This is a genomic window from Labrys sp. KB_33_2 (genome assembly GCF_052114505.1).
In the GTDB taxonomy this organism is placed as follows: Bacteria; Pseudomonadota; Alphaproteobacteria; order Rhizobiales; family Labraceae; genus Labrys.
The window spans coordinates 1-55,096 of the sequence record NZ_JBFREW010000024.1 but is presented as its reverse complement, the minus strand read 5'-3'; the positions used below and the strand labels follow the sequence as shown (position 1 = coordinate 55,096).

Annotated in this window: 56 protein-coding genes and 8 pseudogenes; 46 read left to right on the top strand and 18 right to left on the bottom strand. The window is 61.8% G+C overall.

Annotated elements, in window-relative coordinates; genetic code table 11:
* Positions 1-57 precede the first annotated feature (57 nt).
* The 3 genes and pseudogenes from AB4037_RS31075 to AB4037_RS31065 all read left to right on the top strand — a co-directional run bounded on the left by AB4037_RS31075 (position 58) and on the right by AB4037_RS31065 (position 6,681).
* A pseudogene (locus AB4037_RS31075) lies at positions 58-4,390 on the top strand (strawberry notch-like NTP hydrolase domain-containing protein).
* Complete coding sequence (locus AB4037_RS31070; protein WP_441774158.1) at positions 4,390-5,427, top strand: DUF7146 domain-containing protein; 1,038 nt, start codon at positions 4,390-4,392, stop codon at positions 5,425-5,427. The pseudogene AB4037_RS31075 and the gene AB4037_RS31070 overlap by 1 nt, the downstream one beginning before the upstream one ends.
* Before the next feature lie 318 nt (positions 5,428-5,745).
* Positions 5,746-6,681 (top strand): DUF2493 domain-containing protein, encoded by a 936-nt coding sequence (locus tag AB4037_RS31065; RefSeq protein WP_441774157.1) that lies wholly within the window; start codon positions 5,746-5,748, stop codon positions 6,679-6,681.
* Between the two features lie 113 nt (positions 6,682-6,794).
* Here the strand turns inward: AB4037_RS31065 and AB4037_RS31060 are convergent.
* Positions 6,795-7,118, bottom strand: a pseudogene (locus AB4037_RS31060) (HepT-like ribonuclease domain-containing protein); the annotation flags it as partial.
* 59 nt (positions 7,119-7,177) lie between these two features.
* A complete protein-coding gene (locus AB4037_RS31055; protein ID WP_441774188.1) occupies positions 7,178-7,468 on the bottom strand; it encodes a nucleotidyltransferase family protein in 291 nt (96 codons plus the stop codon).
* Between the two features lie 761 nt (positions 7,469-8,229).
* On the opposite strand from AB4037_RS31055, the gene AB4037_RS31050 reads away from it, so the two are divergent.
* The 12 genes from AB4037_RS31050 (at position 8,230) to AB4037_RS30995 (ending at position 18,810) form a co-directional block, all read left to right on the top strand.
* The gene (locus tag AB4037_RS31050; RefSeq protein WP_441774156.1) at positions 8,230-8,631 is read left to right on the top strand and encodes a single-stranded DNA-binding protein; all 402 of its coding nucleotides are present in this window, start codon (positions 8,230-8,232) and stop codon (positions 8,629-8,631) included.
* 654 nt (positions 8,632-9,285) lie between these two features.
* Entirely contained in the window at positions 9,286-10,266 is a 981-nt protein-coding gene (gene trbB, locus AB4037_RS31045; protein WP_441774155.1) for a P-type conjugative transfer ATPase TrbB, read from the top strand.
* Entirely contained in the window at positions 10,263-10,595 is a 333-nt protein-coding gene (locus AB4037_RS31040) for a TrbC/VirB2 family protein (RefSeq protein WP_441774154.1), read from the top strand. The genes trbB and AB4037_RS31040 overlap by 4 nt, the downstream gene beginning before the upstream one ends.
* Positions 10,595-10,876, top strand: coding sequence for a VirB3 family type IV secretion system protein (locus AB4037_RS31035; protein WP_441774153.1), 282 nt, complete (start codon positions 10,595-10,597; stop codon positions 10,874-10,876). The genes AB4037_RS31040 and AB4037_RS31035 overlap by 1 nt, the downstream gene beginning before the upstream one ends.
* Positions 10,877-10,885: 9 nt before the next feature.
* Complete coding sequence (gene trbE, locus AB4037_RS31030) at positions 10,886-13,342, top strand: conjugal transfer protein TrbE (RefSeq protein WP_441774152.1); 2,457 nt, start codon at positions 10,886-10,888, stop codon at positions 13,340-13,342.
* Positions 13,339-14,103, top strand: coding sequence for a P-type conjugative transfer protein TrbJ (trbJ, locus tag AB4037_RS31025; protein ID WP_441774151.1), 765 nt, complete (start codon positions 13,339-13,341; stop codon positions 14,101-14,103). Before trbE ends, trbJ begins: the two co-directional genes overlap by 4 nt.
* A 19-nt stretch (positions 14,104-14,122) precedes the next feature.
* Positions 14,123-14,410, top strand: coding sequence for a putative entry exclusion protein TrbK-alt (trbK-alt, locus tag AB4037_RS31020; protein WP_441774150.1), 288 nt, complete (start codon positions 14,123-14,125; stop codon positions 14,408-14,410).
* 3 nt (positions 14,411-14,413) lie between these two features.
* The gene (trbL, locus tag AB4037_RS31015; protein WP_441774149.1) at positions 14,414-15,760 is read left to right on the top strand and encodes a P-type conjugative transfer protein TrbL; all 1,347 of its coding nucleotides are present in this window, start codon (positions 14,414-14,416) and stop codon (positions 15,758-15,760) included.
* Positions 15,757-16,446 carry a conjugal transfer protein TrbF gene (trbF, locus tag AB4037_RS31010; protein ID WP_441774148.1) on the top strand — a complete coding sequence of 230 codons (690 nt, stop codon included), beginning with the start codon at positions 15,757-15,759 and terminating at the stop codon, positions 16,444-16,446. The genes trbL and trbF overlap by 4 nt, the downstream gene beginning before the upstream one ends.
* Positions 16,443-17,429 (top strand): P-type conjugative transfer protein TrbG, encoded by a 987-nt coding sequence (trbG, locus tag AB4037_RS31005; protein ID WP_441774147.1) that lies wholly within the window; start codon positions 16,443-16,445, stop codon positions 17,427-17,429. The genes trbF and trbG overlap by 4 nt, the downstream gene beginning before the upstream one ends.
* Positions 17,426-18,568 (top strand): TrbI/VirB10 family protein, encoded by a 1,143-nt coding sequence (locus tag AB4037_RS31000; protein ID WP_441774146.1) that lies wholly within the window; start codon positions 17,426-17,428, stop codon positions 18,566-18,568. Before trbG ends, AB4037_RS31000 begins: the two co-directional genes overlap by 4 nt.
* A 2-nt stretch (positions 18,569-18,570) precedes the next feature.
* Positions 18,571-18,810 (top strand): DUF2274 domain-containing protein, encoded by a 240-nt coding sequence (locus AB4037_RS30995; protein WP_441774145.1) that lies wholly within the window; start codon positions 18,571-18,573, stop codon positions 18,808-18,810.
* A 15-nt stretch (positions 18,811-18,825) separates the two neighbouring features.
* Here the strand turns inward: AB4037_RS30995 and AB4037_RS30990 are convergent, their stop codons facing one another.
* The 3 genes from AB4037_RS30990 to AB4037_RS30980 all read right to left on the bottom strand — a co-directional run bounded on the left by AB4037_RS30990 (position 18,826) and on the right by AB4037_RS30980 (position 21,567).
* Complete coding sequence (locus AB4037_RS30990) at positions 18,826-19,941, bottom strand: LysR family transcriptional regulator (RefSeq protein ID WP_441774144.1); 1,116 nt, start codon at positions 19,939-19,941, stop codon at positions 18,826-18,828.
* Positions 19,942-20,056: 115 nt separating this feature from the next.
* Complete coding sequence (locus AB4037_RS30985) at positions 20,057-21,238, bottom strand: ATP-binding protein (protein WP_441774143.1); 1,182 nt, start codon at positions 21,236-21,238, stop codon at positions 20,057-20,059.
* Positions 21,239-21,324: 86 nt separating this feature from the next.
* Positions 21,325-21,567: a helix-turn-helix domain-containing protein gene (locus tag AB4037_RS30980; protein WP_441774142.1), complete on the bottom strand. Its 243-nt coding sequence runs from the start codon at positions 21,565-21,567 to the stop codon at positions 21,325-21,327.
* Between the two features lie 79 nt (positions 21,568-21,646).
* On the opposite strand from AB4037_RS30980, the gene AB4037_RS30975 reads away from it, so the two are divergent.
* The 13 genes from AB4037_RS30975 to AB4037_RS30915 all read left to right on the top strand — a co-directional run bounded on the left by AB4037_RS30975 (position 21,647) and on the right by AB4037_RS30915 (position 29,660).
* Positions 21,647-21,868 carry a helix-turn-helix domain-containing protein gene (locus AB4037_RS30975; protein WP_441774187.1) on the top strand — a complete coding sequence of 74 codons (222 nt, stop codon included), beginning with the start codon at positions 21,647-21,649 and terminating at the stop codon, positions 21,866-21,868.
* A 432-nt stretch (positions 21,869-22,300) separates the two neighbouring features.
* A complete protein-coding gene (locus tag AB4037_RS30970; RefSeq protein WP_441774141.1) occupies positions 22,301-22,702 on the top strand; it encodes a single-stranded DNA-binding protein in 402 nt (133 codons plus the stop codon).
* 621 nt (positions 22,703-23,323) lie between these two features.
* Positions 23,324-23,479: a hypothetical protein gene (locus AB4037_RS30965; protein ID WP_441774140.1), complete on the top strand. Its 156-nt coding sequence runs from the start codon at positions 23,324-23,326 to the stop codon at positions 23,477-23,479.
* Between the two features lie 361 nt (positions 23,480-23,840).
* Positions 23,841-24,044, top strand: coding sequence for a hypothetical protein (locus AB4037_RS30960; protein WP_441774139.1), 204 nt, complete (start codon positions 23,841-23,843; stop codon positions 24,042-24,044).
* Positions 24,045-24,379: 335 nt separating this feature from the next.
* The gene (locus AB4037_RS30955) at positions 24,380-24,610 is read left to right on the top strand and encodes an AbrB/MazE/SpoVT family DNA-binding domain-containing protein (protein WP_441774138.1); all 231 of its coding nucleotides are present in this window, start codon (positions 24,380-24,382) and stop codon (positions 24,608-24,610) included.
* 305 nt (positions 24,611-24,915) lie between these two features.
* The gene (locus tag AB4037_RS30950) at positions 24,916-25,185 is read left to right on the top strand and encodes a transcriptional regulator domain-containing protein (RefSeq protein WP_441774186.1); all 270 of its coding nucleotides are present in this window, start codon (positions 24,916-24,918) and stop codon (positions 25,183-25,185) included.
* On the top strand, positions 25,076-25,744 hold the full coding sequence (locus tag AB4037_RS30945; RefSeq protein WP_441774137.1) for a DUF2285 domain-containing protein: 669 nt from the start codon (positions 25,076-25,078) through the stop codon (positions 25,742-25,744). The genes AB4037_RS30950 and AB4037_RS30945 overlap by 110 nt, the downstream gene beginning before the upstream one ends.
* 143 nt (positions 25,745-25,887) lie before the next feature.
* The gene (locus AB4037_RS30940) at positions 25,888-26,160 is read left to right on the top strand and encodes a helix-turn-helix transcriptional regulator (protein WP_441774136.1); all 273 of its coding nucleotides are present in this window, start codon (positions 25,888-25,890) and stop codon (positions 26,158-26,160) included.
* Between the two features lie 14 nt (positions 26,161-26,174).
* Complete coding sequence (locus AB4037_RS30935; RefSeq protein ID WP_441774135.1) at positions 26,175-27,332, top strand: replication initiator protein A; 1,158 nt, start codon at positions 26,175-26,177, stop codon at positions 27,330-27,332.
* Between the two features lie 88 nt (positions 27,333-27,420).
* A complete protein-coding gene (locus tag AB4037_RS30930; RefSeq protein ID WP_441774134.1) occupies positions 27,421-27,939 on the top strand; it encodes a DUF2840 domain-containing protein in 519 nt (172 codons plus the stop codon).
* The gene (locus tag AB4037_RS30925; RefSeq protein WP_441774133.1) at positions 27,936-28,481 is read left to right on the top strand and encodes a S26 family signal peptidase; all 546 of its coding nucleotides are present in this window, start codon (positions 27,936-27,938) and stop codon (positions 28,479-28,481) included. The genes AB4037_RS30930 and AB4037_RS30925 overlap by 4 nt, the downstream gene beginning before the upstream one ends.
* A gap of 66 nt (positions 28,482-28,547) precedes the next feature.
* Complete coding sequence (locus tag AB4037_RS30920; protein ID WP_441774185.1) at positions 28,548-28,883, top strand: DUF736 domain-containing protein; 336 nt, start codon at positions 28,548-28,550, stop codon at positions 28,881-28,883.
* Between the two features lie 138 nt (positions 28,884-29,021).
* Complete coding sequence (locus AB4037_RS30915) at positions 29,022-29,660, top strand: lytic transglycosylase domain-containing protein (RefSeq protein ID WP_441774132.1); 639 nt, start codon at positions 29,022-29,024, stop codon at positions 29,658-29,660.
* Positions 29,661-29,767: 107 nt separating this feature from the next.
* Here AB4037_RS30915 and tnpC read toward each other — a convergent pair whose 3' ends face one another.
* From tnpC to tnpA, 3 genes are all read right to left on the bottom strand, one after another.
* Complete coding sequence (tnpC, locus tag AB4037_RS30910; RefSeq protein ID WP_441774131.1) at positions 29,768-31,297, bottom strand: IS66 family transposase; 1,530 nt, start codon at positions 31,295-31,297, stop codon at positions 29,768-29,770.
* Positions 31,298-31,369: 72 nt separating this feature from the next.
* Entirely contained in the window at positions 31,370-31,723 is a 354-nt protein-coding gene (tnpB, locus tag AB4037_RS30905) for an IS66 family insertion sequence element accessory protein TnpB (RefSeq protein ID WP_441774130.1), read from the bottom strand.
* Positions 31,720-32,616: an IS66 family insertion sequence element accessory protein TnpA gene (tnpA, locus tag AB4037_RS30900; RefSeq protein ID WP_441774129.1), complete on the bottom strand. Its 897-nt coding sequence runs from the start codon at positions 32,614-32,616 to the stop codon at positions 31,720-31,722. The genes tnpB and tnpA overlap by 4 nt, the downstream gene beginning before the upstream one ends.
* A gap of 254 nt (positions 32,617-32,870) precedes the next feature.
* Between tnpA and AB4037_RS30895 the strand changes: the two genes are divergently transcribed.
* From AB4037_RS30895 to AB4037_RS30885, 3 genes are read left to right on the top strand one after another with little or no spacing between them, the layout of a single operon-like run.
* Positions 32,871-34,610 (top strand): relaxase/mobilization nuclease domain-containing protein, encoded by a 1,740-nt coding sequence (locus tag AB4037_RS30895; protein ID WP_441774128.1) that lies wholly within the window; start codon positions 32,871-32,873, stop codon positions 34,608-34,610.
* Positions 34,611-34,634: 24 nt separating this feature from the next.
* On the top strand, positions 34,635-36,623 hold the full coding sequence (locus tag AB4037_RS30890; RefSeq protein WP_441774127.1) for a conjugal transfer protein TraG: 1,989 nt from the start codon (positions 34,635-34,637) through the stop codon (positions 36,621-36,623).
* Between the two features lie 7 nt (positions 36,624-36,630).
* Positions 36,631-37,074, top strand: coding sequence for a CopG family transcriptional regulator (locus AB4037_RS30885; protein WP_441774126.1), 444 nt, complete (start codon positions 36,631-36,633; stop codon positions 37,072-37,074).
* A gap of 40 nt (positions 37,075-37,114) precedes the next feature.
* On the opposite strand, the gene AB4037_RS30880 is transcribed toward AB4037_RS30885, so the two are convergent.
* The 3 genes from AB4037_RS30880 to AB4037_RS30870 all read right to left on the bottom strand — a co-directional run bounded on the left by AB4037_RS30880 (position 37,115) and on the right by AB4037_RS30870 (position 38,923).
* Positions 37,115-37,714: an NADPH-dependent F420 reductase gene (locus AB4037_RS30880; RefSeq protein WP_441774125.1), complete on the bottom strand. Its 600-nt coding sequence runs from the start codon at positions 37,712-37,714 to the stop codon at positions 37,115-37,117.
* Positions 37,715-37,778: 64 nt separating this feature from the next.
* The gene (locus tag AB4037_RS30875) at positions 37,779-38,207 is read right to left on the bottom strand and encodes an ester cyclase (RefSeq protein ID WP_441774184.1); all 429 of its coding nucleotides are present in this window, start codon (positions 38,205-38,207) and stop codon (positions 37,779-37,781) included.
* A gap of 53 nt (positions 38,208-38,260) precedes the next feature.
* On the bottom strand, positions 38,261-38,923 hold the full coding sequence (locus tag AB4037_RS30870; RefSeq protein WP_441774124.1) for a hydrolase: 663 nt from the start codon (positions 38,921-38,923) through the stop codon (positions 38,261-38,263).
* Between the two features lie 116 nt (positions 38,924-39,039).
* On the opposite strand from AB4037_RS30870, the gene AB4037_RS30865 reads away from it, so the two are divergent.
* The 3 genes from AB4037_RS30865 to AB4037_RS30855 all read left to right on the top strand — a co-directional run bounded on the left by AB4037_RS30865 (position 39,040) and on the right by AB4037_RS30855 (position 41,488).
* On the top strand, positions 39,040-39,969 hold the full coding sequence (locus AB4037_RS30865) for a LysR family transcriptional regulator (RefSeq protein ID WP_441774123.1): 930 nt from the start codon (positions 39,040-39,042) through the stop codon (positions 39,967-39,969).
* A 363-nt stretch (positions 39,970-40,332) separates the two neighbouring features.
* Entirely contained in the window at positions 40,333-40,710 is a 378-nt protein-coding gene (locus tag AB4037_RS30860) for an SDR family oxidoreductase (protein WP_441774122.1), read from the top strand.
* A gap of 427 nt (positions 40,711-41,137) precedes the next feature.
* Positions 41,138-41,488 carry a DUF2200 domain-containing protein gene (locus AB4037_RS30855; RefSeq protein WP_441774121.1) on the top strand — a complete coding sequence of 117 codons (351 nt, stop codon included), beginning with the start codon at positions 41,138-41,140 and terminating at the stop codon, positions 41,486-41,488.
* Positions 41,489-41,823: 335 nt separating this feature from the next.
* Here the strand turns inward: AB4037_RS30855 and AB4037_RS30850 are convergent, their stop codons facing one another.
* The 3 genes from AB4037_RS30850 to AB4037_RS30840 form a co-directional block, all read right to left on the bottom strand.
* On the bottom strand, positions 41,824-42,114 hold the full coding sequence (locus tag AB4037_RS30850) for a hypothetical protein (RefSeq protein ID WP_441774120.1): 291 nt from the start codon (positions 42,112-42,114) through the stop codon (positions 41,824-41,826).
* Between the two features lie 100 nt (positions 42,115-42,214).
* Positions 42,215-42,604, bottom strand: coding sequence for an NAD-dependent epimerase/dehydratase family protein (locus tag AB4037_RS30845; RefSeq protein ID WP_441774119.1), 390 nt, complete (start codon positions 42,602-42,604; stop codon positions 42,215-42,217).
* Complete coding sequence (locus AB4037_RS30840; RefSeq protein ID WP_441774118.1) at positions 42,601-43,170, bottom strand: NAD-dependent epimerase/dehydratase family protein; 570 nt, start codon at positions 43,168-43,170, stop codon at positions 42,601-42,603. Before AB4037_RS30840 ends, AB4037_RS30845 begins: the two co-directional genes overlap by 4 nt.
* Before the next feature lie 54 nt (positions 43,171-43,224).
* Here AB4037_RS30840 and AB4037_RS30835 point away from each other — a divergent pair, with 54 nt between their 5' ends.
* The 7 genes from AB4037_RS30835 (at position 43,225) to AB4037_RS30805 (ending at position 47,877) form a co-directional block, all read left to right on the top strand.
* Positions 43,225-43,821 carry a TetR/AcrR family transcriptional regulator gene (locus tag AB4037_RS30835; protein WP_441774183.1) on the top strand — a complete coding sequence of 199 codons (597 nt, stop codon included), beginning with the start codon at positions 43,225-43,227 and terminating at the stop codon, positions 43,819-43,821.
* A 76-nt stretch (positions 43,822-43,897) separates the two neighbouring features.
* Entirely contained in the window at positions 43,898-44,236 is a 339-nt protein-coding gene (locus tag AB4037_RS30830) for a hypothetical protein (protein WP_441774117.1), read from the top strand.
* On the top strand, positions 44,223-44,807 hold the full coding sequence (locus AB4037_RS30825; RefSeq protein ID WP_441774116.1) for a carboxymuconolactone decarboxylase family protein: 585 nt from the start codon (positions 44,223-44,225) through the stop codon (positions 44,805-44,807). The genes AB4037_RS30830 and AB4037_RS30825 overlap by 14 nt, the downstream gene beginning before the upstream one ends.
* Positions 44,808-44,854: 47 nt before the next feature.
* Positions 44,855-45,205 (top strand): hypothetical protein, encoded by a 351-nt coding sequence (locus AB4037_RS30820; protein ID WP_441774115.1) that lies wholly within the window; start codon positions 44,855-44,857, stop codon positions 45,203-45,205.
* Between the two features lie 1,736 nt (positions 45,206-46,941).
* On the top strand, positions 46,942-47,151 hold the full coding sequence (locus AB4037_RS30815; protein ID WP_441774114.1) for a cold-shock protein: 210 nt from the start codon (positions 46,942-46,944) through the stop codon (positions 47,149-47,151).
* 34 nt (positions 47,152-47,185) lie between these two features.
* Entirely contained in the window at positions 47,186-47,419 is a 234-nt protein-coding gene (locus tag AB4037_RS30810; RefSeq protein WP_441774113.1) for a hypothetical protein, read from the top strand.
* A gap of 17 nt (positions 47,420-47,436) precedes the next feature.
* Positions 47,437-47,877, top strand: a complete 441-nt coding sequence (locus AB4037_RS30805; RefSeq protein ID WP_441774112.1) for a hypothetical protein — start codon at positions 47,437-47,439, stop codon at positions 47,875-47,877.
* A 211-nt stretch (positions 47,878-48,088) separates the two neighbouring features.
* Here AB4037_RS30805 and AB4037_RS30800 read toward each other — a convergent pair.
* A pseudogene (locus AB4037_RS30800) lies at positions 48,089-49,002 on the bottom strand (IS630 family transposase); the annotation flags it as partial.
* Between the two features lie 1,070 nt (positions 49,003-50,072).
* On the opposite strand from AB4037_RS30800, the gene AB4037_RS30795 reads away from it, so the two are divergent.
* Together AB4037_RS30795 and AB4037_RS30790 are read left to right on the top strand one after the other, a co-directional pair.
* Complete coding sequence (locus tag AB4037_RS30795) at positions 50,073-50,456, top strand: SecDF P1 head subdomain-containing protein (RefSeq protein WP_441774111.1); 384 nt, start codon at positions 50,073-50,075, stop codon at positions 50,454-50,456.
* A gap of 168 nt (positions 50,457-50,624) precedes the next feature.
* A pseudogene (locus AB4037_RS30790) lies at positions 50,625-51,022 on the top strand (transposase); the annotation flags it as partial.
* On the opposite strand, the pseudogene AB4037_RS30785 reads toward AB4037_RS30790, so the two are convergent.
* A pseudogene (locus AB4037_RS30785) lies at positions 50,984-51,232 on the bottom strand (transposase); the annotation flags it as partial. The pseudogenes AB4037_RS30790 and AB4037_RS30785 sit on opposite strands and share 39 nt — an antisense overlap.
* On the opposite strand from AB4037_RS30785, the pseudogene AB4037_RS30780 reads away from it, so the two are divergent.
* The 3 genes and pseudogenes from AB4037_RS30780 to AB4037_RS30770 form a co-directional block, all read left to right on the top strand.
* Positions 51,223-51,321, top strand: a pseudogene (locus AB4037_RS30780) (IS3 family transposase); the annotation flags it as partial. The pseudogenes AB4037_RS30785 and AB4037_RS30780 sit on opposite strands and share 10 nt — an antisense overlap.
* A 25-nt stretch (positions 51,322-51,346) precedes the next feature.
* A pseudogene (locus AB4037_RS30775) lies at positions 51,347-51,532 on the top strand (transposase); the annotation flags it as partial.
* A 50-nt stretch (positions 51,533-51,582) separates the two neighbouring features.
* The gene (locus AB4037_RS30770; protein ID WP_441774110.1) at positions 51,583-51,705 is read left to right on the top strand and encodes a hypothetical protein; all 123 of its coding nucleotides are present in this window, start codon (positions 51,583-51,585) and stop codon (positions 51,703-51,705) included.
* A gap of 262 nt (positions 51,706-51,967) precedes the next feature.
* On the opposite strand, the pseudogene AB4037_RS30765 reads toward AB4037_RS30770, so the two are convergent.
* Both AB4037_RS30765 and AB4037_RS30760 read right to left on the bottom strand, forming a co-directional pair.
* Positions 51,968-52,302: pseudogene (locus AB4037_RS30765) on the bottom strand (IS630 family transposase); the annotation flags it as partial.
* Between the two features lie 687 nt (positions 52,303-52,989).
* Positions 52,990-54,531 carry an undecaprenyl-phosphate glucose phosphotransferase gene (locus tag AB4037_RS30760; protein ID WP_441774109.1) on the bottom strand — a complete coding sequence of 514 codons (1,542 nt, stop codon included), beginning with the start codon at positions 54,529-54,531 and terminating at the stop codon, positions 52,990-52,992.
* Positions 54,532-55,096 lie beyond the last annotated feature (565 nt).

Sequence of the window (55,096 nt, the reverse complement as noted above, 5' to 3'; positions counted from 1 at the left end):
GGTCCGAGAGAGAGCGCTGGCGGGCCTTGCCGTTGTCGCTCTCCGAGGACGCTTGCCATGAATGCTCACATCGTTTCGCCAGCACTGACGACCCACACCGTTGATCAGGCTATTGGCGCTGCTGCGATCCATGCCGCGGCTCTTTTGCTTCTTCCTCATCTCGAACACGGGCGGCGCATCGACGCGGCGATGCTGCGCGTCGCGATGGAGGCGGCCTTCGGCATGTCCGACGCGAGCGGAGTCTGGAACTGGAAATCCGCCTATGAGGCCTGCGAAGTCGCAACCGTCCTGTTTTTGCGCAAATACGGAAAGGCGCTTTTGCGTAAAGCCGGTTCGCCGGCTCAGGCCGTTCCCCTGCTTGGCAAGATCGCGGGCCTGCTCCCCACCCACACGCGACGCTCCGAGGAAGGCCAAGCTTTCCAGCAATTCTCAACCCTCATCCCGCTCGGACTAGCCGCCATCGCGGCGGCCGCGACGACGCCAGCCGATCGCGTCCTCGAACCATCGGCCGGGACCGGGCTTCTCGCCATCCTCGCCGAGATCTCCGGGGCCACCCTGATCCTCAACGAACTTGCCCCGATACGAGCCGCCATTCTCTCCGCCCTGTTTCCGGCACTTCCTATCACCCGTTTCGACGCCGCTCAGATCGACGATCATCTCGATCCTGCTCTCGTCCCGACCGTCGTGGTGATGAACCCGCCATTCTCCGCGCTTGCGAGCGTTGAGGGGCGCGTCACTGATGCTGCCTATCGACATGTCGCTTCCGCCCTGGCGCAGCTTGCCGACGGCGGGCGCCTCGTCGCCATCACCGGTGCAGACTTCGGGCCGGAAACGCTCGTCTGGCGTGATGCCTTGATCCGCCTGCAGGAGCGCGGCCGTGTCGTGTTCTCCGCTGCGATTGAGGGCTCGGTCTTCGCCAAGCACGGGACGACGATCGATACCCGTCTGACGGTGATCGACAAGATACCCGCCGAGGATCCCTCCAGTGTTCCGGCAACCGGGGGCATCGCTCCTGACGTTGCGACCCTGATGGCGTGGATTGCCGAACAGGTGCCCCCGCGTGCGCCGGTCTTGCCATTGGCGCGGGTCACTGCGCCGGTGCCTGCGGTGAGACCCCTCCGCGGCTATCGCGCCCGCACTTCAGCAGCGGCGCCAAATCGCGCGAGCCTTGCCGATCCCCAGGCTCTGCCGCTCGTCTACGACACCGTGGATTGGACCCCGGCTGAAGGGGCTCGCCTCAGCGATGCGATCTACGAGCGGTACGGATTGCAGACCATCCGTATTTCCGGATCTCAGGCCCATCCCACCAAATTGGTGCAGTCGGCGGCGATGGCGTCCGTTGCCCCGCCGAAGCCGAGCTATCGACCCCATCTGCCTGCCGACATCCACAACGTGCTTTCCGACGCGCAGTTGGAGACCGTCATCTATGCCGGCCAAGCCCATACCGATTATCTCGCCGGATCATGGACCGTCGATGGGACCTTCGACGTTGTCAGCGCCGCTCGCGAAGATGCCGAGAATGCCGTGCGCTTCCGCCGTGGTTTCATGATCGGCGACGGCACTGGCGTCGGCAAGGGCCGCCAGTCGGCCGCGATTATCCTCGACAACTGGCTGCAGGGCCGGCGCAAGGCCGTATGGATCTCCAAATCCGACAAGCTGCTGGAGGACGCGCAACGCGACTGGTCGGCCCTCGGCATGGAGCGGTTGCTGGTCACGCCGCTATCGCGCTTCGCGCAAGGGCGCCCGGTCGGGCTGGCGGAAGGCGTCCTATTTACCACCTATGCCACGCTACGCTCCGATGACCGCGGCGAGAAGGTTTCGCGCGTCAAGCAGATCGTCGAATGGTTGGGCGCCGATTTCGACGGCGTGATCATTTTCGACGAGGCCCACGCGATGCAAAATGCCGGTGGCGGGAAGGGTGAGCGCGGTGACATCGCCCCTTCACAGCAAGCGCGCGCGGGCCTGCGCCTCCAACATGCCTTGCCGAACGCCCGTATCGTCTATGTCTCGGCGACAGGCGCGACCACGGTCCATAATCTCGCTTATGCCCAGCGTCTCGGTTTGTGGGGCGGCGAGGACTTTCCATTCTCGACCCGGTCCGAATTCGTGGAGGCGATCGAGGCGGGCGGCGTCGCCGCCATGGAGGTGCTGGCCCGGGACCTGCGAGCGCTCGGCCTTTATACCGCCCGCTCGCTTTCGTTCGAGGGTGTCGAATATGAGCTGCTCGATCACGCGCTGACGCCGGAACAGACGCGTATCTATGATGCCTACGCGGGTGCGTTCCAGGTGATCCACAATCACCTCGACGCGGCAATGAAGGCTGCAAACATCACCGGTTCGTCGGGTACGCTGAACCGGCAAGCTAAATCCGCCGCCCGCTCGGCCTTCGAGTCGGCCAAACAGCGTTTCTTTGGCCATTTGCTCACATCCATGAAGACGCCGACCTTGATCCGCTCGATCGCCCGCGATCTCGAAGACGGCCATGCCGCGGTCGTCCAGATCGTTTCCACCGGCGAGGCGCTGATGGAGCGGCGGCTCGCCGAAATTCCGGCCGAGGAATGGAACGATGTGCGCGTCGATATCACGCCGCGCGAATACGTCCTGGATTATCTCGCTCATTCCTTTCCCGTGCAGCTTTACGAGCCCTTCACCGACGGCGAAGGCAATCTCTCTTCCCGTGCGGTTGTCCGCGATGGCCAGCCGGTCGAATGCCGAGAGGCGGTCGCCCGCCGCGCGGCGCTGATCGAAAAGCTCGCCAGCCTGCCGCCGGTCCCCGGTGCACTCGACCAGATCGTCCAGCACTTCGGTACGGCGATCGTGGCGGAGGTGACGGGTAGGTCCCGGCGCATCGTCAGGAAGCCCGGCACCGGCGGCAGCGATCGTCTCGTGGTCGAGAACCGCGCGGCTTCCGCCAATCTCGCCGAGGCGCAGGCCTTCATGGATGATTTGAAGCGGATCCTGGTCTTCTCGGATGCCGGCGGCACTGGCCGCAGCTATCACGCCGAACTCTCGGCGCCGAACACGAGGCTGCGCATCCATTATCTGCTTGAGCCCGGCTGGAGGGCGGACACGGCCATTCAGGGCCTTGGCCGCACGCACCGCACCAACCAGGCGCAGCCACCGTTGTTCCGGCCGATCGCTACTGATGTGCAGGCGGAAAAGCGTTTTCTCTCGACCATCGCCCGTCGCCTCGACACGCTGGGCGCGATCACGCGTGGCCAGCGCCAGACGGGGGGGGCAGGGGCTGTTCCGGCCGGAGGACAATCTGGAGAGCACCTATGCCCGCGACGCATTGCGCCAGCTCTACCTTCTCTTGGTCCGCGGCAAGGTCGAGGGCTGTTCGCTCGAGCGCTTCGAGACTGTCACCGGCTTGACGCTGACGGACGCGAACGGAATCAAGGACGAACTGCCGCCGATCACTACCTTTCTCAACAGGCTCCTGGCGCTCACGCTCGAGCTTCAGGGCATTTTGTTCACTGCCTTCGAGCACTTGCTGAATCGCAGGATCGAGGGCGCTATCGCCAGTGGCAGTTACGATCTCGGGCTGGAAACACTGACGGCGGAACATTTCACTGTCACGGACCGCCAGACCATCTACACCCATCCGGGCACCGGCGCCGAGACCCGACTGTTGACCATCACCCAGCGTGATCGCAACCAGCCGGTCATGCTCGCCGAGGCGCTCGATCGCCTCGGCGAAACAGGCGCCAGGCTCCTGGTCAACGAGCGCTCAGGCCGTGCTGCCGTGCAGATCCCGGCGCCCAGCGTCATGCTGGATGACGGCGAGATCGAGCGCCGCGTTCGGCTGGTTCGGCCGATGGAGGCGCAAACGATTGGGCTGAAGGCGATGGGTGAAACCCATTGGATCGAAACCGACCGGAAGACGTTTGCGACCGCCTGGAATGCCGAGATCGCGGATGTGCCGGAATTCTCCGACAGCACTATCCATGTGGTCACCGGCCTGTTGTTGCCGATCTGGAAGAGGCTGCCGAATGGGTCCACCCGTGTTTATCGGCTTCAGACAGACAAGGGCGAGCGCATTATCGGCCGCAAAGTCTTGGCGGCCTGGGCCGCCAATGCCGCCGTGACCGGCGCGAGCGCCCTTACGCCGGACCATGCCTTCACCGCACTGATGGAAGGTCGCACTATTCTGGACCTTGCCGAGGGGCTGCAGCTTCGTCGCGTCCGGGCCATGGGCGCCTATCGCATCGAGTTGTCGGGTTTCACCGACACCATGCGCGAGCGTCTTACGGCCTATGGCCTCTTCCACGAGATCATCTCCTGGAAGCTCAGGATGTTCGTGCCGGCCGACGAAAAGGGTTCAGCTGTTCTCGGCAAGCTGTTCAAGCGTTGGCCGCTCGAGCGCATCGGCGAGAAGGAGGCAGTCTGATGCCTCGCCTCCAAGCCCGCGATCTGGCACATCGTCTCGGCCGCCAGGCCGAGGCGGTGTGCCGGCATTATCTTTCCGCCGGACGCCGCCAGGGCAATTACTGGCAAGTCGGCGATGCCCGTAACACGCCGGGCCGCTCGATGTATGTGCGGCTGACGGACTCATCCAAAGGTCCAGCCGGCAAGTGGACCGATGCCGCTGTGCCTGGCGAACATGGCGATCTGCTCGATGTGATCCGCGAAAGCTGCGGCCTGGTCGATTTTGCGGACGTGGTCGAGGAAGCGCGGCACTTCCTGTCTCTCCCGTATCGCGAAACGGAGGCGGGGAGGAGGGCTTGCCGCCTCGCGTCTGCACCGCCGGCGTCGGCGCAGGCCTCACGCCGTCTCTTCACGATGGCCCAGCCCATCACAGGTACGCTCGCGGAAACGTATTTGCGTAGTCGCGGCATTACGTCATTGCGCGGAGCCGGAACCTTGCGCTTCCATCCGCGCTGCTACTATCGCCCCGATGAACATTCGCCGACGGAGGTCTGGCCGGCGTTAGTCGCCGCCGTCACCGATCTCGACGGCCGGATCACCGGTGCGCATCGCACCTGGCTCGCGCCCGACGGCACCGGCAAGGCTCCAATCAGCACGCAGCGCAAGGCGATGGGCGACCTGCTCGGTCATGGCGTCCGCTTCGGGACCGCCGGGGACGTTCTCGCTGCCGGCGAGGGCATCGAGACGGTGTTGTCTGCCCGCACGACCCTGCCTGATATGCCGATGCTGGCCGCACTCTCGGCGGGGCATCTGGCAGCCATCCTGTTCCCATTGTCGTTGCGCAGGCTCTATGTCATCAGGGACCGCGATCCAGCGGGGCACGGCGCATGCGATTGCCTGATCGACAAGGCATCGGGCGTCGGCATCGAGGCGATAGGTTTGTCACCGGCGCGCGGCGACTTCAACGAAGATCTGTGCACAACCGGTGCCGAGGCCCTTCGGCAGGCTTTGCGGGACCAGCTTCGCCTTGAGGACATTGTCCGCTTCATGGCGCGGTGAGGGGATCGGGAAGAAGACTGCCTGGCGGTTATTCAGCCGCTGTCTTTGAGGCCATGCCAGGTTCCACCTGCCGGCGAGGCCGCGTCCACGGCCTTCTGGAGAGGGCGATCGGCCCATAAACGGGCCGGGTGGGCAATGGCCGCACCCGGCTATTTTCCGCCGGCCGGCAGGCCGGCCTTTGCATCGCGAGGCAAAATAGCCAGGTTCGGCCATCAAGGCTCTCGCGAAGGCGCGAGAGCTGCCAACCCGTCCCATTCATGGGCTTTCGACGCCTGCGAAGGCCGCGATGGACGCGGCTCCCGACGAAGGAAGCTCCCGATGATGCACGAAGACGCAAATGCTGGTTTCGAACCGAGTTACGCCGGATCCCCCACCGATCACGTGCTCACAACGCTCCAGCTGCATGGCTGGCGTCCCTTCTATGACGATCCCGATCCGAGGCCCTTGCCCGAGGCCCATGCCGTCGCCGGCGCGGTCGCGGACATCTTCGATGCCCTGATCGCCACGCTCGGCGAGACCCGCCTCGAGCCGGATCTCGGTGAGCTTTTGTGGTCGACCGTCAATCTCTTTCATCGCGCCGCGGGCCGGGTCGAGCGCGAGCTCGATGACAATGAGCTGGCGCAACGCCGCCTTCAGGGCGAACAGGACGGTAGCGAGGTGAAGTCCGTCGACCTGGAGCGGTTGACGGCCGAAGGACAGACCCTGCTCGAGCGACGCGACAGCATGGAACTCTTTCGCGAGATTGCCGCCGAGGCCTTCGAGCACCATACCGGCTCACCCTGGCGCCCACGGTCCGGTTCGCTGGTCAATCACCGCACTCTGACCGCGGCGATGATCGACAGCCGGGATTTTCTTGCCGCCCGCCGGCAAGCCGAGACCGAGACGCTGGTGCCTGCCGGCCCGAAGGTGGCCCTGACGGGCGGGCTGGACTTCGACGATCATCGCCTGATCTGGGACAGGCTCGACCGGGTCCGTGCCAGGCATCCCGACATGGTGCTGCTGCACGGTGGTTCGCCGCGCGGCGCCGAACTCATCGCCGCCAAATGGGCGGACAATCGTAGGATCAAGCAGATCGCGTTCAAACCCGATTGGGCCAGGCACGGCAAATCCGCGCCCTTCAAGCGCAATGACGCCATGCTGGAAACCTTGCCGATCGGTGTGCTGCTCTTTCCTGGTACCGGCATCCAGGAAAATCTCGGTGACAAGGCCCGAAAACTCGGCATCCCCGTCATGAAGGTCGAGGGGAGTGCTTAACCGAAGCCTTCCGCGGGGGATCCGCAGCCTTGCGGATCCCGTCTGCCGGCTGGAGCGCCTATGCGTCAAGTTTCGTGATGCACGTTTTTCAGCATCGCCGATCGTTTCGATCGTTATAGTTTCGCCGCACTATCGTTAGGATCTTGGTCTTCGGCGTCCTGGCGCACGGCGGGTAGTTGCCTGAGCAAATCCGGGAGCGCCACCTGTACAGTTTCCCAAACCACGTCGAGATTGATGTCGAAATAGCCGTGGGCAATACGGTTGCGCATACCGCGCATGCTGCGCCACGGCAATCCGGGATGGAGCTCAATGAAGGCAGCATAGCGGTCCATGGTCTTCGTGGCGGCCTCGCCGATGATGACGAGGCTCATGACCACAGCTCGTTGGGTACGCTTGTCCGCCAGAAAGTCGTCCTTGGTTTGACCTTCCACGAAGCCGCACGCCTCGGTGGCAGCCTACTGCATATGGTCGAGATAGTCGGATAACCGGTTCTCGCTCATACCGCCAGCGCGTCCGCCAGCACCTTGGCTCGAATCTTGGAGGGCAGGTCGGCGGGCGTGAGCAGGTCGACATGGACGCCGAGCAACGATTCCAGCTCGTCCTGCAATCCGCCGAGGTCGAACAATGTCGCGCCGGGCAGCGCGTCGACCAAGAGATCGATGTCGCTGCCGTCCTCGTCGGTGCCGTGCAAGACTGAACCAAAGACGCGCGGGTTTGCGGCACGAAAGCGGCCTGTCGCTTCACGAACTGCGATTCGCTTCAACTCGAGCATGTCGGACGGTCGCACTGGCAGCCTTTCATCAAACTCGTTCGGATGATGTGTAATCAAGGACGGAATTTCAAGGGATTGCTTTCGAGGACCGCAAGCCCCGTGGTCAATCCCCGTGGCGACGTCGGATTCCTGGCTGCCGGATCCAGAAAAGATAGCAGGTGTCGGCCCAATGCGGATGGTCATCGTTCTCTCTTCGCCTCGTCTGGCCAGCAACAGTCTATAATCGGTCGGAAGATCTGCATGTAATCAGCAATCGGCTCAATGTTGGTCCAGCCTCAGGTGGCGTGAGCTCAGCGCCAAGACCGAAATCTTCAGTTCTTGCCCTGTCACATCGCGTGGACCGCGCCTGAATGGGGTGAAAGCGGTGGGTCGGCGCTGTTCGTCCGGGAGGTCTCAGATCGATGCCTTTGTCCCGTACGGCTTAGCCTGCCGAGGTCGAGATCTTGGCGGGGGAGGGCGCGTGTCAGGTGCCTAGATGTTGCGTGAAGTCGAGCCTGACAAAGCGACGCTGCCGGCAACGACGATGGCTGGGCTGTGCTTTTCTACCCTGCTTCCGGTGGCGCCAATCCCTCCGACTGATCGATCCCCTAAGTCCGTTCTGTTTCCGCCCGCAACCCCCGCGGCTCCGGACCGTGTTGGCGCAAAGCGCCTGCCCGCACCACTCCGGGCCTTGGGGGCGAGCTGCCTGCAGGCAGGCAGTTGCAGGCGTCTCCCGATGGCCTTGGCCGGGTCTCATCGGAGGGAATGGTCCCTCCGGGAAGCAACGGAGAAACACCATGCAGAACATCGTCATTCTCGCCGGCAACATCGGTCAGGCGCCCGAAACCCGCACCACCAACGGTGGCACCAACATTACCCACTTCACCCTCGCCACGTCTCGTCCGCGCTATTCGGAAGGACGGGTTGTCCGGGACGACAAAGGCCAGCGGGTCCAGGATACCGAATGGCACCGCATCACGGCCTTCAACGGTCTCGGCAAGACGATCCAGCAATATTGCGAGGTGGGCATGAAGATCCTGGTCCGCGGCCGCATCCACTACACCAAGTGGACAGACCAAGGGGGCGTCGATCGCTATGGCTGCGAGATCATCGCCGAGACCGTAGACTTCCTGAACCGGGCCAAGCAGACCGAAAACGGTGACGATCAGCAAGATGAGGACTCGGAAGTTCCCTTCTGAACCAGATGTCAGGATCCCGGTGGCGCAAGCCGCCGGGATCGTTCAGAACTGGGCAAGGATGAACCCTGATCGGCATCCAAGCCGTCAAGGCCCAATGACAGGCCATCAAAGATGCGCTGCCAAAATACTTGCCAGGACCAAGATTGGACTCCTGTCCAGGCAATACGCCGGGGGCCGATTGAGCCACTTTACTTTCTCTGAGACTAGATCCAGCAGGCGCCACAGCGCCTCTCTCCCACCAGCTTATCAATGAAGTTCGCGCGCTGCTGAAGACGCGTCGAGCACTCGGCACCGCCGGCTCGCCCGACGTCACAGCGGCGCTTTCAAATGTCGAGATTTGCAGGCCGCAGTTCTTGGCGACCGATGGGGTGTGGCAGCAGACAGGGCGAGTTCGCAGATAGGGCTTATTATGTGCGTATGTTATGTCACACGGCGAGCGTCCTTTGTGTCCTAGATCCGTCGACTACGGCTTCCAATTCCACGCGCTCCCGTGCTTTTCCGGAGCTTCAAAAAAGCACGCAACCGCCGATTTCCTGTATTTTTACGCTACACTGCGACATCCCGGATTTCTCGTTGAAGCAGCTCGAAATTTGGTTCTTTTAATCATCCCCGTCAGGGGAAGGACCGTGTCTGCCCCGCTGGAATCGGGGGACCATGGTAGCTTCGCACCACAATTCAGAAGGCCTCGCACGCGGCGCGCGCATGCTGCGCACAGCGCTCGGTCCGGCCATTGCACGCTTCTTGGAGGAGCCCGCCGTCGTCGAGGTGATGCTGAACCCCGATGGCCGCATCTGGGTCGATCGTCTTTCCGAAGGACTGACGGATACAGGCGAGGCATTATCGGCTTCCGATGGCGAGCGCATCGTGCGCCTGGTCGCCCACCATGTCGGTGCCGAAGTTCATGCGCGCGCACCGCGCGTCTCGGCTGAACTCCCCGAGACCGGCGAGCGCTTCGAAGGTTTGCTTCCCCCCGTTGTCGCGGCGCCGACCTTCGCCATCCGCAAGCCTGCGGTCGCCGTCTTCACGCTCAGCGACTATGTGAATGCCGGCATCATGACGGCTCGCCAGGCAGCAACTTTGCGCACCGCTATCGTGGCACGCGCCAATATCTTGGTTGCGGGCGGGACTTCGACCGGCAAGACGACGCTTACCAATGCCTTGCTCGCGGAAATCGCAAATTCCGCCGATCGTGTCGTCATCATCGAGGACACACGTGAGCTGCAATGCGCGGCGCCCAATCTGGTTGCGATGCGCACCAAGGACGGCGTCGCTACCCTGTCGGATCTCGTTCGCTCGTCGCTGCGCCTGCGGCCGGACCGCATTCCCATCGGCGAGGTCCGCGGCGCCGAAGCCTTGGATCTCCTGAAGGCCTGGGGCACCGGCCATCCCGGCGGCATCGGCACCATTCATGCCGGTTCCGGTATCGGCGCATTGCGCCGGCTCGAACAACTCATTCAGGAAGCGGTCGTCACAGTTCCTCGAGGCTTGATCGCCGAAACCATCAATCTCGTCGCCGTTTTGTCCGGCCGCGGCTCCGCGCGTCGGCTGGCCGAACTCGCCTTTGTCGAAGGGCTCGGCCCGGACGGCGATTATCGCATCACCCAGGACACCTCGACCGCAGGAGAATTCCCATGATCCGCACCACCAGGCGCATCCGCCGCATGGTCGCGACTATCGCTGCCTTGACCCTTGCCAACTTCGTCCTCGTTTCCGCCGCCCATGCTTCCGGTTCGTCGATGCCATGGGAACAGCCGCTTCAGAAAATCCTGCAGTCGATCGAGGGCCCGGTCGCCAAGATCGTCGCCGTCATCATCATCATCGCGACCGGTCTCGCGCTTGCCTTTGGCGATACGTCGGGCGGCTTTCGCCGCCTGATCCAGATCGTGTTCGGCCTGTCGATCGCCTTCGCAGCCTCGAGCTTCTTCCTCTCCTTCTTCTCCTTCGGCGGCGGAGCGCTGGTCTGATGGCGATGGCTCTTGAGCAACTCGACGCCGTGCCGGGTTTCACGGTTGCGGTTCATCGCGCGCTGACCGAGCACATCCTGCTCGGCGGCGCGCCTCGTTCCATCGCCATCGTGAACGGCACGCTGGCAGGGGCGGTCGGCCTCGGTTTGCGTCTGTGGCTCGTCGGGCTGTTGATCTGGGCCATCGGGCATTTCGCGGCGGTTTGGGTTGCAAAGCGCGATCCACTCTTCATCGAAGTTGGACGCCGGCATCTGCGCATTCCCGCTCATCTGTCGGTGTGAGCGGCGGCCATGATGAACCTCGCCGAATATCGCCGCTCCGCCGCACGTCTTGCCGACTATCTGCCCTGGGCTGCGCTCGTGGCCGAGGGCATCGTGCTCAACAAGGATGGCTCGTTCCAGCGCACCGCGCGCTTTCGCGGTCCCGATCTGGACTCCGCCGTCGCGGCCGAACTGGTTGCGGTCGCCGGCCGCATCAACAACGCCTTCCGCCGCCTCGGGTCGGGCTGGAGCATCTTCGTCGAGGCGCAGCGACATGAAGCGGCGACCTATCCCGACAGCATCTTTCCCGATCCCGCCTCCAGCCTCGTCGATGCCGAGCGCAAGGCCGATTTCGAGGAGCAGGGCGTCCATTTCATCTCAAGCTATTTCCTGACCCTGCTCTATCTGCCGCCGGCCGAGGAAGCGGCACGCGCCGAAACATGGCTCTATGAGGGCAGGGAACGGGCCGGCGTGGATCCGTCGGAGATCCTGCGAGACTTTGCCGATCGCACCGTCCGCATTCTGGCCCTGCTCGATGGCTTCATGCCGGAATGCGGCTGGCTCGACGACGCCGAGACGCTGACCTATCTGCATTCGTGCGTTTCCACCAAACGCCATCGCGTCCGGGTCCCCGAGACGCCGATCTATCTCGACGCATTGCTGGCCGATCGGCCATTGACTGGCGGCCTGGAACCGCGTCTGGGCGATCAGCACCTTCGCATTCTCACGATCGTCGGTTTCCCGACCGCGACCACGCCCGGTCTGCTCGATGACCTCAACCGGCTGGCTTTTCCCTATCGCTGGTCGACGCGTGCCATCCTGCTCGACAAGACCGATGCCACCAGGCTGCTGACCAAGATCAGGCGGCAATGGTTTGCCAAGCGAAAATCCATCGCCGCGATTCTCAAGGAAGTCATGACCAACGAGGCATCCGTCCTCGTGGATACGGATGCGGCGAACAAGGCTGGTGATGCCGACCTCGCCTTGCAAGAACTCGGGCAAGACCTCGCCGGCATGGCCTATGTCACCGCGACCATCGCAGTCTGGGACACAGATCCGCGTGTTGCCGACGAAAAGCTGCGCCTGGTCGAGAAGGTCATCCAGGGCCGTGATTTCACAGCCATGATCGAAACCGTTAATGCCGTCGATGCCTGGCTCGGCTCCTTGCCCGGACACGCTTATGCCAATGTACGCCAGCCTCCGATCTCGACGCTCAATCTCGCCCACATGATCCCCCTCAGCGCCGTGTGGGCGGGGCCGGAACGGGACGAGCACTTCGATGCGCCCCCGCTGCTTTACGGCAGGACGGAAGGCTCGACCCCGTTCCGGATATCCCTTCATGTCGGCGACGTCGGTCACACGCTCGTCGTCGGCCCGACGGGCGCCGGCAAATCCGTGCTGCTCGCGCTGATGGCCTTGCAGTTCCGGCGCTACGAGCGGTCCCAGGTCTTCGCCTTTGATTTCGGCGGTTCGATCCGGGCCGCGACACTCGCAATGGGCGGCGATTGGCACGATCTCGGCGGCGGCCTGACCGAAGGCTCCGACGTTTCCGTCGCGCTGCAGCCGCTGGGGCGCATCCACGATACCTATGAACGCGCCTGGGCGGCTGACTGGCTCGCCGCCATCCTGACGCGCGAAGGTGTGCCCGTAACTCCGGAGGTCAAGGACCACATCTGGACCGCGCTGACGTCTCTCGCCTCCGCCCCCATCGAAGAGCGTACCATCACGGGTCTGGCGGTGCTGCTTCAGTCCAACAGCATCAAGCAGGCGCTGCGACCCTACTATGTTGGCGGTCCCTATGGCCGGCTGCTCGATGCCGAAACTGAGCATCTCGGCGCCGCCGACGTACAAGCCTTCGAGATAGAGGGGCTAGTCGGCACGGGAGCGGCGCCGGCCGTGCTGTCCTATTTGTTCCATCGTATCGGCGACCGGCTCGATGGACGACCGACCCTGCTCATCATCGACGAGGGCTGGCTGGCGCTGGATGATGAGGGGTTCGCCGGCCAGCTTCGCGAATGGCTGAAGACGCTGCGCAAGAAGAACGCCAGCGTCATCTTCGCCACGCAGTCACTGTCCGACGTCGACAATTCGGCGATCGCGCCGGCGATCATCGAAAGCTGCCCGACCCGGCTTCTCCTGCCGAATGAGCGCGCGATCGAGCCACAGATCACGGCGATCTATCGCCGGTTCGGGCTGAATGATCGGCAGATCGAGATCCTGGCGCGCGCAACGCCCAAGCGCGATTACTACTGCCAGTCGCGGCGCGGCAATCGCCTCTTCGAGCTTGGCCTGTCCGAGGTGGGCCTCGCGTTGTGCGCGGCATCCTCCAAATCCGATCAGACGCTCATTGCCAACCTGTTCGCCGACCACGGCCGCGAGGGCTTTCTCAAAGCCTGGCTCGAGGCCCGCAATGCCGGCTGGGCGATCGATCTCATTCCGACACTCCACCTCTCCATTTCCCAAGTCGAACAGGAGCCTCGCTCATGATCCGCCGTCGTTTTCGCTCGTATGCAGCTGCCTTTGGGGCGAGCTTGCTCGCGGCACCGCTCGCATTCGCTCCGCCCCTGGCGCCACCGGCCTATGCCGTCATCGTGTTCGATCCCTCGAACTATGTGCAGAACGTCCTGACGGCGTCGCGCTCCCTCCAGCAGATCACCAATCAGATCACCAGCCTGCAGAACGAAGCGCAGATGTTGATCAACCAGGCTCGCAATCTTGCGAGCCTGCCCTTCTCCTCGCTCCAGCAAATCCAGCAGTCCGTCCAAAGGACGCAGCAACTTCTCAATCAGGCGCAGAACATCGCCTTCGACGTCCAGAAGGTCGATCAGATATTCAGCCAGAAATACGCGAATGCTTCGCTGTCGGCGACCAACCAGCAACTCGTTGCCGATGCACGCTCGCGCTGGCAGAACACGGTTGGCGGCCTCCAGGACGCCATGCGCGTGCAGGCCGGCGTCGTCGGCAATATCGATACGAACCGGACGCAGATGTCGGCCCTGGTCAACCAGAGCCAGGGCGCGACCGGTGCACTGCAGGCCGCCCAGGCTGGAAACCAGATCCTCGCGCTGCAATCCCAGCAGCTTTCCGATCTGCTCGCGCTGCTCGCCGCCAATGGGCGGGCAAGCACGCTCAGCGAGGCGGAACGTGCCGCCGCAGCGGACCAGGGACGCGAGCAGCGTCGCCGCTTCCTGACGCCGGGCACAAGCTACCAGCCCGGCAATGCGCAGATGTTCAACACCGGCAACTGAGGCGGGATGGGGGATCGTCATGGACGGCAAGACGTTTGCGTGCCTCGGCGCGATCGTGTTCGTCGCTGTCGCCATCACGGCGACGGTGATCGAGTTGACCGATAAGCAGGAAAGATCACCGACTTCGCCGGTGCGCCTGATCCCATCCGATAGTGATCCGCTGCGTGAAGGGCAGCGCCGCTGCCAGCAGCTTGGACAAAAAGCTCTGGAGGATGCCGAGTGCCTGCGTGTCTGGAGCCAGACGCGCGATCGCTTCCTCGGTCGGGCGTCCGAGCCATTCTCGTCACCCTTCAGCGAAGGACGGTGACGCATGGGCGGCAGCGGCGTCATCGACAACTTCCTTGGGATATTCACCAGCTACATTGACTCCGGCTTCGGGCTGCTAGGCGGCGAAGTCGGCTTCATCGCATCCACGCTGATCGTCATCGACGTGACGCTGGCGGCGCTTTTCTGGAGCTGGGGTGCCGATGACGACATCATCGCTAGGCTGGTGAAAAAGACACTGTTCGTCGGCGCCTTTGCCTATCTCATCTCCAATTGGAATAACCTGGCGAAGATCGTCTTCGACAGCTTCGCGGGCCTTGGCCTCAAGGCCAGCGGCACCGGCTTTTCGACGGCGGACTTGATGCGCCCCGGCAAGGTCGCGCAAACCGGCCTCGACGCCGCCCGTCCACTGCTCGAATCCATTTCCGACCTCATGGGCTGGGTGGCGTTCTTCGAGAACTTCATCCAGATCGCCTGCCTGCTTTTCGCCTGGGCTTTGGTGATTCTCGCCTTCTTCATTTTGGCGATCCAGCTCTTCGTCACATTGATCGAATTCAAGCTGTCGACGCTGGCCGGCTTCGTGCTGATCCCTTTCGGCCTGTTCGGCAAGACCGCCTTCATGGCCGAGCGCGTGCTCGGCAATATTATCTCCTCCGGCATCAAAGTCCTGGTGCTTGCCGTCGTCATCGGCATCGGCTCGACCCTGTTCGATCAGTTCACCCGCGGCTTTGGCGGCCAGACCCCGACCATCGACGACGCCATGGCCGTGGTTCTTGCCGCATTGTCGCTCCTCGGCCTTGGCATCTTCGGTCCCGGTATCGCCAATGGCCTCGTCTCAGGAGGGCCGCAGCTTGGCGCTGGTGCCGCCGTCGGCACGGGGCTCGTTGCCGGTGGGGCGGCCCTCGCCGTTGGTGGTGGCGCGATGCTGGCTGCGAGGGGAGGGGCGGCTGCGCTTTCCAGTGGAGCCGCTGCCGTCCGCGCCGGCGCGACCACAGCCGGCTCTGCGAGCTCGGCCTATTCGCTGGGTGCCTTGGGAACATCCGGAGCGGCCGGTGTCGCCTCGGGTCTCGGCGGTGTGGCACGTGCAGCGAGTAGCGCGGCGATCTCGCCGCTTCGCAGGGCTGCTGCGAGTGGCGGATCCAGCTATACCAAAGGCATTCAATCCGGCTTCTCTGTAACCGGCGGCTCCTCGACCAAGGGGACGATTGGCGCTGGGGCTGAGATATCGCCTGCACAGACCAGGCCTGCGGATGCCCCCTCAGGCCGGACGCAGCGCCTTCGCCGATCCATCCATACAGGACACGCCGTTCAGACGGCAGCCCATGCCGTTCGCGCCGGCGACAGCCACGGTGCCGGATCCTCCGTCAATCTCTCCGAAAGTGATCGCTCATGAACCTTTTCCGGCGGCATGCCGCGCATTACGGCAGGACTCCCGAACCCGAAACTCCTTACCAGAAGGCCGCGCAGGTCTGGGATGAGCGTATCGGATCAGCCCGTGTGCAGGCCAGGAATTGGCGGTACATGGCCTTCGGCTCGTTGATCCTGTCGACAGGTTTTGCCGCGGCACTGGTCTGGCAGTCGGCAAACGGCACGGTCGTGCCATGGGTGGTTCAGGTCGACAATCTCGGCCAGGCGCAGTTGGTCGCGCCCGCTGAGGCCGACTATCGCCCGACCGATCCGCAGATCGCCTGGCATCTCGCCCGCTTCATCGAGCAGGTTCGCTCCATTCCCGTCGATCCGGTCATCGTGCGCCAGAACTGGCTGCGCGCCTACGACTGGACCACGGACCGGGGTGCAGGAACACTCAACGACTATGCCCGCGTCAACGATCCTTTCACCCAGATCGGCAAGCAACAGATTGCCGTCGAGGTATCGTCAGTCATCCGCGCCTCGCCGGACTCCTTCCGCGTTGCCTGGATAGAGCGACGCTATGAAGACGGCAAGCTCTCGGCGACCGAGCGTTGGACCGCGATTCTCACCATCGCCATCCAGCCGCCACGCGATGCCGACCGGCTCAAGGCCAATCCGCTCGGGATCTATGTCAATGCCATCAACTGGTCACGGGAGATGAGCCAATGAGCTGGCTAAGGACCCATAGAGATGGCAGCGCGCTTTTCCGCAAATCAGCAATAGCGGCTGTTCTGTTCTCCGGCGCCATGCTGGCTGGCTGCGCAACACCGCAAAAGCCCCCCGAGATCCGCTACGACAAGGACGTGCCGCCGCTTGCCGCGATACCCGCCGCAGCCGTCGAGGACCGGCCACGGCCGTTGCACACTCCCCCGGCCTGGTCACCGGCACGCGGTGGGGCGGCAGCGACGGCACCGACCGCGCGTGTCGAGAACGCCAATGCCGCCGCCCGCGTCCAGCCGCGGCGCGAAGGCTATTACAACGCTGTCCAGGTTTATCCCTGGTCGGAAGGCGCGCTTTATCAGGTCTATGCGGCCCCCGGGCAGATCACCGATATCGCTCTCGAGCCCGGCGAGAACCTGACCGGAGGGGGGCCGATCGCCGCCGGCGACACCGCCCGCTGGATCATCGGTGACACCGAGAGTGGAGCCGGGGTGACACGACGCGTTCATGTCCTGGTGAAACCCAGCCGGGCGGCTATCACCACCAACCTCGTCATCACTACCGACCGTCGCACCTATATGATCGAGCTGCGTTCGGGCGAAAAACCCTACATGCCGGCCATTTCCTGGGCCTATCCGCGAGCGTCGGGAGGTCTGCGCCAAGTCGTGCCGCCAGCACCGGCGATCCCCGCGGTTACGGCGCGCAATTATCGCTATGGCCTAACCGGCGACAATCCGCCCTGGAAACCGCTTGCCGTGTATGATGATGGCCGGCACGTCTATGTCGAATTTCCGCGTGGCATCGTGCAAGGCGAAATGCCGCCCCTCTTCGTCATCGGCCCGGAGGGCGAAGCCCAGATCGTCAACACCCGTGCCTACCAGCACATCCTGATCGTCGATCGCCTGTTCGGCGCTGCCGAACTGCGTCTTGGCAGCGCCGATCGCCAGCAGACCGTCAGGATCGTGCGGACCGATGCGAGGCCTTCGTCATGAGCGAGAACGACAATGGCGCGGCCATGCGTCTGCGCGCCGAGCCGCCGCGCGTCACCCGGCTTTCGCGCAAGGTGTTGGTTGGCATCGGCATCGTCGCCTCGCTCGGCGTCGGGGGCGCGTTGATCTATGCTCTTCAAAACCGCAGTGGCGGACAAAGCGGGGAGGAGCTCTATTCCACCGCCAATCGGCAGCCCGCCGATGGCCTTGCCGGCCTGCCGCGTGACTATACCGGCCCGATCCTGGGACCGGCGCTCCCTGGTGACCTCGGCCGTCCCATCCTGGACGCGCAGAACAAGGGGCAGCCCGTCGTCCCGCCGGCCGTTCCCACAACGGGCATCGATGAGGCCGAGCAACGTCGACGGGCCGAGGAAGAGGCCGCCCGTACCAGCACCGTCTTCTTCCAGGCTCGGGCAGGATCGGCGGTGGCAGGCATGACCGGTGGGTCGACGCCCGGCCTTGCAGGTCTTGATATCGCCGGTCAGTCTGGCCAATCAACAGCCCAGGACGGGCAACTGGCTTTCCTCTATGCGGCCGCCGATCGGCGCACCACTGCGCCCGATCGTGTCACGCCGCCGGCATCGCCCTACGTGCTGCAGGCCGGTGCCGTCATTCCGGCCGCGCTCATCACGGGGGTCCGCTCGGATCTGCCCGGCCCGATCACGGCGCAGGTCACGGAAAACATCTATGACAGTCCCACCGGCCGTATTCTGCTCGTGCCGCAGGGAACTCGGATCATCGGCCAATATGACAACAACGTGCAGTTCGGTCAGCGCCGGGTGCTGCTCGTGTGGAACCGGCTGATCCTGCCTAATGGCCGCTCCATCGTCCTGGAACGTCAACCTGGTGCTGACACACAAGGCTATGCCGGCCTCGAGGATGGTGTCGATTATCACTGGTGGGACCTTGCCAAAGCCGCCGGCCTGTCAACGCTGCTCGCGGTTGGGGCTGAACTGGCGGTCGATGATCAAAACAGGCTTTTGCGCGCGATCCGCAATGGCACGCAGGACACCATAAACGAGGCCGGTCAGCAGATCATCCGTCGCCAGCTCAACGTGGCGCCAACCCTGACTATTCGTCCTGGATTCCCGGTACGCGTCATCGTCACACGCGATCTTGTCTTCGAACCCTATAAAGGATGACCATGACCAAGCTGAAGCTCGGACCGATTGCCGACGACAAACCGGTGAAGGTGACCCTCGATCTACCGGCCAGCCTTCATCGCGATCTCATTGCTTATGCCGAAATCCTGGGTCGTGATAGCGCGGGCAAGCCGACCGATGCAGTCAGGCTGATCGTTCCCATGCTGGAACGGTTCATGGCGACCGATCGCGGATTTGCCAAGGCCAAAAGTGCAACCAAGCCCGCGCCATTAAAGGGGTGATGGCGTCCCTTGCGACTATGTCTTGCCGCGGGTGGCGGCATCGAAACGACGAGGTGGAGCGAGCGGAAGCCAACCGTGCGGATCTTGCCGCAAGAGCCTGAGCGATCGGGCGATCTGGAGAAAGTTGCGCAAGGCCGGCTTGTTGTTGTCAGGCAGAAAGATCGCGCCGAAGGTGAGAGGAGAGGGCTTTGCGATCGGCCGAAACGTCACTCCCGGAAACGACATGACCGTAGCCGCCTCACCGCATAGACCAAGCCTTCGCCCCAGCGCTATCTGGCTTATGAGGGCAAGCCGGCCCAGGTCACAAACCTCGATTGGCACAGGCGTAGCCGTCTCCTCATCTTTCCCTCGCAGAGCGTCGATGATCTGACTGGCCGGCTCGTCCTTGCTGATCGAAAGGCAATAGTGGAGGAGATCAGGAATGCCGATCGAACCAAGAGTCGCCAGGCCATGGTCGGTAGGTAGGATGACGAAGACGTTCTCGTGCCATAGGCGGATCGTATGGTAGCGCGCGGGAACGTTCGTTACCGCGGCGATGGCGACGTCCAACCGGCGGCAGCGCACCGACGCCATATTTTCTTCCTCCTCGCCTTCGAACAGGACCTCCCGGATTGCCGGATATCGCGAACTGAGGCTATCCAGCAGGACATGAAGCAGGCGCGGGTTGGTGGTTGGACATATCCCGATACGCAACGCCTGACAGGCATCTGCCGAGATCGCCATTGTGGCTGCCTCCAACTCCTCCAGAACGGGTTGGGCGCGGTCGAGAAATTCACGCCCCTTCCTGGTCATCTCGACGCCGGAGGGCGATCGTATGAAAAGCGTTGTCCCGAGACGAAATTCAAGGTCCCGGATACGCCGGCTGATCGCGGAAGGCTGGACGTTCAGCGATGCCGCCGCTCGCCGGAAGCTGCGATGCTCGGCCGCCAGGATGACATAGCGAAGCTGGCGCAGATCGATCGAGTTCCGTCCGGATCGCCATCGCTCGATAAAGGCCGTCGACCGTCGATCGTGCATTCGCCACCATACCTGCCACTGCCCGCCCTGGAACGCTTCAACAGGGTGATGTGCCCCTGATTCAGTGAGAAGCCCGTGATTTTGAACCAAATTGCACGGAGCATCCGCATTCATGAGCCCGCGCCGAGTGCATGATGGCAAGTTATATTGTCGAATGGATTCGTTTGGCTCTGCGGCGTTTGTTGGCTGTTCCTGCTGTCGCCGGGGCGTCTAGACGCTTCCTTGGTGATTATCGGCCGAGTGCCGACAACTCTCCGAGGAGCGGCTGTAGCCCTATGGCCTCGATCCCGGGCTTGAGTGGAAAACGTTCGTCGCCGGCATAGACCACGAATGATCGGGCGGGTTGAATATCCTGGATCGCCTGATAGAAGCCCTTGCTGATGGTCGGCGCTAGGCTGCGCTTGATTTCGATGGCGGTCAGCCCCTTCGGTCCGTCCAGAACCAGGTCGATCTCAGCGCCCGCCGAGGTGCGGTAGAAGCTGGGCTGCGCGAACGAGGAAATCACCGCCAAAATGTTCTCGATAGCAAAGCCCTCCCAGCTGAGGCCGACGACGGGATGGCCCACCAGCGCATTGGAGTTCTCGATGTCGAGCAGGGCATGCACGATGCCGCTGTCGCGGACATAGACTTTCGGTGATTTGACCAGGCGTTTGCCGATATTGGCGTGGAAGGGCTGCAGCCGGCGAACCAATAGGAGGTCAACCAGGAGATCAACATAGGAAGTGACGGTAGGAGCGCTGATCGACAAGCCTGCGGCAAGCCGAGATGCATTGAGCAAGCCGCCTTGGTTGTGCGCCAGCATGGTCCACAGACGTTCCAGAGTTACGGCTGGAATTCGCGGGCCGAATTGCGGGACATCGCGCTCCAGATAGGTGCGGATGAAATTGCGCCTGAAGGCAAGACTATCGGCATCGGAGCCCGCTAGAAAGCTGTCGGGAAAGCCGCCGCGAAGCCACAACCGTTCATTGGCAACCGAGAAAGGGGGCGAAGCTGCAACTTCCAAAACGTCGAGCGGCGTCATTTCGATATACTCGATGCGACCGGCCAGGCTTTCGCCAGACTGGCGCAGCAAGTCGATCGATGCCGATCCCAGGAGAAGGAAGCGGCCATTGCGATGCCCGCGGCGACGACCCTGGTCAATGAGTCCGCGCAACTCCTGGAAGATCTCGGGGGCACGATGGATTTCATCGAGAATGACCAGCTTGTCCTCATGGTCTTTCAGGAACAAGGCGGGGTCGGTTAGCTTGGCGCGGTCGGCGCGCATCTCCAAATCGAGGTAGAGGGCGCCGGTTTCCTCGGCGATCTCAAGAGCCAGTGTCGTCTTGCCTACTTGCCGGGGGCCGATGAGGGCAACCGCAGCTTGACGATCAAGGGCCTGACGAACGACAGGATGGATTCGGCGATTCAACATCCTTGCAAATTAAAGTGTTATTTTTTAATTTGCAAGGATAGATGGGTGCTTATCTTCACCTGTCCGGCTCGCCGCTCTCCCTGCGATCATTTTGTATCGTGTTTCCTGCGTACTTCCATGTCGGGCGGCAGGAAGAGTTCGATATCAGGGACGTCAAAGGCTTTTGCAAGTTTTGCAATCGACTTCAGAGTGACGTTCTGAGAGCCGCGCTCGATCTTGCTGATCTGCTGCTGACTGAGCTTAGCTTTTGCGGCGAAATCGTCCTGATTCAGCCGCAACGCCTTTCTCATCCGCCGTGCATTCTGGCCGATAATCTTGCTCAGTTCCATGGAACCGAACATCGGCAAGGCAATCGCCGATGGGAATCGCTTATACAAATGCGTGCCGTTACACGCCAACCATTGGCGCATGGATATGCGCAAGCTGGTAGGGCAGAACTTCGCTCGCCTGCGACAGGATAGAGGCCTGACGCAGGAAGAGGTCGAGGCGCGCTCGGGCTTCAGCCAGCAATATCTCTCCAATCTGGAGCGTGGTAAGCGCAATCCAACCATCATCACGCTTTATGAGTTGGCGCAGGCCCTTGAGGTCAGTCATGTAGAGCTCGTTCTTCCCCCTAGCGACGAGCCATAAGCCGCAAAAGCTGCGGATATCCACGCGCAGCCGAGTATCCCGTTGGCTCAGGGGCACGCTTGACGGACTGAGCACACTGCCGGTCTCGGCATTGGCGCGACGTGGAATACGGCCGAGCGCCTCGGTGTTGGACAGGGATTTCGGGGGACTAGGCGCATCACTACGGCCGGCAAGGGTGAAGGTTCTGCCGTAGTTCTCCATGCTCGCGCTCGAAAGCACCAATCCCTCCGACTGACGGATCCCCTAAGTCCGTTCGGTTTCCGACCGCAACCCCCGCGGTTCCGCACCGTGTTGGCGCAAAGCGCCTGCCCGCACCACTACGGACCTTGGGGGTCAAGCTGCCGCCCAGGCGGCAATGCAGGCGTCTCCCGACGGCCTTGGCCGGGTCTCATCGGAGGGAATGGTCCCTCCGGGAAGCAACGGAGAAACACCATGCAGAATATCGTCATTCTCGCCGGCAACATCGGCCAGGCCCCGGAAACCCGCACCACCAATGGTGGCACCAACATCACCCACTTCACCCTCGCCACCTCCCGTCCCCGCTATTCGGAAGGCCGGGTTGTCCGGGACGACAAGGGCCAGAGGGTCCAGGACACCGAATGGCATCGCATCACCGCCTTCAACGGCCTCGGCAAGACGATCCAGCAATATTGCGAGGCGGGCATGAAGATCCTGGTGCGCGGCCGCATCCACTACACCAAATGGACTGACCAAGGGGGCGTCGACCGCTATGGCTGCGAGATCATTGCCGAGACGGTGGACTTCCTGAACCGGGCCAAGCAGACCGAAAACGGTGACGATCAGCAGGATGAGGACTCCGAAGTTCCCTTCTGAACCAGGCACTGGCACCCCGGCGGCGTGAGCCGCCGGGGTGCCTCACAGATGAGCTCAGCGTGGGCTTGCCTTACGCGCGAAAAATCTCGCCATGAGTCGGGTCACGACAAATGAGGGCAGGCTTTGCCATCGTTTCCAATGCGGTATTCGCCAATATCGGTGACGATCCTTGTGGTTGACGAGGCCAGCCGCATAGACCGGTCGGCTTCGTCGCGAGAGGGCACCCCTTGCACTCCACGCCGGTTTCGCCGGATGCGGACACGGCGCCCTCGTCGCCGTGGGTCTTCTCTCACTGACGGCCCATTGTCGCACAGCCTCCGTGGCGTCAAGGACATCGCGGAGAACCGATTTTTGCTTCGTACCCCTGCCGAAGCTTTCGAAAAATCGGTTCTCCGCTCGCCGCTTCGCGGTCCCTGACCCCTCGAAGCGCCAGTGCGAGCTCCTGAGCGTCAGTAACGCAAAGGAGATTTTCGATGACACAAAATGAACTCGTATCGATTGAGGCGAACGAAGCTGATTGCTTGACCGTGCGGGCCTATTTCGACGGTGAAGTGTATCTGCCGGTCACGATCTCGAAAGAGTTCCTGACCACGGCACTACTGCACCTTGATAGAGAACAAGGTGGAATTCGGCCTCTTTCACAAGCCGGGCGCGATCATCATCGCCCATTACGGTGCGGATCTGGCACATATGCCGGCCATCTGGTCCGACCGGCGCTGGCATATCGGGTGCGAAGATCTCGATGGCATTCACTACGCGCCCTATGAATTGGAGTGAAGCATCTGTGGGAGGGCGGCGTCGGTTGCCCTCCATCTCTTGAGTCACCAGCGCAGTGGTTGTCCGTCGGCGGTGCCTTGCTCGTTACCGGATGCGAGACTCTGCGCGCTGTACTCCGGCTTGCCAGCCGGAACGGAGCGGCCCCCGCGCCTGCCGGCGTTATTCGGGGGCCGCGCTCTCTTTCTCTCTGACGCCCCAGTCTACGGCTCGTTCAGCCAGCCTCAAGGACGAGCGGTTCCCCCAAAATTCTAGCGAATTTCGGCTCCCCCGCTCGCCGGCTCCGCCGGTCGCTTCGCGCTCCTTGACCCTGTCTTCGCTGCGTCCGTGCCCGCCTCCCGTCATCGACACCTAGGAGGACAGCATGACCTACGAATTCACTCTCGAACGCCACATCGAAGAACTCAACGCCGAGTACAAAGCCTACCTCGATCCCATCGAACGCGAGGCGATCTGGAACGCGCTGCAGAAAGCTGGCGAGGCTCTCGCCGCCGAGGAAGCCGAGAGCTTCTGGGTCTCCTTCCTCGCTCCGGCCGAACCCGTCCCGGCCGCAAGCCTCCCGTTCTGAGCTTTCGGGAGACAGGCGCGAATGCGCCTGTCTCTTTTTTATTGCTCAAGGCCGCTCGCGGGCATCGAGGCCATTTGCGGCCTGACGAGGGGAAAGGCTTTTTGCCTCTTCCGTCACACATCCCTCTTCATGTGCCTTGTACTATCAGGCGCGGGTTCATCCTCGATTTCCTCGTGCGGCTATAAGGTGCTCCACATTCGTTGATTAGGGGCACCGCGTTGGCCATCATGCGATGGCGGACCATCGGCGGGGGCGATGATGCCGCCCCGCAGACACACTTGACCTGTCAGCCTGGCACCACACATACTGACAGTCACTATTGAAGGAGGCGCGCTATGCGCGTTGCCAGATGGGGCACCAGCCTCGCGGTCCGCATTCCCGCCGCAGTCGTTGACGCCCTCGGTCTGAAGGCTGGCGATGAGGTCGAAATCCGCGTCGCCAATCGTCGCGACTTAGAAATCGCCCCTGAACAAGATCGCAAGGACCTGATCCGTAGCTTGCGTGCCTTCCGCGGACGATTGCCGACGGACTTTGTTTTCGATCGCCAGGAAGCAAATAAGCGATAAGTGCTGATCCCGGCATGAGTTGGATATGTTCATCCTGGCTCATCTGATTTCCAGTTCAATTCTTGCGGTTTAAAGCTGACAAGAAAGGTTCGGATCGCCGCGCCTCGCGCTGACTCTTCCTTGGAATCGCGCCAGGGCGCAGCGGCAATCCTTGCCGCCGCAATTCACACATATGCCTGGGTTCTCGTTCTTGCCTACGGCACAATGGCGATCGCGAATGGGCCGATGACGAGGACGTGGCCAGTTATCGTGATGCCGAAACGGCAACACGTGTTGTCCATTCTCTGACTTCTCCAGGCCGAGCGATGCCGGAATCCTGTCTCCTCTCGATAACGCCAGCAGTGGGGAGGAACGCGATGAGGCCGGATGCATCCCAGTGGCGCTCCTCCGCGTTTTACGATCATGTCGAAGAACGTCTGACCGCCTCCGATCTCGCCTGGGAATGGCTGCGCCGCATCGAGGCGTATGGACACGATTACATGGCATTCGCCAGGACTGGCGCTGATCCTCGTCCGCTCGTGGCCAGAATCCACGCGCGATGGGGGCTGCAATTTCCCGGTCGATCCCTCGCATGACGCCTCCGAGGCAGCCGTATTCTGGTCGCCGCGGGATGATACTGGCGTTGTCCTGTTGACGCAGGCCGCCGAGTTCCAGATTGAGCCGAATGATATCGAGCCGGACATCTCCGGACGCGATTTGCATGTCGACGAGTTGGGCACGCATTTACGCTACGATCTCGGCAATGGGCAACACGTCCAACTCCTATGCCACGGCAATGCCGAGCGGGCAGGGGCCCTTGCCGCTCTCGTGCCGCTCGGCCTGGAGGGCTTCGACCGTCTCGAAGCGCTCTACCGTTTCCTGGCGGTGTTGCATCGACGGCGCGTGCCGCCCGATAGCCGCCTGACCGCGCAGCAACGGGCCAGGGCTCGCCGTATGCTGCAGGCCTGGGATGGTTTGCACTACGGCGCCACCCAGCAGGATATCGCGCGGGTCGTGTTGCGCCAGGCGCCGCTGGGCCGCGATGACTGGCAGGCTGCCTCGGCTCGCTACGCCGTCATGGCCCTGCTGCGGGATGCCCGGGGCATGATTGCTGGCGGCTATCGCAAACTGCTTCATCATCGCCGTCGATCCTAGCCGCATCCAGCGTCGATCCGAGTGTGCGAATTTTGGTACTCCCAAATTCCCACTGCATCTCGACGCTGTCACTTCGCCATCGTGGTCGTCGTTCGCCGCTGTTCGTCAGCGCCGACCCCCCGACGCCATGAAAGGCATGTCCCATGCGACCCGACGCCCTGCCGCCGCACTTTTTGCGCACCAAGCAAGCCGCCCAGTTCCTCAGCCTGTCCGCCCGCACGCTGGAGAAACACCGAACCTACGGAACCGGTCCCGCCTATCGCAAGCTCGGCGGGCGCGTCGTCTATGCCGTCGACGATCTTCTCGCCTGGACCGACCGCGGCGCCGTCACCTCGACCAGTGATCCTCGCGGAACGGTCCTGCCAGCCAAGCGCCATGCCTCGCCGTTGCTCCACGCCAGCCGCTTTCCTCGCTGACAGGCAGCTTGTTCATGATGATGCGGCATCAGCCTTCGGAGCGCGGGCAACTCGACCTGTTCCGCTCGCGTCCCGGTGACGTCGCGCCCCGAGACGCCCAGGATCTCATGGCCTATCCCTTCTTTTCCCTCGCCAAGTCGCATCGGGTCACGCCGATCGATTTCCTCGCCGGCGGCGTCTCTATCCGGGTCGAGGCTGTGCCCGAGCATGGCATGGCCACGATCTGGGATGCCGACATCCTGATCTGGGCGGCGAGTCAGATTGTCGAGGCCCGCGATGCCGAGCTGCGCACCTCTCGGCTCATGGCCGCCACGCCCTACGAGATCCTCAAATTCGTCGGGCGCGGCACCTCGCTACGCGACTATCAGCGGCTCAAGGCCGCGCTCGACCGCCTGCAGTCGACCACTGTGTGCACCTCGATCCGTCAACCGTCGGAGGGTAGGCGGCACCGTTTTTCCTGGATCAACGAATGGCAGGAGCGCACCGATCAGCGCGGGCGCCCCCTGGGCATCGAACTCATCTTTCCCGACTGGTTCTACCGTGCCGTGCTCGATGATGCCTTCGTGCTTACTATCGACCGGGCCTATTTCGATCTGACGGGCGGACTCGAGCGCTGGCTCTACCGCCTGGTGCGCAAGCATGGCGGCCGCCAGCGTGGCGGCTGGTGTTTCGAGTTTCGGCACCTGCACATCAAATCCGGTGGACTGTCCTCGTACAAACGCTTTGCCTTCGAACTGCGCACCATCGTCCGGCGCCAGCGGCTGCCCGGCTACACGCTGTTCCTCGAACACGACGGTCGTGGTCAATCTCTGCTTTCCTTCGAGCCATCCACGCCCAGTGGAAAAGCTGTGGATGGGCGCGTGCTTTCGGGAACCCGCATACACGTGCCATCGGGAACCGACCTCACGTGCTATCGGGTACCCAAACAGGATGTAACCCACGGCAGCCAAAGCGAAAATCGCGTTTCTAACTTAGAATCTAACGTAGAATCTAACTTCTGTTGCGCATGCCACGATGTGGAAAAGTCCGTCGAGGACAGTGGCAAGAGGCCACGTCTGAGCTCGCGCAACAGCACAGACGCCCGCACCTGCCGCAGGCACAGTTCCATCCCTGGTGATGCGTCGCAGGCACGGCAATGCCCCCGCTGTGTCCAATCGCGAGGAACGCGATGATCGCCTCTGTCCAGCGCGGCGAGATCCTCGCCGACATGCTCTGCGTCGTGCTCGCGGACGCATTGCTATCCCATCCAGGAGAACTCACATGACCGGCGCAGCTTCTCACGGCGTGCGCGGCGACTCTCGGCCGACCGCACACGAAGACGCTCTCACGCATGTCGAACTGACCTGGATCGATCGACGCATGGAGAACTGGATCCGCTTCGGCCATGCAGTCCAAGAGCGGGTCCTCGATCAACGCCGACGCGTTCTATCCTTCCGGCCGGGCAGCATTTTCGCGTTCCTGCGCTGGGCCGCCAATGACTACGGAACGATCCTGTCCCGCATCGACATCGTGCGGGCGGTCGAGCCGGACGAGCCCTATCAGACGCTGCCTTTCGTGTGGCGCGGGGGTGACATTCTGCTCAAGATCGATGGTTGGCCCAAAGTCGAGCAGGTGCTTCGGCACATCGATGCGATCGAAGCGCTCGGCATCGATCCGACCGACGTCGCGCCTGATCACTGGCAGCATGTTCACAACCGGATGAGTGCCGGTTTGACGCCGCGATCCTACACGCTGGGGCGCCATCGCGCCTGGCTGAAGCGGCGGGAGATCGAACGATGACCCGCTTTGGCTATGTCGTCGCGACCTCATTCGCAACGCTCGGCATAGGCATCGCATCGGCTGTCCCGATGCCGCTGAAGCTCGTTTGGAATGCCTCGGCCAGCACGCCGGTGGGTCTGTACTTGATCGGATCGGCGGACCCTCTCGTTGCCGACAACCTTGTCGCGGTGCTACCGCCCGAGCCGGTCGCCCGCTTCATGGTCGAGCGCGGCTATGTCGGCGAAGGCGCGCCGCTCCTTAAACATGTCGCCGCACGGTCGGGGCAGGTGGTGTGCCGACGTTGGCGCAGCATCCGGGTCGATGGAGCGGTGGTCGGCGGTGCGCTCGATCGCGACCGGCAAGGCCGCGCCCTGCCGGTCTGGCAGGGCTGCCGTCGGCTGTCCGATGGCGAGGTCTTCGTCATGAATCCAAACGTCCGTGACAGCTTCGACGGCCGCTACTTCGGCGTGCTGTCGGCGAACAGCGTGATCGGACGGGCAATCCCCTTGTTCACCGACGAAGCCGGTGATGGCCGATTTCAATGGCGCGCGCCGATGCGCTGAGCGCTCGCTGGCGACGTGCCTGTCGTCACCTTTCCATCACCAAACCACCACCAAACGGAGACCGACATGCCCCTGATCGGACATTTCATCCGCGAGAAGCACGGATTTTTCGGACGCATCCATACGTTTTGCCTGAATGCAGAGATTGTCCTCCTTGCCGCGGAGCCAAACGAGGCTGAGAACGCACCCGACTACCGTCTGCATATCGGCGGTGAGGACGGTCCGGAAGTCGGGGCTGGCTGGAAGCGCTCTAGCGACAAGGCCGGCATCTACATTGCCGTGTCCATCGATGATCCGGTTTTGCCGCAGCCGATCCGCGCCAATCTGTTCCAGAACGGCAACGACAAATCCTCCTGGTCGCTGCACTGGAACCGTCAGCGCGATCGTTCCGAGAAGGATTGAGCGATGGTCTGTCTCCGTTCTTCGAAGGGCTGTTGGACTGCACGTACCCTGCATTGTGCTGCCCGAGGCCTGGTACTCGTCCTCCTTCCCGGCCTTGCTCTGACTTGCGCGGGGCCGACCTCCTCGCCCGCACAGACGGTGTCCATCGCACCTGTGGGATCGCGCCATCCCTATCGCGTTCACGTCGAAGAAGCCGCGCAGCGCTTCGGCCTGCCGCCAGCCTGGATCCGAGCCGTCATGCGTGCTGAGAGTGACAGCGAGATCGGCGCCGTCTCGCGCAAGGGCGCCCGAGGCCTGATGCAGATCATGCCGGCGACGTGGGCCGATTTGCGTGCTCGGCATCGCCTCGGCCCCAATCCCTTCGATCCGCGCGACAACATCCTGGCAGGCGCTGCCTATCTGCGCGACCTTTACGACCGCTATGGCTCGCCGGGTTTCTTGGCGGCGTACAACGCCGGTCCGGCACGCTATGAAGCCTATCTCGCCGGGCGTCCCTTGCCGGCCGAGACCCGTGGCTATGTCGCAAAGCTCGCGCCGATCATCGGCCTCGACAAGCGCTTGCGCCCTTTCGCTTTTGCGTCGATCGATCCCAGGGCCTGGAAGCGCGCACCGCTTTTCATTGGCCAGTCGGACGGCCAATGGGTTGTCGCGCGTCTGCCGGTCGATCGTCGGCCAAATGACAGAGCCGTTGCATTCGAGGCACACAGCATCGCAGCCATCATGCCGCGTTCGGAGACCCTGTTTGCAACACGCTCACGCCGAAGGAGGGCGCCATGAGCGTGCCGGTGTTGTTTCGTGCTGTTTCGGGCTCTGGCGTGGTTTGGAGGGAGTGGAGGGGGAGGGCAGGGGAGGCCACCGTAAGCGTCCGGCGCCGGCACATATCCCTATCTATTGACAGGATTTGCAGCCTTCCACGCCCAGGGCAAGAGTTCATCGAGCCGGTTGACGGGATGACCGTCGACCATGCGCTGAAGGATATCGGCGAGATAGGCATAGGGCTCGACGTTGTTGAGCTTTGCCGTCTCGATCAGCGAGCACAGGATCGCCCAGCGCTCGCCACCGGCATCGCTGCCGGCAAACAGATGGTTCTTGCGTCCGAGGCTCACGGGTCGGATCGCTCGCTCGACCGGATTGGTGTCGAGCTCAATGCGGCCGTCGTGGAGGAAACGGGTCAGCCCTTCCCAACGCGACAGCGCATAGCGGATCGCATCGGCGAGTGTGCTGCGGCCGGGGATGCGCTTGAGCTGTGCGCCCAGCCAGGCATGCAGTTCGTCGACCAGCGGCTGCGATCGGCTCCGGCGGGTTGCCAGCCGGTAGGGCGGAGATTGGCCGCGGACCTGCGCTTCCACAGCATAGATCATGCCGATCCGGCGCAAAGCCTCGTCCGCCACCGGCGATCCCGTGGTTTGCGACACATCGTAAAAGTTGCGCCGCGTATGGGCCCAGCAGGCGGCCAACACGATCTCGCCCTTGGCGGTGAGTTGCTCGAAGCCGGCATAGCCATCGACATGCAGCACGCCCTTGAAGTGCTGGAGATGCGATACGGGGCGTTCGGCCCTGCGATCGGGAGCGTACAGATAGACCGCGGCCGGTGGCTCAGGCCCGGACCAGGCCCGTTGCTCACGGGCATAGACCCAAAGCCTGCCGGTCTTGGTGCGGCCACGGCCAGGATCGAGCACCGGGATCGACGTGTCGTCGGCAAACAGATTGTCGGAGGCGAACACGTTGCGGCACAGCCTTTCGTGCAAGGCTTCGAGCCACCAACAGGCGCCGCCGACCCAGCCGGCGAGCGTGGAACGCGCCAGCGCGACGCCGTGCCGGGCGAAGATCTGCGACTGGCGGTAGAGCGGCGTGTGGTCGCAATATTTGCTCACCAATACATGTGCGATCAGCGCCGGTGTTGCCATGCCGCCGGCGATCAGCCGCTCCGGCGCGGGCGCTTGCGCCACCGTCTCGCAGGCCCGGCAGGCATATTTGGGACGGACCGTGCGGATCACGCGAAGCTGCGCCGGGATCCAGTCCAGCATCTCGCTGACGCTTTCGCCGATTGCATGCAACGCGCCGCCGCAGCCCGTGCAGACGGCACTGTCGATATCGATCCGCACGTCCTCGCGCGGCAGATGATCGGGCAAGGATTTGCGGTGGGATGGCCGCTTGGAAGCCCTCTTTGCGGCAGCAGGATGGCTCTCGCGAATGCGGGCGATGTCGCTGTCGAGATCTTCCAGGGCGAGCGCCAACTGGTCGGCGTCGAGACGCTCGGAGCGGCGGCCGAACTGCGCCCGCTGAAGCTTCTTGATGATCGATTGCAGGCGCTCGATCTCGCCGTCGCGGTTCTCGACAACACCCGCCATCTCACGCACGAACTGGTGCAGGAGACCGATATCGGAAGGCAGATTGTCGAGGTCGATCAACATGATCGACTCTACCATGAAGCGCCCAAAACCCCAAGGATTCCGGGCGTTTACATGCTGTTTGGCGGTGGATTCTCAGCCCGCCAGAGCAGGCTTCCACACCCGCTCCGGCGCGCGCCAATCGATGCCTTCGATCAGCATGGCGAGTTGCGCCGACGTCAGTGTGATCGAGCCGTCGAAGCCAGCCATCACCGGCCAGGCGAAGCTACCTTGATCGAGCCGCTTGGTGAACAGGCACAGCCCGTTCCCATCCCAGAACAGGATCTTCAGCATCGAGGCTTTCCTGCCTCGGAAGGCGAACAGATGACCCGAGAACGGATCCTGCTTCAGCGTTTCCTGCACCAGCATGGCAAGCCCGTCCAGACCCTTGCGCATGTCGGTGTAGCCCAGAGCCAAATGCACTTTCACGCCGGCCGGGACCATCATCATGATGCAAACTCTCCACGCTCGGCCTGCGCTCTAACGACATCGGGATTGCTGCCGACCGGCACGAAGGCTCGCCGCCCATCGGCAAGATCGACCGCCATCATGTCGGCGGGCGGCTGCACAAGGTCGCGCAGGGAAAGCGTCGCCAGCGTGCCATCAGCCTGTGTGACGGATGCGAGCTGGGCGCGCTTCTTCTGCGGCACGCCGCATTCCGTTCGCCAGCGGAACAGCAGCCCAGTAGCGATCCCATGCTTGCGGGCCACACTCGACACGGTGAGGCCGGGTTGGTCGCTTTCGAGAGCGATGGCGCGCTTTTGCTCGTCGCTGAAGAAGCGACGGACTGGCCGCGCGAGTGTCGTCGGCTCACCGCTTGGCGCTTCCGTCAAGTCGTTTCTCGGAGCCCGGCCGTTAGTACTATCACTAACGGCCGGGCGGGCGGAGGGATGAAGATGCGCCCGCCAGTCGATTTCCACCTCGCCGCTCTCCAGCAGGAAGCACCATCGGCGCAACGTATGCGGCGACAAATGCAGCGAGCCGGCGTAGTCGCGGATGCTCATCCCGCTCCAGTTCATCGCCTCCACATGCATTGCCCAGAACGCTTGAAGCGCCCTGTTGCAGGTGTCCGTGCTGACGGCGTAGTGCCGCCGGACGCCGTTCTTTCGGCGCTTCTCGCGCTGCGCCAATCTCTTCTCGCGGCGCAATTGTACCTGATATTCCGCATGCTTACGGGCAGCGTCAGCGCCAAGAAGGTACTCGAGCCAGCGGTCGAACGTGCCCTTCGTCAGGCGATGCTTGCGACAATATTCCGTCCGCGTCACGCCGCTACGGCGCCAGGCATCGATGTGAATCAGCCAGTAGGACTGGCGTGCCTTGTTCTCGTAATGTCTCAAATTCATCGCAGATCCTCCTTACTGCGAAAGAACCCGACATGCTGCGATATTGCACGAGGCAAAGAGCGTGCAAGCGGGGCACGCTTACACACGACCGGAGGATGGCGAGATAAAAGGCCGCGAGGTGCGGCTTCGGTCGGTTGTGGTTTTTCAAAGGGTTATGAGGCGATTTCGCGAGGTGCGGGAATTCCTCGCACCTCGCGGCAAATCCGTTTCCCCAAGAATTTCCTGCGCTTGGCGCGATGTGCAGAGCATTGGCCATGACCGGCGACAATGAATTCCGTATTCGGCCTGGCCGCATTCGCTCGACGCGCGCCCAGGCCGCGCGTCCCTTCATCGCACAGGCACTGGCAGCCGCGCAGAAGGCCGGCGCTCATGTTTCGCGCTCCGGCCGGATCAGTTCCGGCAATCGCTCGACCTTCGGGCGAGGACGCACCGCGAGCGTTCGCGCCAACCGCCTCCTGACTGGGCGCTCGCGCATCGTCGTCATCAAGACCCGGGTCGTGCGCCACACCGCGCGTGCCGCGCCGCTCGCCGCTCATCTCACCTATCTGCGGCGCGAAGGCGTGACCCGCGACGGAGAGAAGGCGCGGCTGTTCGGACCGGATACCGAGGAGGTGGATGGCCGCGCCTTCGCCGAGCGGTGTCAGGACGACCGGCATCACTTCCGCTTCATCGTCTCGCCGGAGGACGCCGTGGATATTGCGGACCTCAAATCCTTCGCCCGCGATCTCATGGGACAGATGGAGAAGGATCTCGGCACCAAGCTCGACTGGGCCGGCGTCGATCACTGGAACACCGACAATCCGCACATCCATATCCTCGTGCGCGGACGGACCGATGACGGCCAGGACCTCGTCATCGCGCGCGACTACATCAAGGAGGGTATGCGCGCCCGCGCAGCCGACCTCGTTACGCAGGAGCTTGGCCCGCGCACCGATCTCGATATCCATCGCAATCTGGAACGCCAGGTCGAAGTGGAACGCTGGACGCAGCTCGACCGGCAGCTTGTTCGCGACAGTCGCGAAACCGGCGTCATCGACATGGCGGTCGATCCGAGCACCCGGCCCGACGAATACCATGCGCTGAAGGTCGGTCGGCTCCGCAAACTCGAAACCCTCGGCCTCGCCGAACAGGTCGGCCCGGGCCAGTGGATAATCGACTGCAAGGCCGAGGCGACGCTGCGCGAACTCGGCGAGCGCGGCGACATCATCAAACGGATGCACCGGGCGTTGACCGAGCGCGGCATCGAGCGCGGTTCGGCCAGCTATGTCCTCGCTGCCGAGAGCCTCGACACGCCGATCATCGGCCGGCTGGTCGATCGCGGTCTCGATGACGAACTGAAAGGCACCGCCTACGCCGTGGTTGACGGCGTCGATGGTCGAACGCACCACATCAAGCTGCCCGACCTCGACGCGGCCGGCGACAGCATGCCGGGCTCGATCGTCGAGTTGCGCAAGTTCGATGACGCGCAGGGGCAGCGGCGTGTCGCGATCGCCGTCCGTTCCGATCTCGACATCGATCGGCAGATCACGGCGACGGGCGCGACCTGGCTCGACCGGCAGAATATCGCGCGTGAACCGGCCGCGCTGTCCGAGGGCGGCTTCGGCGCCGCGGTTCGGGAAGCGATGGATCGGCGCGCCGATCATTTGGTCGGGCAAGGTCTCGGCGAGCGGCATGGACAGCGCGTCACCTTCAATCGTGGGCTGATCGACACGCTGCGTCGCCGCGAACTGGACGCGGTCGGCGAGAAGCTCGCCGCCGAGACCGGCCAGCCGTTCAATCGCGCGGGAAGCGGCGAATATGTCGCCGGCACGTACCGCCAGCGCCTCACGCTCGCCTCGGGCCGTTTCGCCATGCTCGATGACGGCCTCGGCTTCCAGCTCGTGCCCTGGTCGCCCTCCGTCGAAAAGCAGCTCGGCAAGCACGTCTCCGGCGTCGCCCGCGACGACGGCGGCATTGACTGGAGTTTTGGCCGCAAGCGGGGACTCGGCTTCTGATCCCTCGCAGAAAGACGCATCGCTATGTCCGCTACGAAAATCCTCTGGGGCCAGATCCTCACCGTCTTCGCTATCGTGTTGGTCACAACCTGGGGCGCCACCGAATGGGTAGCCTGGCGGCTCGCGTTCCAATCGGAACTCGGTGTGCCGTGGTTCCGGCTGTTCGGTTTTCCCTTTTACATGCCGCCTTCGTTTTTCTGGTGGTGGTACGGCTTCGATGCCTATGCCCCGACGATCTTTGTCGAGGGCGCCTTCATCGCCGCGTCCGGCGGGTTCATCTCGATCGCCGTTGCCATCGGCATGTCGGTCTGGCGGGCGCGCGAAGCATCGAGGGTCGAGACCTATGGCTCGGCACGCTGGGCCGAAAAGAGGGAGGTGGAGGCCGCCGGCCTTCTCGGCCCCGACGGCGTCGTGCTGGGGCGTTATGACCACGCCTATCTGCGCCACGATGGGCCGGAGCATGTGCTGTGCTTCGCGCCGACCCGTTCCGGCAAGGGTGTCGGCCTGGTCGTGCCTTCGCTGTTGACCTGGCCGGGCTCGGCGATCGTCCACGACATCAAGGGCGAGAACTGGACGTTGACGGCAGGCTTCCGTGCCAAACACGGCCGGGTGCTGCTGTTCGATCCGACCAACGCCAAATCATCCGCTTACAATCCGCTGCTCGAGGTGCGCCGCGGCGAATGGGAAGTCCGCGACGTCCAGAACATCGCCGACATCCTGGTCGATCCCGAAGGTTCGCTGGAGAAGCGGAACCACTGGGAAAAGACCAGCCACGCCCTGCTGGTCGGCGCGATCCTCCATGTCCTCTATGCCGAGGTGGACAAGACGCTCGCCGGCGTCGCGGCATTCCTGTCGGATCCGAAGCGCCCGATCGAATCCACCCTCGCAGCCATGATGAAGACGGCGCATCTCGGCGAGGCGGGACCGCACCCCGTCATCGCCAGTGCCGCCCGCGAGCTGCTCAACAAATCCGACAACGAGCGCTCGGGCGTGCTCTCCACCGCCATGTCGTTCCTTGGGCTTTATCGCGACCCCGTCGTCGCCGAGGTGACGCGGCGCTGCGACTGGCGGATCACCGACATCGTGGGTGACAAGCGACCGACGACGCTCTACCTCGTCGTGCCGCCCTCTGACATTAATCGCACCAAACCGCTGATCCGTCTGATCCTCAATCAGGTCGGCCGTCGCCTGACCGAGGACTTGCGGGCGAAGTTCGGTCGCCATCGGCTCCTCCTTATGCTGGACGAGTTTCCGGCGCTGGGTCGCCTCGACTTCTTCGAGAGCGCACTCGCCTTCATGGCTGGCTATGGGCTGAAGAGCTTCCTGATCGCCCAGAGCCTCAATCAGATCGAGAAAGCCTACGGCGCGAACAACTCGATCCTCGACAATTGCCATGTGCGTGTGAGCTTCGCCACCAACGACGAACGCACCGCCAAGCGCGTGTCGGATGCGCTCGGCACGGCGACTGAGATGAAGGCGATGAAAAACTATGCCGGCCACCGGCTGTCGCCCTGGCTCGGCCACTTGATGGTGTCGCGCTCGGAAACGGCCAGGCCGCTGCTCACGCCCGGCGAGATTATGCAGCTTCCGCCGGCAGACGAGATTGTCATGGTGTCAGGCACGCCGCCGATCCGGGCGAAGAAGGCGCGTTATTTCGAGGACGGGCGATTCAAGGAGCGCATCCTGCCGCCACCGGCTCTGGTCCAGCCGAAGCACGGGCGGCAGGACGATTGGACGGCCTTGCCTCTGCCACCTCGGCCACATCATGCCGACCAATCTGCGGTCGCCGAGGCGGCGGACGACGATCCGACCGAATCCGAACGCCGTCACCAGCCCGAACTGAGCCGCGTGAAGCCGGTCGAGAAGAAGCCGCCTGTCGAGAACGAATTCGAAATCGATGTCGAGCGTGACGAGGACGACGATGTTGCCGCGCGCAACCGGAACATGACGCGGATGATGCAGGGCGTGGCGCGGCAGGTGTCGCTCGATCCAAACGACGGCATGGAATTGTGAGGCGCCCATGTCGAAATCACCCAAAAAGCAGCGTCTCTCCGTCTATCTCGATCCGGGCGTGATGGGCCGGCTTGCCGAACATGCTGCGCGACGTGATCATTCGCGCTCGCTCGTTGCTGAGGCAGCTATCGAATCCTTCCTCTCGCCCGATGCGGCCGAGCGGCAGGAAGCAGCCATCACCAAACGCCTCGATCAGTTCGATCGACGTATGACGCGGATGGAGCGCGATATTGGTATCTCCGTCGAGATGTTCGCCGTGTTCGTTCGGTTCTGGGTCGCGACCACGCCGGCGTTGCCCGAACCCGCCGCGCAGGCTGCGCGAGCCAAGACTCGCGAGCGCTACGATGCCTTCGTGACCGCGCTCGGCCGGCGGCTCGCGAAGGGACCGAAGCTGCGGCAGGAAATCTCGGAGGATGTGGATGGCCTTGAGGGTCGGCAAGACTCCCCGTAAACCGCCGGTTGAGGCGGATGATCTCGATGCGCGAAGGCCATCACCCTATCTTGACGAGGTTCTGGTTGGGCAGAGGCCCGCCCGGAAACTGGGCGAGCTTGCCGCCGGTAGCCAGTGAGCCGAGATCAATCCCGGCGAAACCGAGCTGCTCGATCAGGGCGGCGACCTCAGCCTTGGCCACAGCGTCGTTGCCGGAGTAGAACAGCACGCGCCGCCCGCCATCGGAGCGGGGATCTGTGGCCAGCAGCTCTGCGCGCAGGTGGTTGAAAGCCTTCACGACGCGCGCACCGGGAACGAGATCGGCAAACACCTCGCTCGACGCACGATCGCCGAGCTCCACCGGCTTGAACAGCGGCGCCTCGATCGCATTGTTGGCGTCGATGACGATCCGCCCCTTCCAGTCCGGAAGACCCGCCGTCGCGGCCGGGAGCTTTGTCCAGTTCACGGCCACGAAGACAATGTCGGCCTGCGCCGCCTCCTCGCGGGTGCCCGCCTTGATCGTGGGGCCGAGGTCACGCACCAGGTCCTGCAGGGAGTCCGAGCCGCGGCTGTTGGAGATCACGGCTTCGATCCCCGCGCGCGCCAATGTACGCGCGAAGGCTGTGCCGATCGCACCTGATCCGATGATTCCGATGGTCATGTGATGTCCTTTCAGAAAGTGCGGGACCGCGGCTCTCGATCACGGCCGGCATGGCGCTTGCGGGTCACAATTTTGGTGTCAGCGCGCCGAGCTGCTGCATAAGCGAGAAGAGATTGGCCACGCCCCAGTGATCGGTGATCTTACCGTCGCGCACTCGCATCACATCGACGGTCTCGAATTGAATTTCGCGGCCTGTCGGATCAACCCCGAAGAACTCTCCGCGGTGTGTCCCGTGATAGGTCTTGTAGGTCGTCACACGGTCTCCATCGGCAAGCTGCCAGTGGATCTCGGCATGAAAGTCGGGAAACGCCGCGCGCAAGACTTTGTACAGCTCCCGTGCGCCGTTCTTGTCCGGCGTGCGCCCCGGCTGTGGCGTGTGGTCGAGGAAGTCGTCGGCGAACAACTCCTCGAACACCTGAAAATTGCCGCCGCCCTGGACTTCCTCCGTATTGCGGCGGACAACGGCTTTTGCCGCTTCGCTGATATTGTTCATGGTCATGACGTGCTCCGGAAAAATGGCTGAGATCTTTGCAGCAGTATCGGGGCTCACGCCCCTGCGCCTGCCTTCTGGCCGAGAAGCTGAAGCTCCCAGGCGAACGATGTGCCCGTTGCGCCGGTGTGCGGCAGGACTGCACTGCCAAGTGCTGCGGCTGAGTCCTGACGCGCCCAGTCGCGCTGCCACTCGCTCGCGACCGCCAGCCAGTTCATCGGCACGACGCCTGCCATCATCATGCGGCGCACGCCCATTTCGTGCGCCTCGACGCTGACGCCTCCCGATGCGTCGGTGACTGCGTAAACGTCGTAGCCTTCGCCAGCAGCCTGTATCGCGGGCATCGCGAGACAGATTTCAGTCCAGAGCGCGGCCATGACGATCTTCTTGCGTCCGGTCTTCTTCACGGCCTCGACGACCCGCGCGTCTTCCCATGTGTTGATGAAGGTACGGTCGATCGGCTTCTGATCGGGGAACACATCCTGCAGCCCCTGGATGAGCTTGCCGCCGCGATCCTCCACAACGGTCGTCAGGATGGTAGGGACGTTGAAAACCTTGGCTGCCTTCGCAAGGCCGATGACGTTGTTCACGATCATCATCGGCTCATGGCTGTGCAGGTTGGCGAACTGGAAGGGCTGGTGGTCGATCAGGACCAGCACCGACTCTTCCGGGGTCAGCAGCGCGTTGAGGCCGTTCTTGAGGACTGGGGACTGGGTCATTGGCGCTCGCTCCGATTTGGTTGGTGGTGTTCCGGCGCCAATATCGCCACACTTATTGCTGCGCGATTAGGTAGGAATGGCTAATATTACCTCCAAGCGATGCTTGAAGGTCGACTGTGGAAACGCTTGCTAACCTCGAATCGTTTGTCCGCAGCGCTGAAACGGGCGGGTTCTCCGCAGCCGCGCGGCGGTTGTCACTTACGCCTGCCGCTGTGAGCCGCAACGTGGCGACACTCGAACGCAACCTCGGCGTCCGGCTGTTTCATCGCAGTACGCGCAAGCTGACGCTGACAGACGCGGGTGAGCGTTTCCTGCTTGAGATCAGGGAAAACCTCGAAGGACTTCAGAACGCCATTTCGAGCGTGGCGACGAACGGCGGAGAGCCGGCGGGCGTACTTAAGGTCAGCATGGGCCTCAACTTTGGGGCCGATTACATTCTCCCGATGCTGCCCGCGTTCCTTGCCCGATATCCTGGTATCCGTCCCGATTGGCAATTCACGACGCGACAGACTGATTTGATCGCCGACGGTTTCGATGCCGCGATTGGCGGCGGCATCGAATGGGGTCCCGGCGTCGTCTCGCGTACGCTCGCGCCGTTGCATCTGATCGCGGTTGCTTCGCCTGAATATATGAAGAAGCGCGGACCTCCGACCGATCCCACGCAGCTTTCCGCATTCGACGGGATCGCATGGCGCTCAGCACGGACGGGCCGGGTCCGTGAACGCATCATGCGCAGTGTCGAAGGCACCGCAATTCCTGTCAGGCTCAGGGAGACGATCGTCCTTGACGATCCGGAAGCGACCTGTCGCGCGGCGCTGCTCGGTCTCGGCGTGACGTTGAACGCCGTGTGCCACGTACTGCCGCATCTGGAGAGCGGCGCGCTGGTCCGCCTGCTGCCGCAGTGGTACATCGACGAAGGGCCGATCTCGATCTACTACGCGTGCCGCACGCTGCTCCCGTCAAAGACCCGTGTCTTTGTCGATTTCATCGTGGATGCGTTTCGACGCCAGCGGCTCGCTGAAAGATTTGCTGGCAGTATCGGCTAAGAGTGATGCCGACCATTCACATGGACCGGCGCCGAATGCGAACCTTCAGGGATCGGCGATTCATGCAAGCCAGTCGGCTCCGAACTCCTACATGTGAGGCTGGGAGCGGATATTCCCCGGCTAAGGACAAACTATGTTGTGATTCGCGCGCAAAGATTGGTTCACTGAGAGAGCAATTCGAACTCCTGGCCGCGTGAGCGCCACCGCCTGTGTATAAGCACCGAAGTGGGACCCCCGGCTCGGCAACGGCCAACGTTTTGACTTAGCTCGTGAATTCTATAGGCGACTGGGGTCCTGACCAACGCCGATCGTGACCCCACCCCAAACGAATTTCCTCGCGCTCTATCAAAGCGTTGTAGTCGTTTGAGGTGGGATCCCGCGCTGGAATCTATTAACAACTGCTCGTCTCTGGGCGGTCTGGTCGGAGGCGCCGAGCGTGGGATCTATCATGCTGCCAAGCACGGCGTGCTTGGGTTCATCAAGAGCGCTGCGCTTGAATACGGGAGATGTGGAATCCGCATCAACGCGATTTGCCCCGGACTGATCTGGACGCCAATGGCCGATCAGATGGTGGCCGGCGGCCAGGGCGACGCGCTCAAGGCGATGGAAAAGAGCATTCCGATGGGACGCGTCAGTCACACCGAGGAGATTGCGAACGCAGTTCTTTGGCTTTGCAGCGACGCAGCGAGCTACGTGACTGGCCAGTCCATCTCGGTGGATGGTGGCTTCATCCTGCGCTGAGCGTCAAAGCAGAGAGTGAGGGAAAGCAGCCCGGCGATGTCGGATACCGGGCCAAGTCAGTTGCCTGCGGACCATTATTGCACCGCCCTGATAAGGTCCGATTTGCGACGTGGCCGACGCGTGAATGTCTATTGCCGCAGCTGGCCGCCGAGAAAGCAAACTCTACGTGTTGGTTTGGCCGGATATTTTGGATCGGTCGGCCACATCCTCCGCTGTGGTCACCTCGGCGGGGCGACGGCCGGCAACTGGCCGATGGCCTTTCTTGCATCTGCAAGACGGTCCGTCCGAACCGCCGGAATTCGCCAAGGCAATTTAGCTCTTGCCGCCCAGAATCACATGGGCATGCTCAGAGCCGGACCAGATCAGGCGGAAGTGATAGAGGGATTGCCTGGCCGGTTTTCGGAGTGCTGCTGCGAGAGGAGACCCAATGACCAAGCCTCGGATATATTCGATGAGCTTTGCCAGCGTCTATGCGCTCTATATCGCCAAGGCGCAGAAGAAGGGCCGTACCAGGACTGAGGTCGACGAGATCATCCGTTGGCTGACGGGCTACACTCAGGAAGGGCTGGGCGCTCAGTTGGAAAAGAAGTCCAGTTTTGTGGATTTCTTTGCCGATGCGCCTCGACTGAATCCTGCACAATCCCTGATTACCGGCGTGATCTGCGGCGTCAGGGTCGAAGACATCGAAGAGCCGACCATGCAGAAAATCCGCTACCTGGACAAGCTGATCGATGAGTTGGCTAAGGGCAAAGCGATGGAGAAAATCTTGCGTAATTGATGTGATCGCACCAATTCAGTCTCTCGTGACTTCGCGCTCGCCAGGCATCTCGCACCAGCCTCGGGTTTAGAACATTCATTCGTGTCACCGTTCGCCGGGATGGCCGCACGACGCGTCAAGGCTCTGGCTTTTGCCTCGGCTCAAAACCCGTTCGCCGTGCCAACAGCCTACGAGCCGGACGACCGCCACGAGAGGACCGACATCGTCGCAAGGCAGAAAGCGGCAAAGGCAAGAGCGGTATTGGCTGCATGAGAATATTCCCATTGATGCCGGAGCGCTTCCCAGTTTGTGGGAACGGTCGTCCAGTTCTGCGTCGCCTGGTTGGCGGGCAGCGTTCAGATGAGGAAGATCGCAAGCATGAGGACGAAGCACAGCGCCGTGAAGACAGCGAGCCAAAACGGCCAAATCTGCGAGCGGACGAAAATGGCCAGCAGGATGTCGATGACGAGTGCCGCAGGCCAGAGCGACCCGAGAATGGCCCATCCGGAATAGATGCCCTGGACAATGAAATAATCAGCTTGCGCCATCGCGATCTTGTTGGGCAGGGCGGCCAGATGTGCTCCTGCCGGAATGAGCGCGAGGGCCGAAATAACGACGGCGAGGAACTGAATGATCCTGATCGTCATGCTGTCTGTTCCTTTCTTCGCCGGGTGCCGCCTTGCGGTGGCCGCATGATCGTCCAGTGCTTACAACTGGTTGAAACACCCGGACGAAGCGCGTTTCGATCTAGGCGGCCATCCGCGCTTCATTTGGAATGATCTCGGCAAATCCCTGTCGCCACGACGGATAGCGCGGTGACCACCCAAGCTCCCGCTTGGCCTCGACGTTGGAGCCCGCGCGCGACTGCGTCATCATGACGACGATGTGCTCTCCCGCCGCCAGTCGGCCAATCCATGCGGGCACACGGAACGGCGGCTTTGCGCCGAGCATCGCGGCGAGTTCAGGGAGCCAATCATGCACCGGTGCGGGATCGTCATCGACAATATTGTAGATGCCCTGGCCGTGCTCGACTGCGAGCGCGGTCGCTTCCGCCGCGTCGGTGATATGCAGAAACGACCACCACGCCGTGCCGCCGCCGATCACCGGCATGCGGCGCTTGCGGATCTGTTCGATCATCGAGGGATCGAAGACGCCGGTGTCAGGGCCATAAACCCGCCATAGCGTAAGGCAACGCCGGTGATCCCCGGCGTTGTCGTAACGGCGTGCTCAAGATAGCGGATGGCGTCGAGCGTGCCACGATGCTCTTGCGGCGGATTGTCGTCGAGCGGATCGTCCTCGGTTTTCACATATCCGCCGACCCGGGCATAAGGCCAGCCGCAGAAGCTTTGCGCCACCATCCGCTTCACGCCGCAGTCATGCGCGGCCGCGAGCAGATGGTCGGTTCCAAGGGTGCGCAGCCGGTTGCTGCCGGCGACGGCGCGGTCGAATTGGCGCAGGTCCGACGCGCCTTTCAAATCTGTCAGTTGATGCACGATCACATCCGGGCGTGCAGCGACCACTGCGGCGTGAATGGCTTTCTGATCGAGCGCGTCGGCAACGACAGGCTCTGCGCCGAGGTTCCGCAGGAGCCCGGCCTTCGCTGGCGTTCGCGTCAATCCGACGACGCTATGACCTTTGCAGATCAGGAGCGGAACCAGACTGCGTCCGACGGCGCCCGTCGCGCCTGCAACGAAAATGCGCATGGCATCACCTCTTGTCTTGATTACTTACCTCAAAGTAGGTTAGTATTGCTGCCGATGGATTCAAGGGTAAGAAAGCGCCTGAGCGCCGAAGCGCGCCGGGCCAGGATCATCGAAGCGGCCGTATCCGCCTTTGCTCGCGACGGCTACGACGCCACGAAAATGGACAGCATCGCGGCCGGCGCCGGGATCACCAAGCCGGTGCTTTACGACCATTTTCTGTCGAAGCAGGCGCTGTTCCTGGCGGTACTGGAATCGATCCGCGACAGCCTGCTGGCCAGGGGCAAGACAATCGTGGGCGAGGACGCCGATCCGGAACAAAAATTCCGCCGCTCGGTCGACACCTTTCTGGAATTCGTCGAGCAGGCACCGGATGCAGCTCGGGTGCTGCTGACGGTTCCGGCAAGCGATCCGGTTGCGGCGAAGGTTTCGCGCGAGGTCCAGGCCGGCGCGTCCGCCGGCATCGCCGCCCTGCTGGCCGCGTTCATGCCGGGCCGCATGCCGTGGCATCGACAGGCGACGGCGGTGTTTCTGAAAGAGGGTCTCCACGCGGTGGCCGTGTGGTGGCTCGATCATCCGGGACCGAGCCGCGAGGAGATCGCGGACATCGTCCTGGATGCCGCATGGCTGGGATTGCGAGGGCATGCGCGCTGACGGTGCGCAAGGAAGGTCCGAGCGATCTCGAGACGTGAACGGAGCCTCATGAGGTTTCAAGACACAGGAGCGCTCGATGATGACATCCAGTCGACCCGATCATCATGCACTTGCCGAAACGTTGAAACGCCGGGTCTTCCAAGGCCCCGGCGAGACGGATCCGGCATTGCGCCAGCGCGTCGCCGCGAGGGCGGCAGGCGGCCCACCGATAGAAGCGCCATACGATGATCTCGCCCGCCAGATCGGCGAAGCGGCATCCGGCACGACGGACGCACAGGTGGCGGATGTCCTGGCCGCCGCCCGAAGCGAGAAGGCCGCCTTCGAGCTGATCGCAGCCGCGGCAACTGGAGCAGCCTTGCTGCGCTGGGAGCGCTCGATCAAAGCTCTGGAGGAGGCCCGTCATGCGCCTGCCTGAAATCGATCGAGGTGACACCGTCACGCATCGCCTGCTCATCGGCTTCATTTCGATGGTATCGGGGATGCGGTTGCCAGATGCCGTCCGCGTGGCGTTCTACCACAAGCAATTCTTCAGCACGCCAATGGGCGCATGGACGCATGCGGCCATGCGCGGTCCGAGCCCATGGAGCGTCGCGGAGCGCGAGCTGATGGCCGCCATGGTCGCGAAATGGAATTCGAGCGCCTTTTGCATTGGCGCCCACGGCGCCGTCGCGGCGAAGACGATGACACGGCCGTCGGTCGATGCCGTGCTCGCCGATTTCCGCACTGCGCCCATTTCTCCGGCTCTCAAGGCAGCGCTGGTGTTCCTTGAGATCATGACGCTCCGGCCTATGGAATTGTCGGCGGAACACGCAGCGGCAGCCCTTCGATCAGGGGTGACGGAAGATGCTCTGCAGGACGCGATCGCCGTGGCGACGGTCTTCAACATCATCGCGCGCTACGCCGACGTGCTCGATTTCGCCATGCCTTCGGTGGAAGAATTCGATCGCGCCGCCACCATGCTTCTCAAGCGGGGTTATGCCGCATAGAGCTGCAAAGGCGATGAAGAGGTCCGATCGATCGAAAGAGGTGATCCATGAGAGATCTTGCACTTCAGATCGCCGGCGCATTGGCGATCGTCGTCGCCATCGTCCACGGCGCGATCGCCGAATTGCAGGTGTTTCCGAAGGTCCACATCGAGTCGCGCCGAAGCCTGCGCCTGCTCCGCATGGTCTGGCAGGCAAGCACCATCGACTGGATCTGCATCGGCGCACTGCTGATCGCGGCGCCCGCCTTGGGATCCGAGATCGCCCGATGCTGGATCATCGCGGCGGCCGTCGTCGTCTACGGTTATGCGGCCATCGGCAACGCTGTCGCCAGCCGTGGCAGGCATGTCGGCTGGTGCCTCATGGGCCTGGTCGTCGGGCTCTCGCTGATGGGCCTGTAGAAGAGAGCGAACATGAAACCGCGTGAGCTTGTCGAAGCCTGGGTCGAAACATTCAATAAACGCGATATCTCAGCCCCGTGGAGTTCGAGGAACAAGCTATGTTAGCTTAACCTGGCGCCCGAAAAACCGGCAGTAGGCCATTTCGCGGCGACCTTCGCGGAGAGCGGGATGTGGAAATCGGAAGCTTCAGTTCGAGAAAAGCATCGCTCCGGATCAGCGATCTAGCGAACACCATGTATAATTTTTTCCGCGAGAAACGAACGTCTTTTCATTGATGACATCGTAGGAGAAGCGATAAGTGCCGGAAGAATACTGTATCCTGGTACCGCCATCTGTGCATTTGGCCGAACCTGAATAACGGCTGCCCGCCGAACTCTCCTTGCTGCCCCCGTTCAACACGGAGGTGCTTTCAGGATCTGCCCGCCTTCCGTGTGGTGAACCATTTTCACCGCATGCGGGTTGCAGAAGACAGCGATCATATCGATGATGCCGCTGGGTGGCCGACCTCCTGACAAACTCGGTCTGTCACCCCTCTGCCATCACTAGCCCGGCTCGCCTTGTGCGGCCAGGCTTTTTGCTGCCGGCACCAGCCGGTAACGCGACCATAGAACGCAACCTGCAGTATTGCCCGAAGCAGCGATCCAGCCGAACATACCCGGGTGGATCGACCTTTCCCCCAGTACTCCGTCCTATCGATCCGCATTGTCATGAACTCGCCCGGCTCGTTCTCCCGCGAGCCGGGCTTTTTGTCACCGCAATTCATATTCAACGTGGGATGGTGCCGCTCCGAGACGGTTCTAGGTAGAATCCACGTCTTGTCAAAATTTGAATTCCGGCCTCATGGTTGGAAATGACGCTGTGGCATGTTCAGCACGCGCGTGACGCGATGGACCAAATCGATTGGTATCCTACCCAAGAGGAGGCCATCGAAGCTGCCTGCCGCCTTATCGATCTTGGCCGTGATGTTTGTGGGATCGGCGCTGGTTCTCTCGGCGACACAATCACAAGAGACGATATCGCTCGCATCTATGCCATGTGGTTTAGAGCGCGGCTACCGTTTGGCATTGGGCCGAGGGGGGTGGCTCTGCGAGTTAAGGTCTGAGACGCTGAAATCCGGCTTACGGCATCAGTGGAGTAGGACGCTCATGGACACAGATCAACCCGGGACCTCTCAGCAAGAAGCAAGCCGCCAAGCCGAAACAATTAATGCCTATTGGGCTGAACGAGGAATGATAGCGGGTGCGAGGGTTGTGCGGATCTACGATGAAAGGGGGACGTTCCTGTCCTACGGGGTAGCGAGTATGCTGCGTCTTGCCCCGTCGCTGGATCATCCTATGTGCACCGTCGCAATGAAGTGATTGTGTCACTTTGGCATTACAGACAGTGGGCGGCTTGGGGCTCTCAACCTGCCGCTCGAAATCGTCCGCCGGGACGTTAGCAACGCGGATGGCTGTGACCGCTTGCCGTTTGGACATGACCGCCCGCTCGGCGGCGTCCTTCGTGTCGCAACTTTAGTATCGCTGACGGTGCTATTGTTTTGGTTTGCTCCGTGCGCCGGCTCAATCTGCTTCAGAAGCTCGCCCGCCCGGCGGATGGCCCGATCCCTGATGCGGACGGCCATCTTCATAAGCTCGTTGTCCTGGGACTGACAGGGTCCAATAAACCCTTGCCCACATGGTGATATCGGGACAATTTTCGCCCGTTCTTTCTATCTGATCCAGCCTGAGGGAAGTGGAATGCCTGCCGGTACCGTCAAATGGTTCGATGCCCAAAAAGGCTGCGGTTTCATCAAGCCTGACGATGGCGGCCCTGATGTTTTCGTCCACATCGGCGAAGTTGAGCTTCCCGGCTATAGCGAATTGCGGGACGGGCAGCCCATCAGCTACGAACTGATCACCGACCGCAAGACCGGCAAAGCGAAGGCGGGCAACATCAAAGTGCTGTAGCTCCCTTCAGCGTCGGCGCCAATGCCGAGCACGGATGGCGCAGGCCATGATGAAGGCGGCGCGGGACGTCGGCTCCAATCCGCAGTTAACCGCGCATTTGAATGCCGGACAAATTAGCGTCGAAGCTGTCGGCGTCTTTTTTACCTCCACGACCACCGCCGACGTCCGCGACCAAGTCGAGGTCCTGCTGGTCGACGGCCAGAAGGTCACGGTAGCCGACATCAAGCGCATGAAGGCGGAGGCCAAGGGCGCGGGGTCGACAACCTGACCAAGCGCAACGCCAAGTTGTCGAAGGCCAAGAAAAAGGCTACCGATGAACTCGACGCCATCCGCGCCAAGGCAGAAGCGAAAGCAGCCAAGCAGACATATGCCGAGGTCGCAGCCGAGATCGACGCCAGGGACGCCCGCATCCGCGAATTGACGGAGGCGAACGTCAAGGCCAATACCGAGGCGCGCGACCTCCGCACGCAACTTGCCGGCAAGGCGAAGGACAAGGCCGACAAGGCGCGCGCCGCCATCAAGGGCCTTAGGGAGCGCAACGCCAAGCTTGCCGAGAAGGCCAAAGGCAAACCGGTCGCCATTGATCTTAGGCCATTCGCGCGGAAGCCGAACGGGTGGCGCTGGCGAACGTCGATCTACTCCTCGACCCTCGTCTTGCGCATCGCAATCAGCCACTCGATGGCCGCCTTGCGGCTCGCAAACGGCCTCCCTTCACCCGTGCTGTGATCAGGCCAATAGAGCGGACGGACAACCCAACGCTCGAATGGAGAGTTGCTTATGATGCATGCCACGCGCCCGATGTAGGCGTCGTCGATTTCGACCTCAAACATGTTCCCCCGGTGGCATGGCAAGGCGGCCCGACCACCGCAGTCCACGGCAGCGGCCGGGCCCGCTGGTCGGAGACGTTTCGAAGGGCCGGCCAGCTCAGGAATGATAAGTTTTTGCACTCTTCAGGTGTGAGCCTTTCAAGGATGTCCTTCATTGCGGCCGTCAGCTCATCCAGCGAACGAGCGCCGGCATGGCGCAGCCAATGCTTGAGCTTGGCGAAGAACTGTTCGATCGGGTTCAGATCCGGGGAATATTGGGGCAGGAAGAGTAATTTTGCTCCAATGGAACGGATGAGGTCACGGACGGCTTTGCCCTTGTGTGAGCCGGGATCCATGACAACGATATCGCCCGGCTTCAAGGTCGCAATCAACTCGGCTTCGACGTAGGCGTGGAAACTCTCGCCGTTGATCGGGCCCTTCAAGACCCAGGGCGCTTCGACCCGATCATGACGCAGGGCTGCAATGAAAGTCTGGGTCTGCCAGTGGCCATGCGGGACATCGGCCTCGATCCTCTTGCCTCGCTCGCCCCAGCCGCGAAGAGGAGCCATGTTCGTCTTCGTCCAGGTCTCGTCAATGAAGACGAGGCGTCTGGGATCAATCAGGGGCGTGTATTTGGCCCATTGCTGACGGCGTCGGGCAACATCGGGACGGCTTCGCTCACTGGCAACCAGCGTCCTTTCTTAAAAGACTAATGCTGCTCGTGCAGAAAATTCCAGACGGTGTGACGATCGGCCTTTACCCCGCACTCAGCCAGTTCCTGGATCAATTTGGCGATCGTGAAGGCACTGCCATCCCGGCAACGTGAAACCAGCCAATCATGATGTTCTCCGCTGATCCTGCGCGCCTTGTAGCCGCCCATCTTCGCTGGAGCTGCGCTGCCGGTCTCCCGCTCCCGCCGAAGCCATCGGATCGCTGTTGTCGCCCCAATCTTGAAGCGATCAGCGGCCTGATGGCGCGAGAGCCCTTCTTCCTTGACCGCTGCTACAACACGCTCGCGAAGGTCCATCGAATAGGGACTTGTCATGCGCTGCGCCCTCCAACCCGCAGATAGCTTGAATCACTTCTCTGCTGATTTGAGAACGATCACCAGTCGGAGAAATTACACTCCGCTCTAGCCGGATGGCGACTTCGGCTTCCTCAGCGTTCAGGAGTAGCCGCTCTGCCACTTTCGCAATATCTTGGTACCATCCCAGCGCTATCCCGTCTGAATAGCCATAGGCGCACAGACAGACGCGTCGGACAATGATGCGGGCCGATGGCACTGATAACCCGAGGGGGCTTCCTGCTTCTCTAAGAGACGCACTCACCAGGTGGGAACGGAAGATTCCGGCATTCCTCTGACGCATTGGAGCGACAAGCGGCCGGCACCTCCAGAAGCCTCTCATCCCCTCCCTCTCAGACACAAGAATGTATCCGGCACATTGCGGGCTCCATAAAGCTGCACGCCACCGCGCCAGTCTTCGTGGATATCGACGGCGTCCCATTTAATGCCGAGGTCAACGACGGGCGCCAGCGGCAGGCAAGCTGTCCCAGCTCTCGCCGTTGGTCACGACAAGGATGTCTTCCATTTGCTTATTCGCAAAACCGCCCCTTCGGTCGGGATGGAAGCCCTTAGCGCCAGTCTTTGTGCGCAGGCAAGAGCAGAAAGGCGGGGTGACAACTAGCCCGCCTACTTGTGCGGCTTAGCCGTTTTGACGCGCAGCACATAGCAGCCGGTTGTGTCGACATCGGCCGGAGAAACCTCTTCAGCCGTTTCTAGGAGAGGCTCGCCGCCTATCTTTTGAATAGCCGGCCTGGTCCGCTTGAAGGGCGCAAGTATGGGAATGCGTCTGTTCGGATCCATCGTGAGGTAGTTATAAACCACAACCACGCCTGCCCCCTCTGCCGACTTGGAAGAAAGGTGTTGGAGTTTAGCCCTAAACTCCCGCACGGATCAATGAAAAGGCGACGCCGCTGCCACCAGCGGCACGGGCTTACACCCTTCAGGCTTAAATGGGTTGTCGTTAAGTTGTTGCAGAATTCGAACAATATGTCGTAACGTCAATATCCATATTTACCCACGACCTCAGGTCAAAACCGGATTTTGGGGGATATATGCGGATCGCCACGAGCCTGTTTGGACTCATTGTGGGAGTGACAATTTTCACATCTCCAGCGGGAGCTGAGAATCTTTCTCTTCGCATAGCCCGCGCCGACACAATGATCGACCCGAATACGGAGCGCCCCGCTGTTGGCGTGATGTTAACCGGGGAGAGCGCCCAAGCGTTTGCGCGCTTTACGCAAGCCAATGTTGGCCGCCAGATCCGTGTCATCGCGAATGGGAAGGTAATAGCCTCGCCTGTCATCCAAACCCCGATTGTCGGCGGCAAGCTTCAATTCTCTGGCTCGCTCGGAACGAAAGAAGCTAGCGATTTGGCAAACTCTCTCTCAGCGGATGGCGGAACCGTTGAAGTTGAACCCGTAGAGAAAAAGCCATAACTGCCATCAAGGCAGGTCAGGTGCTGGCAATTCCGACAGAGACAATGCCAATCGGTAAAGAGTGTCGGCCCATTCACTAGGGTCAAAATCCAATCATGGTATTGAAAATTAAGGCGTAAATTGATTCAAGGTATCTTTGCTGAAGCATACCTTGAGACGTCGCGTTCATTGTTCTGGTTGTCGGATGAGGCATGGAAGGTGACCGAACTCCATCTGCCGAAGAACCAGCCAGGCGCGCGTCGGGTCGATGACCGGCGAGTGATTTCCGGCATCATTCATATGCTCAAATGCGGCGGCCGCTGGGCGGATTGCCCTGCCGAATACGGACCGACGACAACGGTCTACAATCGCTGGAACAGGTGGAGCCGCCGGGGCTTGTGGACACGCATCCTGGCCGCGCTGACTGAGGAAGGCTGGATCGCACAGACCGGCCAGATCGACAGTAGCTACATCAAGGCCCACCGTTCTGCTGGAGGAGGAAAAGGGGCGCGCGAGCCAATGCCATTGGCCTCTCGCGCGGCGGCCGGCCGTTGCCTGAGTTTTCCGCCGCTGTATCCGCCATCGGCGAAGACATGGCGCAACCAGGGATGGCGATGACGGATGTCGTTCAGCGCGGCAACGGCCCCATCGCGATCGCGAATGTTGGCACCATGAACCACAAGCCCGACCAGATGGCCAAGCGTATCGGTGACGATGTGGCGCTTGCGGCCTTGGACTTTCTTGCCAGCATCGAAGCCCCGGATGCCGCCGCTTTGTGTGGTCTTACGTGCTCGACTACATCGAAATGTTCTACAACCCGAAACGCAAACACGTCAGGAACGGGATGCTGTCGCCCGTCGAGTTCGAGAAGCAGCAGAAAATCTAACCCGAGGGTGTCTACAAAACTCGGGGCTATTCACCTTGTGGCCGCGGTCGGGCGGCCGGAGGCTTTCGACCGATCGCGTGATCTTTCGGCCTGGCTCGGCATCGTTCCCAGACAGTTCACCACCGGCGGCAAACCCACGCTGCTCGGGATCAGCAAGCGCGGCAACACTTATCTTCGCAAGCAGTTGATCCATGGGGCACGCGCGGCTTTACCCCATCGGCCGAGCGCGACACGCCGCTCGGCCGATGGGGTAAGCAGCTCATGAGCAGAGCTCATCACAATGTCGCCGTCGTCGCCTTCGCCAACAAGCTGGCTCGGATCGCCTGGGCCCTTTTGCGACGGGGAAAGCGCTTCGACGCCGACGGTGCATCCATGCCGGCGTAGTCATCGGTCGACTTGGCTCGAAAGAGCCGATCGACCAAGCAAGTTTGCGAGAGGGTGAAAGACGAGATGGCCTGACAGTCGAACGGCGCGCGGGAATCCTGGTTCAAAAAACGGCGGTCGACGCCGAGAGTTTTATGAGGACCTGGGCGCGCGTATCTCCATCTTGGCAGGGAGAAGCATCTCCGAGGCCGGATACGTTGAAGCAGACTGATCAAGGCGATCTCAACAAACCCCTTACAGACGGGGCGGGCCATACGTTTTTGAACGTCCAGCCATGGCCACGAAGCCAGGCGCTCAGGGCACTGCGGCTGATCCCTACCGATTGCTCGGTGTCCAGCCGCTGCACCATCTCGTTGAGCGTGATGTCCTTGCATTCTTCGATCAACCCGACGATGAAGGCTTCATGCACATCAAGGCTGGAGGAGCGGTTCCGGCCGGGTCGCCGAGGCGCCAACTCGCCCACCTTCGCTCGCGCTATCCAGCGGATCGCACTCGAAACGCCTACGCCGAACCGCGCAGCAGCCTGGCGCGCCGACATGCCTTCCCCCGAAGCCTTCAGACCCGGGACCGCAGATCCCCGCTCAGTGCTCTTCCCATCGTCAACCTCTCCCGTAAGGTAGAGGTTGAATCAGCTCACAAGCCACCTGTCACATCACAATCGATTCATCGATCGCAGAACACGCTCTAGGAAGTAAAAGGAGCCGCCCGGATCGAAGTCACCGGACGGCCCTAGTCTTGGGAGGAAACGCCCAAGGAGGGCAACAGGACCAGCGGATTCCGCCAATGCTGCAACGCACAACTTAAGGCGGCATCAATGACCCCGCAAGCCCAAGAGATAACCAGCTGCTGACGAATTGCTGCACAATTGAGGATTGATAGTCCTGACCAGTGGGTATGCCGCGCTGATCTCACAACATTCCAGGCGCACGCATCGTGCCGGAACTCAGCAGGCGCACATATCTCTGCAAAGATGCCGGAACCATTCTCGTCTGAAACGCTATTCCTGTCCGAGGGAGATTGCAGCTGCAGTTCTGGAGGCTTGGTTCCTAGTGGGAGGGAGTAGGACAGGTATTGCCACCAAAACGCGTCGAAGCTGCGGCAGATTAGCAGTGGGGATTTACGCGGTGGTCGTAATTGCGAGCCGCCACTGCACCAAAGCGGCAGCCCGGAACAGCTTCAGAGTTTTGCGTAGGATGAGGTGACGCTCGACGTTGCATGTGTTGTGGGCTGCGGCATTGACACGACACGACCAAAAACGAAATCTTTTCCAATCGTTACTACGACCTAGTAGGCATTATGTATATTGAGAAGCCGAATGGGAGTCATGAAAAGTATTTTGATGTCGAACCAAATAGACCAGTGCTCGATGTAATAGAGATCAAGCTCAATGCGTTTCTCGATTTTTTTCCCTGAGTCGATCTCGCCGCGCCAGCCATTGATCTGGGCCCACCCCGTTATGCCGGGCTTGACCCGATGCCGGGCAAAATAATGCTCCACCACCTTGCTGTATTGGATGTCGCGGGTGCGGGCGGCAATGGCATGTGGGCGCGGGCCGACGAGAGAAAGGCGGCCTGTCAGCACGTTGAAGAGTTGCGGCAACTCGTCGATGGAGGATTTGCGGATGAACTGCCCCACACGTGTGACGCGAGGATCGTCTCGAACAACGGCGTTGAGGGCGGACGGATCGCACATATCGGTGTACATTGAGCGAAACTTCCAGACTTCTATGATCTCGTTGTTGAATCCGTGCCGCTTTTGCTTGAATAGGATCGGTCCACGGCTCTCTAATTTTATCGCCACAGCGGTAGTGAGCATCAACGGTGACAGTACAATCACACCAATCACGCCAAAAATCATATCGAAGACGTGTTTGGTTACATAATCCCACTGCTTGATTGGGGAATCCAGAAGGTCGACCATCGCAATAGAGCCGATATAAGAGCAGGCACGTGGGCGGAACGGCAAATGGGGGCCGTGCATGGCGAGCTTGATCTCGATCGGCAGCACCCAGACTTTCTCCAGAATGGCTGCAATCCGTTCTTGTTCCGACAGCGGCAACGCGAGGATAAGGACTTCGATACGACTGATCCTTGCAAATTCCAGAAATCCGTCCATGTCGCGGATCCGGCAATGACCGCCCGTGCCGGTAGAAATGTAGTTCGCCTCGGCATCATCGAAGATGCCGCAAAGTTCGACCTGGTGTCCTGGTTGCTGCGCGATCAGGGTCATGAGTCGCTCAGCTGCAACCCGATTGCCTATGACGATCGTGCGGCGGCTCATTCTGCCTTGTTTGGTCAAATTGGCGACCAGGAATCCGACAAAGGCGCGCAATCCGATGAAGAGCCCAAGCCCAAAAAAATACCAAGCGATCAACTCGAGCGCTGACCGCGTTAACGGGATTGTCAGCAAATAGGCAACCAGGGACATGCAGACAAAAGCGCCGGTCCACGCAATAACCTGACGGTCAGGCTTCGCGAACGGATTTCGTATCGTCTCCATGCGGTATCTTGTCATGAAGTTGAGGCAACGCATGCCGACGAAACCAGCAATGACACTCTTAAAATAAAGACCGATTAGATCGTTTAGGTTGTGCCCTGTAGGGAAAAAAGACAAGAAGAATATGGCTGTCGATATGACTAGAAAATCTACAATTTTAAAATAAGTCGATATATTTTGTTCGGTATATTTCCTGAGCTTGGAAACAGACGGTATGTTGGAGTTCAGGCCCTTAACTGGTTCGCCAGCACGTATTCTAGGCGATTGAATTTCAGCGACGACGTAGCTGTCCTCCGAAGCAAATTTATGTGCGTTCTCTCTGCTTGGCATGCGAGCACCCGACCGTGATCCTAACTGGTGGCAGCATCCGAGCAAGCCCCGGGGCCAAGCTAGGCTTGACAATTGCGCACAACCTAGAGGCTGGTTCTTTATCGTTTTTCAGCAGGAAGCAAGGCTTACTAGGTTAATATAATCCTTTTTTAGAGCGCGCACATGAAGTCGATACCGCAATTAATCAATTTTAGTACAAAAGAAGGAACCAGGTAATATCTTGCGTAAAATGCATATAGCGACATAACCATATTTTGTGATTTAAACGACGAGCATAATGGCGATAAATACCATATACTCGTTCGCATAATCTTTGACGCATTGAGTGGCAGACTTTAACCAATAGCGGTGTCATGCTGGGATTTGGATGAGGCGCGTGCCGCCGCCATGCCGCCCTTCATCCGACCCGATGCAACTGCACTGGGCTTGCATGATTTCGACGAGGCTATCCAACATTGATGGGTTGCGGGCTGTTGCAGCGCTGGCGGTGTTCGTCCAGCATGCGGGCGGCGATGTGCTGCGCGCAAGTTCTGCGGCAATGGCGCTGCACCCCATTTTCGAGGCC

Excerpts from the sequence above, each read along its gene's own strand:
- AB4037_RS31040 (WP_441774154.1), top strand. The coding sequence starts at position 10,263 with ATGATCCGCACCACCAGGCGCATCCGCCGCATGGTCGCGACTATCGCT.
- AB4037_RS30855 (WP_441774121.1), top strand. The coding sequence starts at position 41,138 with ATGACCAAGCCTCGGATATATTCGATGAGCTTTGCCAGCGTCTATGCG.
- AB4037_RS30810 (WP_441774113.1), top strand. The coding sequence starts at position 47,186 with ATGGCGCAGGCCATGATGAAGGCGGCGCGGGACGTCGGCTCCAATCCG.
- tnpA (WP_441774129.1), bottom strand. The coding sequence starts at position 32,616 with ATGAATTTGAGACATTACGAGAACAAGGCACGCCAGTCCTACTGGCTG.
- trbE (WP_441774152.1), top strand. The coding sequence starts at position 10,886 with ATGATGAACCTCGCCGAATATCGCCGCTCCGCCGCACGTCTTGCCGAC.
- tnpB (WP_441774130.1), bottom strand. The coding sequence starts at position 31,723 with ATGATGATGGTCCCGGCCGGCGTGAAAGTGCATTTGGCTCTGGGCTAC.
- AB4037_RS30845 (WP_441774119.1), bottom strand. The coding sequence starts at position 42,604 with ATGATCGAACAGATCCGCAAGCGCCGCATGCCGGTGATCGGCGGCGGC.
- trbJ (WP_441774151.1), top strand. The coding sequence starts at position 13,339 with ATGATCCGCCGTCGTTTTCGCTCGTATGCAGCTGCCTTTGGGGCGAGC.
- AB4037_RS30825 (WP_441774116.1), top strand. The coding sequence starts at position 44,223 with ATGCGCCTGCCTGAAATCGATCGAGGTGACACCGTCACGCATCGCCTG.
- AB4037_RS30985 (WP_441774143.1), bottom strand. The coding sequence starts at position 21,238 with ATGTTGAATCGCCGAATCCATCCTGTCGTTCGTCAGGCCCTTGATCGT.
- AB4037_RS30820 (WP_441774115.1), top strand. The coding sequence starts at position 44,855 with ATGAGAGATCTTGCACTTCAGATCGCCGGCGCATTGGCGATCGTCGTC.
- trbL (WP_441774149.1), top strand. The coding sequence starts at position 14,414 with ATGGGCGGCAGCGGCGTCATCGACAACTTCCTTGGGATATTCACCAGC.
- trbB (WP_441774155.1), top strand. The coding sequence starts at position 9,286 with ATGGTAGCTTCGCACCACAATTCAGAAGGCCTCGCACGCGGCGCGCGC.
- AB4037_RS30890 (WP_441774127.1), top strand. The coding sequence starts at position 34,635 with ATGTCCGCTACGAAAATCCTCTGGGGCCAGATCCTCACCGTCTTCGCT.
- AB4037_RS30880 (WP_441774125.1), bottom strand. The coding sequence starts at position 37,714 with ATGACCATCGGAATCATCGGATCAGGTGCGATCGGCACAGCCTTCGCG.
- AB4037_RS31050 (WP_441774156.1), top strand. The coding sequence starts at position 8,230 with ATGCAGAACATCGTCATTCTCGCCGGCAACATCGGTCAGGCGCCCGAA.
- AB4037_RS30830 (WP_441774117.1), top strand. The coding sequence starts at position 43,898 with ATGATGACATCCAGTCGACCCGATCATCATGCACTTGCCGAAACGTTG.
- AB4037_RS30935 (WP_441774135.1), top strand. The coding sequence starts at position 26,175 with ATGATGATGCGGCATCAGCCTTCGGAGCGCGGGCAACTCGACCTGTTC.
- trbG (WP_441774147.1), top strand. The coding sequence starts at position 16,443 with ATGAGCTGGCTAAGGACCCATAGAGATGGCAGCGCGCTTTTCCGCAAA.
- AB4037_RS30885 (WP_441774126.1), top strand. The coding sequence starts at position 36,631 with ATGTCGAAATCACCCAAAAAGCAGCGTCTCTCCGTCTATCTCGATCCG.
- AB4037_RS30770 (WP_441774110.1), top strand. The coding sequence starts at position 51,583 with ATGAGCAGAGCTCATCACAATGTCGCCGTCGTCGCCTTCGCCAACAAG.
- AB4037_RS30835 (WP_441774183.1), top strand. The coding sequence starts at position 43,225 with ATGGATTCAAGGGTAAGAAAGCGCCTGAGCGCCGAAGCGCGCCGGGCC.
- trbF (WP_441774148.1), top strand. The coding sequence starts at position 15,757 with ATGAACCTTTTCCGGCGGCATGCCGCGCATTACGGCAGGACTCCCGAA.
- AB4037_RS30980 (WP_441774142.1), bottom strand. The coding sequence starts at position 21,567 with ATGGAACTGAGCAAGATTATCGGCCAGAATGCACGGCGGATGAGAAAG.
- AB4037_RS30945 (WP_441774137.1), top strand. The coding sequence starts at position 25,076 with ATGGACACGATTACATGGCATTCGCCAGGACTGGCGCTGATCCTCGTC.
- AB4037_RS30895 (WP_441774128.1), top strand. The coding sequence starts at position 32,871 with ATGACCGGCGACAATGAATTCCGTATTCGGCCTGGCCGCATTCGCTCG.
- AB4037_RS30920 (WP_441774185.1), top strand. The coding sequence starts at position 28,548 with ATGCCCCTGATCGGACATTTCATCCGCGAGAAGCACGGATTTTTCGGA.
- AB4037_RS30955 (WP_441774138.1), top strand. The coding sequence starts at position 24,380 with ATGCGCGTTGCCAGATGGGGCACCAGCCTCGCGGTCCGCATTCCCGCC.
- AB4037_RS30940 (WP_441774136.1), top strand. The coding sequence starts at position 25,888 with ATGCGACCCGACGCCCTGCCGCCGCACTTTTTGCGCACCAAGCAAGCC.
- AB4037_RS30950 (WP_441774186.1), top strand. The coding sequence starts at position 24,916 with ATGCCGGAATCCTGTCTCCTCTCGATAACGCCAGCAGTGGGGAGGAAC.
- AB4037_RS31070 (WP_441774158.1), top strand. The coding sequence starts at position 4,390 with ATGCCTCGCCTCCAAGCCCGCGATCTGGCACATCGTCTCGGCCGCCAG.
- AB4037_RS31000 (WP_441774146.1), top strand. The coding sequence starts at position 17,426 with ATGAGCGAGAACGACAATGGCGCGGCCATGCGTCTGCGCGCCGAGCCG.
- AB4037_RS30870 (WP_441774124.1), bottom strand. The coding sequence starts at position 38,923 with ATGACCCAGTCCCCAGTCCTCAAGAACGGCCTCAACGCGCTGCTGACC.
- AB4037_RS30795 (WP_441774111.1), top strand. The coding sequence starts at position 50,073 with ATGCGGATCGCCACGAGCCTGTTTGGACTCATTGTGGGAGTGACAATT.
- AB4037_RS30960 (WP_441774139.1), top strand. The coding sequence starts at position 23,841 with ATGACCTACGAATTCACTCTCGAACGCCACATCGAAGAACTCAACGCC.
- AB4037_RS30970 (WP_441774141.1), top strand. The coding sequence starts at position 22,301 with ATGCAGAATATCGTCATTCTCGCCGGCAACATCGGCCAGGCCCCGGAA.
- AB4037_RS30760 (WP_441774109.1), bottom strand. The coding sequence starts at position 54,531 with ATGCCAAGCAGAGAGAACGCACATAAATTTGCTTCGGAGGACAGCTAC.
- trbK-alt (WP_441774150.1), top strand. The coding sequence starts at position 14,123 with ATGGACGGCAAGACGTTTGCGTGCCTCGGCGCGATCGTGTTCGTCGCT.
- AB4037_RS30840 (WP_441774118.1), bottom strand. The coding sequence starts at position 43,170 with ATGCGCATTTTCGTTGCAGGCGCGACGGGCGCCGTCGGACGCAGTCTG.
- AB4037_RS31035 (WP_441774153.1), top strand. The coding sequence starts at position 10,595 with ATGGCGATGGCTCTTGAGCAACTCGACGCCGTGCCGGGTTTCACGGTT.
- AB4037_RS30815 (WP_441774114.1), top strand. The coding sequence starts at position 46,942 with ATGCCTGCCGGTACCGTCAAATGGTTCGATGCCCAAAAAGGCTGCGGT.
- AB4037_RS30995 (WP_441774145.1), top strand. The coding sequence starts at position 18,571 with ATGACCAAGCTGAAGCTCGGACCGATTGCCGACGACAAACCGGTGAAG.
- AB4037_RS30975 (WP_441774187.1), top strand. The coding sequence starts at position 21,647 with ATGGATATGCGCAAGCTGGTAGGGCAGAACTTCGCTCGCCTGCGACAG.
- AB4037_RS30930 (WP_441774134.1), top strand. The coding sequence starts at position 27,421 with ATGACCGGCGCAGCTTCTCACGGCGTGCGCGGCGACTCTCGGCCGACC.
- AB4037_RS31065 (WP_441774157.1), top strand. The coding sequence starts at position 5,746 with ATGATGCACGAAGACGCAAATGCTGGTTTCGAACCGAGTTACGCCGGA.
- tnpC (WP_441774131.1), bottom strand. The coding sequence starts at position 31,297 with ATGTTGATCGACCTCGACAATCTGCCTTCCGATATCGGTCTCCTGCAC.
- AB4037_RS30875 (WP_441774184.1), bottom strand. The coding sequence starts at position 38,207 with ATGAACAATATCAGCGAAGCGGCAAAAGCCGTTGTCCGCCGCAATACG.
- AB4037_RS30925 (WP_441774133.1), top strand. The coding sequence starts at position 27,936 with ATGACCCGCTTTGGCTATGTCGTCGCGACCTCATTCGCAACGCTCGGC.
- AB4037_RS30990 (WP_441774144.1), bottom strand. The coding sequence starts at position 19,941 with ATGAATGCGGATGCTCCGTGCAATTTGGTTCAAAATCACGGGCTTCTC.
- AB4037_RS30850 (WP_441774120.1), bottom strand. The coding sequence starts at position 42,114 with ATGACGATCAGGATCATTCAGTTCCTCGCCGTCGTTATTTCGGCCCTC.